Origin of the sequence: Brevibacillus brevis, from assembly GCF_022026395.1 — a bacterium.
Classification (GTDB): Bacteria; Bacillota; Bacilli; order Brevibacillales; family Brevibacillaceae; genus Brevibacillus.
Map to the genome: position 1 here is coordinate 2,720,500 of NZ_CP041767.1, position 57,671 is coordinate 2,778,170.

Genomic DNA, 57,671 nt, shown 5'->3' on the forward strand with positions numbered 1-57,671 from the left:
GTGCGTGGTATCTCGATATTTTTTTGTCCAGCATTTTCATCGATTTTTCCGTCGTTTGTACCTTCCATGTAGTTGTCACTGACTTGTTCGTGTGTAATGGCGAGTCCTTGCTCTGTCAACGATTCACTTTTATAAAAGGACGGGTCGTACGTTTTGTCGGCGACCTCCTCGGCAGCTTTAAGCAAATCTTCATCGTTGTTTTTCATCGTGTTCCCTCCTGAAGTTAAAAGATAATCCAACGGACATTTTGCAAAGTGGTGCTAGCTTACGTATTCAGCCGAGTACGAATTGAAGCCTGCATGTACCGAAAGCAATGTATTTGCATAACCCACCAAACGATTGACTGTCTCATCTACCACTGCGTAGACCAGCGGATGCAGAGTAGGGTCATGCAGCTTTGGGTCATCGAAAATCACGGTGGTGTTGATAAACACATCCCGATTTCCAATCAAGTCGTAATGAATAAATACTTTCCCGCAAGCCCCTTCTGTCTGCGGATCTCGATATCCCGGCAAAAACAGATACCATTCCTCGGCTGTTGCAGAACGGAAATTTTTCGTGAAAGTGAGACCTTGGATAGCTTCCTCTGTTTTTCTTTTTAATTCAGGGCTCATCAAAATATCCGACAAGAATCTTTCCTCCTTCTGCTCCCTTTCAGTATGAAGAAAGGAGGGCAATCCCATGCAGAACACCAAAGATTGTCTAATAATCGTTTAAAGGAGGCAAACTACTGCTAACTTGCATGCTGGAGGGATCGCAATTGACTGAACAAAACAATCAGGAAGTGGAAAATAAAGAACTGAAAGTACTGGGGACGCACGCAGCAGGAAGCACCGATTTATTTGAGACGCGAAAAGCGGCGAAGGACGAAGTTGTCGAGGCGCCCAAACATCCTGGAGGCGCAGGCTCATCAGGAACTTACTAGGAGGATTTGCCTAGCCTAACAAAAAGAAGCGCCTCTGCCACGGCTATAGCCGGACGAGGGCGCTTCTTGCATGATTCTTACAGTTTTTCACGTGCATGTTTGAGGGTGATCGAATTGGCAATGGCTGTCCACATATCAGGTGATTCAGAGCCAACGTACCAGTACGCCAGTCCACCAATTTGCCATTGCAGACTAGCCTGAGCCTTGAGCCCAATCGACCGGCTTTCTTCCAGCCAAATCGTGTGTGTGACGCCTTGCTTTTGATACGTCGAACGGTATTGTCCAACTTTGTCGTCCCAGATTGTTTTTGCTCTGTATTGCGAGAGTAACTGGTATGACTGAGGGATGCTGATATCTGTCGATTTCAATGACCCATTCGATTGGTACCAGTCGCGTGTATAAAGAGGCATTCCGGCGATCAGCTTTTGGGTCGGAACCTCGTCAAGCAGGTCGGTAATGACTTTCGTAAACCAAGGCAAGGATGCTACGGAGCCTGCTTCTGACCCGCCTACCCAATGCTCTTCATAGGCCATTACTACCAAATAATCCGCGTGTTTTGCTAATTTAGCAAAATCGAAAGGATCGCTCCAGTCTGAATCACCATCAGGCGGTATATCTACAGATAGAACAGCACCTTTTGCGTGAAGAGCAGTCGCGAGCTCCTGGATAAACAAGGTGAAGTTGTTGCGATCCGCAGGGGAGAACCCTTCAAAATCGATGTTAATCCCATCTAACTGGTACTGTTCAATGAAGGAAGAAAGCTTTTGCACGGTTGCTTTTCGTTTATTGGGATCGGACAGCATGGCGTGAGTAGCGTCGGGATCGAATTTATTTCCGAATAGAGGCCACACCTGCTTGCCATTTGCCTGCGCCCAATGGACGAGTGAAGCATCCGTCAAGTCGCTAATCGTTCCGTCTTTTTGCAGGAAGTACCAACGTGGAGATAGCGTGTTGACTCCGCTTGTTTTGACCTGTGCAATGAACTCCTCTGTCGTGGATTGGTATTGCCATCCGAGAGAGACGAGCGGTTTTGCTGTAACGTTTTGCTTCTTGAGATTCTCCTGAATTCGATACAAAATAACAGCCGTTTCTTCTCTCGATAGTGCTTGAGTCGGACGGAAGTAGCCGTTGTAGCCAACCAACCATTTTTTCTCTATGGCGTGGCTGACTGAGGCCCGTGCCCAGCTGGAAATCGCATGGGCATCCTTCACCGACAACTGGTATGAAGGAGAAATGCTCTGCTCCAGTGCGCGTACGAGAAACGCAGCGGCCTCTTCGCGAGAGATCGTCCGCTTCGGAGCAAAAGTAGTAGGGCCGATGCCATTCGCAATGTTAAGTCCAGCAGCAGCTTGTACGTATCCGTATGCCCAAGAGTTTTTTTGGACATCCGAATAGGCTGCGACGTTGCTGGCCACCGGCTTAATACCGAGCGTGCGTGTGAGCATCGCAACAAACTCAGCACGCGTCACCGGGCGAGTTGGGTGAAAATACCCGTTTTCATCCCCAGCGATGACACCTGCCACCTGTAGCGAACGGATTTGCTCTTTCGCATAGCTGTTTGCGATATCTTTTAAATTTTTTGTCGATGCTGTGGATGCAGGGACTCCTATGGCAAAAGAGAGACCGTACACCAGAAAAGCAAAGGAGACTAACCAGATATGTATGTTTTGTTTTTTCATCATACATCCAGTATAAGGAGAGAGAACCATTCTTTCATTGGTCAGATTTTGGTAGAAACCTTGCAGGAGTGCTGGGGAACTCTTTTGTTGTAAACGCGATATGATATGATGGAGGAATAAGAATAGAGAGAATAAAGCGAGGCGGAGAGAAATGGAAGACGTACTGATTGTAGGCGGTGGGCCTTGTGGACTGGCAGCGGCAATAGCCTGCAAGCGAGCTGGACTTGATCCCATCATTATTGAAAAAGGGGCGCTTGTCCATTCGATTTATCGCTACCCGACCTATATGATTTTTCATAGCACACCTGATTTACTGGAAATCGGAGGTGTGCCTTTTGCAACGGCGAACGACAAGCCGACCAGACAGGAGGCACTCAATTACTATAGATTGGTAGCAGCACGAGAAAAATTGCGCGTGAACGTATATGAAACGGTGACAGGTGCGAAGAAGACGCCAGTTGGCTTTCAAATCACGACCACAGACCGATTCGCCAAAACACATACGTACGAAGCGAAAAACTTGGTGATCGCCACAGGTTACTTTGACAATCCGAATCGACTACATGTACCAGGTGAGGAGTTGCCGAAGGTTTCGTCCTTCTACAAGGAAGCACATCCGTACACTGGGCTTGCAGTAGCGGTAGTAGGGGGAAACAACTCTGCTGTTGACGCGGCAATGGAACTGGAGCGGGCTGGAGCAGAAGTTACGGTGATTTGCCGCCGAACGGAGCTATCTGATAAGGTCAAGGCATGGACAAGACCTGTTTTTGAGAGTCTGATCAAAAAAGGACGCATCCAGATGCTGTTCGGTGCAACAGTCGAGAGCATTGAGGAGCGTTCCATCAAGGTGAAAACAGGGGAGGAAGTCATTACGCTTGCCAATGACCATGTGTTTTCTTTGATTGGATACCGTCCGGATCGTACCTTCCTTCATTCGTTAGGGGTTATGATTGACGAGGAAACGGGAATTCCAGCGCATCATCCAGAGACAATGGAGACGAACATCCCAGGACTCTATATAGCGGGAGTCATTGCGGCGGGCCATCACGCGAACCCCATTTTTATTGAAAATGGAAGGTTTCATGGTGAAGGAATCGCCCGCCACATTGCCTCTCATAAGGAGTAGTAGCTGCTATTGATTAGAACTGCCACTCCAATTGTCTGCCTCCGATGAGGTGGTAGTGCAGATGGAAGACAGTTTGTTGTCCATGCTTGCCAATGTTGGTTACGATTCGGAAGCCATCCTCGTTCACGCCCATTGTTTCTGCCACTTTTTGCAGGGATAGATGGAGGTGACCGATCAGCTCCTTGTCCTCAGGCTCGATAGCCAGAACGGATTGAATATGCTTTTTCGGAATCATCAGGACATGAACAGGGGCAACAGGATTAATGTCATGAAATGCCAATACATGCTCGTCCTCATACACTTTTTTAGATGGAATGTCTCCGTTTACAATTTTGCAAAATAGGCAGTCCATAGGGCGATACATCCTTTCTAATAATGATAGATCGTAATGCCTACTTCGTCATGCGAGTAGGCTTTCCCTGTTTTTTACTCTGGAAAAGTCTGTTCCAAAAACTGAAGAACCCCACGCCAAGAGTGCTCAGATGCGTAGGCGTTGTTTTTGGGCGTACCACCATTGAGCTGTGTACGGGTCGTCGGTATGTAAGGAAAGCGGATCCCGTGTCCTGTATCCGCGTAACGCAAATGCACTACCGAATGAGCAAACTGATGGTCCTTTAACCGCTCAACCATTTGCTCGCAATGCTCTGCTGCTGGCCACCAGTGATCGTCATCCGAGGAGAGGAAGAGGATCGGACCATTGATTTTTTCAACCGGAATTTCGGTATCCTCTAACCACTCACAAGCAGCCCATGCTTCAGCATGGATGTGATCGATGCGTTGACCTGCGTCGAGCCGCTCCTGCGAGACCTTTGTCTGCTCCTCTGTCCATGGCACGAATGGAAGAGGTTCTCCTTGAAACGACCAAGAGGATTGCGGGGAGAACGTGTCTGATCCAGCGAATGCTTTATCTGTACCGATCGTAACGGTAGAGCTGGGGCTCGAAGCAATGACAGCATGTACGTGTTGATCGAGCGATGCTGTGACTAATGCCAATTCTGCTCCTTTGGAGCGTCCGAATAACGTGATTTTCTCAGGGTGTACGGAGGGCTGCTGCTGTAGCCAATGAATGGCGCGTTGAACATATTCGATTGGGATTTGGCGGATATCGTCAGGAAGATCATTGCATTGGAAGTAAGCAAGTGCTAGCGCCGGATAGTCGTGAGAGGCGAACAAAGCTGCGAATTGTGAACAGGAACCGATTCCACCTTCGCTTCCACCAAGTACGACAATGGCGGGTCTTTGCTCCGTGTGAGGTTTTGAGAAATACAGACCGACTAGCCCGTTGTCTGTCACTTTCTGAATCGATACGTCACGAGAGACAAAAATACGTTTCACAACGGCTTTCGCTACGGGTTTATCGTAGACTTCTGCCGTTAATTCAATCTCAGTGGAGCGTGGGGTGAACTGAAAGTCGTCCAGAGAATAGGCATGATAAAAGCGCATGGTTTGGACATTCATCGACCAGAAAAGCCCCATCGGATCAATTCCCTCATAAGTACCAAATAAAGGAGCTTGGGAAACCAAATCCACCGAGCCATTTTCGTCTGCTTGGAATATAGCATGTGATGATGCAGTCAAATCTCCTCCAGGCAACCCATTTTTCAGAGTGGCATGAAGGGTGATTAATTGATTGGGGATAAACCCGCTAAGGGTGATATGGACAGGAACATCTATTAAGGCTGTCGCAGGCGTAACTTCAATTTGTGGAAGCATCATTTTTGTCAACACTCCTTCCAGATTGCGGGAACACTTGACACAGTCATTATAGTAGAATGAATAAAAGTTCGCCGGGACGAAATGTGACGGTATGGTTAACTTGACTTCTCGTCTGTGATGTAACTATAATCATTACAACGAAAGGGTGACTACGTATGAAAATCAGCAGCCGGTTCTCTATTGCGGTTCACATCTTATCACTGCTTTCCATTGATTCTAATTCGCATTGCACTTCCGAATGGATCGCAGGTAGTGTGAATACGAATCCGGTCGTGATCCGACGTGTGCTGGGGCTGTTGAAGAAGGCTGGGCTCGTGAACGTACGTGCCGGAGCTGGCGGCGCGTCTCTCGCCAAGGAATTGGATCAAATCACGCTTCTTGAGATTTACCGTGCAGTCGATGTCGTGGAGGAAGGGCAACTTTTTCACATCCATGAGCAACCGAACCCCGATTGTCCAGTGGGAGCGAATATACAGTTTGTGCTGGAGTTGATTTTGACCCGTGCGCAGAATGCCATGGAGGATATTTTGGGCGGAGTGAAAATGTCCGAGCTCGTAGATAACCTGCGTCAAAAAATAACCGAAAAAGCGCAGTAAGAATAAAAATGCCCTTGCGTAAGCGAGGGCATTTTTACGAGAAAGGAGTGCCCGCATCCATTTTTCAAATATTTCATGAATCCAGGTCAAATGGGGCGGGATGTTTCTTTTTCATGATGAAGCAGCCAGCGTTTGCGCGAAAGTCCTCCTCCGTAACCTCCCAAATCACCATTGGAGTTGATGACCCGGTGACAAGGAATGACAATCGCTAACTGATTCGCGCCATTTGCTTGCGCGACAGCACGAAAGGCACTTGGTTTCCCAATAGCTGCTGCAACCTCAGAATAGGATGAAGTTTGACCGGGGGGGATCGATTGTAACTGCTCCCAGACCATCCTTTGAAAAGGCGATCCGCACAAAAACAAAGGCGTTGCAAATTGTGTGAGCTTTCCGTCAAAATACTCCTCTAACTCACGTTCAATGGAACGGATTGGCGCTGTGGAACCAGGGATAATCGCTGACTTCGTTCTTTGTCTAAGACGTTCAACTTCTCGTTCCAAGCCGCGGCGATCAATGAATTCAAGTAAATACAGCGCTTCTTCATCCGCGATTGCTATCATGGGACCGAGTCGCGTATCCAGCCATGATGCCTTTAAGATATGATGATCTCCGAGAAGAGTAGGGGCTGCCCCCATGATTCGTGAAAATGCGTCTCGAAAACCACTGCTGGACTCGTAACCGGTGGATAGTTGGGCATCAATGATGGCTTTTCCTTCTCTGATTTCTTTTAGTGCAATCCCCATACGCCGCGCCCTTGCATACTCGACGAACGTCATGCCAAAACGTTTTTTGAATTGGCGTCGCGCTGTTGCAGCGTCCACGGATAATCTTTGAAAGTCTTTTTCCGTCCAGCGCTGCTCGGGGTTCTCTTCTACAGCGTTTACTAGCAGACGCACGAGCTCTGAGACATGATTGGGATGTGAAAGTGGACGGCAGCGTTGGCAGGGCCGGAACGAAGCCAGGAGTGCTTGTTTGGCATGATCAAAAAACTCACAATTAACAAACTTAGGTTTTCTTGCTGGACATGTCGGGCGACAGAATACGCCAGTTGTCTTGACTCCAACAAAAAAGACACCTTCATATTCAGAATTTTTATCCAGTAACGCCTGATAATACTCGGACTTCATCTCGGCCGTTATCATTCGGTTCCCCCTCCATTTTTATGTTTTCATTTTACCGCTCGCCAAAAACGACTGCAGCCGAAAATCGTACATTGATTTTTTCTTGTTCCTTCACTATGAAGTCATGAGGGCGAAGGCTGGACAGGATTTAAGCTGGAATTAGCCTGAAAATATAGATATAATAAAAGTATTCAGAAATAGGCAAGAAACCGACAACGGCGTCGGTTGCGTATTGAATGAAGAGTAGTTGGCACGTCCGTTCACTGGTGATCGGGAGGTGGAGTATTGCGTCAGCATTATCGAGTCATCATCATAGACGACGACCCCATAACACGTATGGACCTGGTCGAGATGTTGCAAGAGCAGGGATATAACGTCGTAGCTGAAGGAAAAAACGGCAAAGAGGCCGTTCGATTGACGCAAATGTGGAACCCGCATCTCATTATTATGGATGTGAAAATGCCAATTATGGACGGTTTGACAGCGACTGGGATTATCCGAGAGCATTCGGACGCGGCTATCCTTCTCTTGACTGCTTACAGTCAAAAGGACATGGTCATGCAAGCCAAAGCAAAAGGGATATGTGCCTATCTGGTCAAACCCGTCATGGAGGAAGAACTGCTACCGGCAGTGGAGTTCGTGCTTGTGGGTAAACAATGAACGCAAAAAAGTGAATCGTATGAAGAGCAACGGCGCTTGGACCAAGGCGAGCATTTCGTCTTATGTTTCGAAGCGCTTTTTTTCGTTCTATTAGATAGAGTTTACGGAAATTTGAAAAGAAAGTGAGTGAAGCTAGAGATGAAATTGGCTTGCGTTGTACGTAAACAGCATTACCAGTTTACTTCGGTTCGTGATGTATTGGCAAAAGCCAGTGAAGAAAAGTCTGGCGATCACATGAGTAAACTAGCAGCCAATTCCGCACTGGAGCGGATGGCGGCCAAAGTCGTATTAAGTGAAATGCAACTGCGAGATATATATGAAAATCCCGTCATTCCGTACGAAAAAGACGAAGTGACGCGGATCATTTATGATGATATCAATCTCTCCATTTACGATGAGATCAAAAATTGGACAGTAGGGGAGCTGCGGGAGTACATCTTGTCGTTTTCCACAGGAATGCCTGAGCTGACACGAATTAGTCGTGGGCTGACCAGCGAGATGATTTCCGCTACGGCGAAGCTGATGTCCAGTATTGACCTGGTTATGGCTTCACAAAAAATGAAGCATCAAGCCTACTGCAACACACTCATTGGCGAGCCGGGAAGACTGGCGTTCCGCTGCCAGCCGAATCACCCAATCGATGATCCCGATGGCATTTTGGCTTCGATGAAGGAAGGCTTGTCCTATGGATCAGGCGACGCTGTCATTGGAATTAACCCCAATAATGATTCCGTTGAAAGCGTTACCAAGCTCTTGAAAATGACACATGATTTCATGCAAAAGTGGGAAATTCCTACGCAAAACTGCGTACTGGCTCACATCACGACTCAGATGCAGGCTCTTCGCGGCGGAGCGCCCATTTCTCTGATGTTCCAAAGTCTGGCAGGCTCACAACGAGCGAATGATGCGTTTGGCGTAAACAAGGAGATTTTGGATGAGGCAATGGATTTGATGCTCCGAAAAGGCACAGCTTCGGGACCAAACGTCATGTATTTTGAGACAGGGCAAGGCTCCGAAGTGTCGCTGGACTCCCATGAAGGTGTCGATATGCAGACGCTGGAAGCGCGTACGTACGGTTTTTGCCGTCACTGGAAGCCGTTTATGGTCAATAACGTTTCTGGCTTTATTGGACCAGAAACACTCTATGATGGCAGACAGATGATTCGTGCCGATCTGGAGGACTTGTTCATGGGCAAGCTGCATGGTTTGCCGATGGGAATCGCTCCGACTTATACGAACCACATGTACGCGGATCAGAATGACCAGGAGATTGCAGGGATGCTGACGACCTTGGCAGGGGCGAATTTTTATATGGGCGTACCAGGTGGGGACGATGTCATGCTCAGTTACCAGGACACGAGCTATCACGATGACGCCAGCTACCGTGAGCTCTTGGGACTGCGACCTCTCCGGGAATTTGAGAAATGGATGGAAAAAATGGGCCTTATGGAAAATGGTCGTTTGACAGAGCGCGCAGGCGATTTAACCATTTTTGACTAACGAGCGGGGAGGGAAGCAAGATGAAACAGATCAATATGGAAGACTTGGTCCAGCGCGTAATCGATGAGCTGTCCAAAAAAGGCCAAGGAGTTATTCATTTTCCAGAGCAAAAGCAATGCGGAGTCAAGAACCCAAACAATCCAGAAGCATTGGAGCTAGCGATGAAACGAACGCCGGCTCGCATCGGAATCGGGCGTGCGGGTACCCGAATGAAGACGGGAAGCTACCTCCAATTTCGGATTGATCAAGCCGCAGCACGCGATGCGGTCATGAAAACGATCAGTCCAGAGCTGATCAAGAGTCTGCAGCTACCTGTCCTCCATTCAAGAGCGACGAGCATGGAAGAGTATTTAATGAACCTCGACTCCGGACGGATGCTATCGGATGAGTCCGCTCGCTGGCTGGAGCAGAATGGGGATAAAAATAAAGATGTGCAAATCGTCATTTCGGACGGACTGAGCACGTCTGCATGTGAGGCGACCATTCCAGATCTCTTGCCTGCATTGATGCAGGGGCTGTCCATGCGAAACATCAGCGTTGGGAAACCAGTGTTTATTCACAAGGGTCGCGTTTGGATTCAGGACCAGGTCGCGTCCATCGTCAATTGCAAGGTCGTCATTTCCTTGATCGGGGAGCGACCGGGGCTTGCGACGGCAGAAAGTCTCAGTGCTTACATGATTTACAAACCGGATGCCAATACGGTAGAATCGGATCGTACGGTTATTTCTAATATTCATAAGGGTGGCACGCTTCCGATTGAGGCAGGTGCTTACCTTGCAGAGCTTTTGGAGGAAATTTTGAAGTACCAGGCGAGTGGAGTAAAATTATCACAGCTTCGGGCGATTAACGGGTAGATTCCCACTGGCGCTTCCTCCTGTCTTGCACTAGAATACATAGAAGATAACCAATTTCTATGAGGAGTTGCTACGCATGACGGAGCCAAACCAAAACGAAAAAGAAACCACAGAGCAAAAGCCTGGGAAGATCAGCCTGCAAGAGGCGATGAAGCGCAAACTGGCAGAGAAGAAACAAGCGCAAGCACAGGCCAATAACCCATTGAATCAAAAGGCGAAAAATCAAACGATGAAAAGCCAGCTCACCAAAAAACCAAACAATCAACGCAGACGTATGGGCGTATAGTTTCGAATGAAGCAAGGCAAAAAGGAATGTGCAGCAACTTTAGGCTGCAGATTCCTTTTTTGTATGATCATTCATACGGGAGTGATCTTCAAATTTTTAAAAGGTATCGATGAACCAACTAAGCTGGCGAGAAGAAAAAGCACAGGGCTCGTAGACCTTGACAACGCCTACCCAGTCGGAACTTCAAGAAGGGGACCCGCTTGTCGAACACTTCTCCTCTGAGAAACTTCCGCCCGTAGGGTGGCTTTGGCTCGATGGTCCCCTTTTTGAAGTGGAGACGTCCAGTCAATCCCCCATGCTGGCGTGTCAGAGTCGAAGAGAACTGTGCTTTTTCTTCTCCTCCACTATGTTGACTCAAAAAAATGGAGGCGTTCATGAAGGTAGAACGGCTACTCGCTATTGTCATCATGCTGTTGAATAAGCGTCGTGTGAGCGCTCGTGAACTATCCGACCACTTTGAAGTATCCTTGCGTACAGTCTATCGGGATTTGGAAACCATTAATGCAGCCGGCATTCCGATCGTCGCGTACCCTGGGGCAAGCGGCGGATACGAGATCATGGAGAATTTTACAATTGATCGACAATACTTATCCTTGGACGAGCTAGTCGCGGTTATTGCTGCGCTAAAAGGGGTTCATTCCTCTACAGACGACAAGCAAATTGGACAGCTTCTGGAAAAAATAAAAGCATTGCTCACCACTGCACCATCCTCACTGCAAGGAAGTGCACATCCCGTTGTTTATGACTTTAATCCATGGGGTAGTACACCTGCGATTGCCGAAAAAGTAAACAAGCTGCGGGAAGCCATCGAGAAGAGACATCGTGTGCGAATCACTTATACGAAAATGCAAGGCGATGCGACAGAGCGCATCATTGAGCCTGTCACACTGATTATCAAAGGCTATGTGTGGTATGTGTATGGCTATTGTTTACAGCGGCAGGAGGATCGTCTGTTTCGCTTGTCACGGATTGCAGACATGTCCGTGCTGACAGAGGAGTTTTCCCCGCGCCCGTATCAAATAGACAAACTGGAATGGCTCGAATCATGGGATACGGCAGAGCGTATTTCTCTTGTCCTTGAATTTGCTCCGCGTGTGCATGTAAGGGTACGAGATATGTTTGGGCCAGAAACGATAGAGACCATGCAGGATGGCTCCTTGCTCGTACGGACGATGATGACAGACGATGAATGGTTAAATGGTATGCTGCTTAGCTTTGGCGATGCCTTGTGTGTACATGAACCTGCGTATGTTAGACAGAGAATTGGGGACACGGTAAAAAGAATGACGAAACTTTATGAATAAACGTTGGAACGTTGACAGATAGTTGTCAGGGTATGGTCGTTATACTGAGTCATGTAAACAAACTCATACAGGAGCGTGGATAATGATGAACCCAACGATTGTCAAACTGGATGAAATGCGTGTAGCAGGCTTGCAAATTCGGACAACCAATGAGGCGGAGTGCGGACCGAATGCGAAAATTGGGGGACTATGGCAGCGCTATTATCAAGAAGAGCATCCCTTCAAAACTCCCCATCAAAAAGAGCCGGGTGTTGTTCTGGGGGTGTACTCCGATTACGACAGTGACGAGACCGGTGAGTACTCCTTGTTAGTAGGAACCGTTGTAGAAACAAACGGTGAGCTTCCTGCTGAGCTTACAGTCAAGACCCTGCCGGCTTCTACTTACGCTGTATTTACGACTCGCGTAGGACCGATGGTAGAGGTTGTGATGGAGGCCTGGGCGAAGGTGTGGGAGTGGTCCCATCAACCGGGGAACAAGCGAACATTTACCGGAGATTTCGAACGATATGACGGAGTGCGCTGCGCTGATGCCAACAACGCACAAGTGGATTTGTACATCGCGATCGCAGAAGAATAATAGTACAGCATCTCATCCATGCAGTCGTAGTCGATCAGGCTACGACTGTTTTGCTTTTTTCCATGATTTCTTCACAAGTTTCGTTTACTCTAGAGGAAGAGTGGCAGAGGGGAGTCATACAGACGAATGGATTGGATAACCAATATAGAAGCCCTGGCAGAGTGGATTCGCTCTTTGGGGATGCTGGGGATTGTCGGTAGTATTTTATTGAACATCGTGATCAGTGTGGCGGGTGTATTGCCGTCCATTTTTTTATCGGGTGCGAACGCAGTCGTGTTCGGCTTGTACGGAGGGTTCTTGATTTCCTTAACGGGAGAGGTGGTTGGGGCTTGCATAGCCTTCTTTCTTTACCGCTACACGATCAAAAAAGCAGATCGAAACGAAAAGCTAAAATCATTCAAATGGGTACATACCATCAATGGAACGACGAGTTTTCGCAAGTGCCTTGCCATCGTTTTGCTCAGGATAAATCCGCTGATGCCTTCAGGTGTAATCAATTTAGGCGCGGCTATGACGAATATCACCTTCGTGCAATTTTTGGTGGCGACCTTGCTAGGAAAAGTGCCGTCGATGGTTTTTGAAACATTCGTCGGTCATGATCTGATTACTTTTGGTGAAAACAAGTTTCGCTTGCTCTTTTCCTTGCTGGCAGGCGCTCTCGTCTTTTTACTTTTCTGGAAAAAAGGAAAGGATCAAACACAAGAGGAGTAGGGAGGATTTACATGTCTACCATTTTGCTAGTCGATGATGAGCCGCAAATCTTAGAAATATTGTCCTCCTATTTGCAAAAGGAAGGATATCATGTCCTGACCGCCCAAACAGGCAAGGAAGCAGTCGAAATGGCCACGACGATTTCATTGACCTGTATCATTTTGGATCTGATGCTTCCTGATTTGAGTGGGGAAGAAGTCTGCGTCCAAATTCGCAAAGAGTCGCGTGTCCCGATTTTGATGCTAACAGCGAAAAGTGGAGAGGCGGATCGGATTCGCGGGCTTACGATTGGCGCTGATGACTATTTAATCAAGCCTTTTAGCCCGAGAGAACTTGTAGCCCGTGTTCGAGCCGTTATGCGTCGTGCGGGCGATTATTCAACACTCTCCGATTTCGTTGAAGTGGGCGACTTGACCATATCAATGAATGAGAAGAGAGTCACGAGAAAGGGAGTCGCTTTGGAGGTTACGCCAAATGAATACCGCTTGCTCACAACGCTTGTCCGTTATCCGGGGAGGACGTGGGGCAGGGAGGAACTCGTGCGTGAGGTCATGGGCTTTGATTTCGATGGATACGATCGAACCATTGATACGCATATCAAAAATCTTCGCCAAAAGATAGAGGCAGACCCGAAGCAACCGGAGTATATCAAGACGGTGTATGGATTGGGCTATCGCTTTGACGATCCCATGAAGAAGTGAGGCCACAATGAAGCATATTTGGGTAAAGCTCGCCTTTGTGATCATGACAGTCGGTGCTTGCGCTGTTCTTTTTTCCTCGTTGTTGTCCGTAAAGGAAATGGATGTTCATTTTTCCATGTATGCCAATGAAGTGAGGAATCAGCATAACCAGGAAATATCGCGTGTCGCACTCCAGGCGTATCAGGACAATCAAGGCTGGGGAGCGGAAGCCTATCATAAGCTTGAAGCGGTTTCTGAGGTCTTGGGATTGCATATCACACTCCTCGATCAACAGCAACAAGTACAAAACGAATGGGGCAAGCGGCCAGTCCATACGAGCAATTACAGTGTAGACAAGATTCCCCTTGTCAGTAAGGGAGTCATGATCGGGCAACTGGTGATTAGCCATGATGATCGCAGTGCGTATATGACATTGGAAAGTCATTTTCAATGGGCGCATAAAAACACAACATTGTGGACAATGGCTGTGCTGCTTATCCTGGTCATTATCATCAGCATACCACTCGCCCGGACTATGGTGCGTCCTGTCGTACAAGTGAGTACCGCAGCACAACGAGTCGCGCGAGGCAATCTGTCGATACGTGTACCGGAACCTCGTGGCAAGGATGAAGTTACGTCATTGGTCGCTGCCTTTAACAACCTGGTCCAAAGTCTTGAGCATCAGGAGGAGCTGCGCAAGCGACTGACCTCCGATATTGCCCATGAATTGCGAACTCCGTTGAACACCTTGTTGGCGCAAGTAGAGGGGATGATCGATGGCATATGGGAAGCGACTCCCAAAAATCTCGAAAGCACGAGGTCTGAGGTACTGCGGTTGAGCCGTCTCGTCCGTGATTTAGATCAGGTGATCCAAGTGGAGTCAGGCTCCTTGCAAATGCGCAGTGAAGAGGTGGAACTGCGTGAGGTTGTCAAAGAAGTCACCGAGTCGATGAGTGCGACGTTTGCCCGTGCCCAAGTGAATTTTCACTTCAAAGGAGATCACGTTGCCTGGATCAAAGGGGACAGGCAGCGACTGGCGCAAATCGTGGCCAATTTGTTGACGAATGCCTGCAAGTATACTCCAGCGGGTGGAGAAGTCGTAGTTACAGTGGACAAACCGAGTACGATGGTCCGGTTGCAAGTAAAGGACAACGGCACGGGTATCGACCAAAAGGATCTCCCGTACGTATTTGAGCGTTTTTATCGGGGAGATCGCTCACGAGCAAGGGAACGCGGTGGAGCAGGATTGGGGTTGACGATTGTGAAAGGGATTGTGGAGGCGCACAAGGGAATCATCTCGTTGGATAGTAGAGTGGGTGAGGGAACGACCATCACGATTTTGTTTCCGTCACAAGCTTATGAAGGCGAAAAGTAAGCCTAACCCGTATCGTTCTCGCAGCACATCGTTTATCATAGGAAGAGAATTTGAATATTCGATACAAAGAGGGAGAGCACATGTTTGATTGGACTACCATGGGAGCATTTTTGGCTGTTGTGATCGGCCTCTTTTTAATTCCGGGTCCCGCTGTTCTGTTAACTGCGACGCGTACCGTCCAGGGAGGCCGTAAAGCGGGGATAATGGCTGGGCTGGGCATTGCTACAGGCGATTTCATTCATACGATTTTTGCTGCAGTCGGTTTGTCCGCGATATTGATGACATCTGCATGGGCATTCAATCTCGTAAAATTTGCGGGAGCGGCTTATTTGGTCTATTTAGGTGTTCGGGCCATGCTTGAAAAACCATCTGACCCAGAGCTGCCAAAAGTAACACCGTTGCCTCCGCTGCAATCGTATGGGCAAGCTATCCTCGCAGAAGTTTTGAATCCGAAGACGGCATTGTTCTTTCTGGCGTTTCTGCCACAATTCGTACATCCGGAGCGTGGGGGAGCCATTTACCAATTCCTTGTCCTGGGACTGATATTCGCTATCTTGGGGTTCTTTTACACCGCATTGATTGCAATCAGCATCAGACCACTTGGGCATATGGTGAAGCGAATTTCCTGGCTGGGTCGCTGGAGTGGCAAGATCGTAGGTTCTGTTTACATCTTATTGGGCTTAAAAGTAGCACTGCAAGAAAGATAAAGAAATGAGTCGGGAAGACAGTCTTCCCGGCTTTTTTATTATATGTTTACGGCTATTAGGTACTTTTTAGTGCCTATGATACTTGAAAGTACGTACTTCCTACCAAGTGAGGCATGAGACATAATAGCATTCAGAACCAACATATTCGCCAATCATGATAAGTAAGGGCCCTGCTTTGTGAACGGCAAGAAAAATTAAGGGAGGATACAACTCAGATGAGCACAATTACATCCAATGTGAAGCAGCAAGCAACTGGTGCCAAAAACTCCACTCTTGCTTTACTTGCTCTCGCAATCAGCGCATTCGGTATCGGGACTACTGAATTTGTTATCGTCGGTTTGTTGTCTACAGTCGCACAGGATTTGAAAGTAACCATTACCTTAGCAGGACTTCTTATTTCTGGATATGCATTAGGGGTAGCTGTTGGAGCTCCGATTATTACAGCACTCACAAGTCGAATTCCACGCAAAGCGCTACTCATGCTTTTGATGATTGTCTTTGTTGTCGGAAACAGCGCGGCAGCCTTGTCGAGTAGTTTTACACTTTTAATCATTGCCCGTTTCTTTACCGCGTTTTCTCATGGGGTATTTTTCTCCATCGGTTCGACGATTGCAGCCGATCTGGTTCCAGAAAACAAGCGCGCCAGTGCGATTGCTACCATGTTTACGGGTCTGACTGTCGCAACTGTTACAGGCGTACCTTTGGGAACGTTTATTGGACAAATGTTTGGATGGAGAGCGACTTTTTGGGGAGTGGCCATTCTTGGCGTAATTGCACTTATCTCGACAGCGATTCTGGTACCAAGCAATTTGAAAAAAGCTAAGCCGGCTTCCATTAAAGACCAAGTGAAAATAATCACAAACTTGCCATTGTTACTTGTCTTTGCGATTACGGCTCTTGGCTACGGCGGTACCTTCGTAACCTTTACATTCTTAGGTCCGATTCTGGAAGAAATCACAGGTTATCAGGCGAGTGCCGTCAGTCTGATTCTGCTCGTCTATGGGATTGCGGTAGCGATTGGAAATACGGTTGGAGGAAAGGCGGCCGACAAGAATCCGATAAAAGCGCTGCGTTGGATGTTTATCATTCAGGCGATCATTTTGGTCATTCTCACGTTTACTGCGCCTTTCAAATGGGGGGGAACCCTCACGATTATGTTGATGGGCCTCTTGGCCTTTATGAACGTACCAGGCTTGCAAGTATATGTCGTGCAGTTGGCTGAAAAATACGTGCCAAGTGCTGTTGATGTAGCTTCTGCCATTAACATTGCGGCATTCAATCTCGGCATTGCGATAGGAGCGTTCGTGGGAGGAATCATCGTCGATACCATTGGACTGATTCATACACCATGGGTCGGCGGAGTGATGGTGTTAGGTGCAGCATTACTGACGGTGATCAGCAGCAAGCTGGAAAAAGCTCGTCGCTAATTGTACAAAGACGGCGGATGGATGAAAGCACTGTGTCCGCCGTTGGTTTCCAAAAACATCACGTGAGGAGAGAGCATCGATGAGCAAATTCGACGGTCACTATGGTTTTCAGCGAATGTTCCAAGAAGGGAAGATGACCTTGGGATTTCACATTCCGCTGGAGGCATACGAATGGGAAGCACCGACAATGGAGCGACAGGTTGAACTCGTTCAAGCGGCAGAAGACTACGGCTTTACCGGAATCTGGCTGCGCGATGTGATTTTGCAGGACCCCGCTTTTGGTGACCCCGCAACCGGGCAAATTTATGACATGATGATTTATTTAACCTATTTGGCTGCGCAAACCAAAAAAATCGCTTTCGGTACCTCGAGTATCGTGCTTCCACTGCGTCATCCGTTGCGAGTGGCAAAAGAGACAGCGACCATCGAAAATTTGTTTCCCCAACGTTTGATGATGGGGATTTCTTCAGGAGACAGACGGGCAGATTTTCATGGATTGAATGTGCCGCATGAACAGCGTGCAGAGCTGTTTCGTGATGGCTACGACTACTTGCAGAAGGTCATGGCAGAGGATTTCCCAAAAATCAACTCTCCATACGGTATGATTAATGGAGCGAATCTGGTGCCTAAATCGACTGCGCCCATTCCTACTTTTATCACGGGGTACAGTCAACAAACGATGGACTGGTTCGCGCAAAACGGAGATGGGTGGATTTATTATCCGCGTGACCCATACAACCAAGCACATGCCATCCAGGAATGGAGAGAGCTTGTCCAGAAATATCATCCAGGTGTATTCAAGCCGTTTATTCAGCCTCTTCATCTGGATCTTGCAGAAAACCCGGATGAGTCGGTCACGCCGATTCGATTAGGGTACCGGGTCGGAAGAAAGATGCTTATAGAACTGTTGGCCATGTATCAAGAGGTCGGCGTCAATCATTTGTTCTTCGCCTTGTTCCCTAGCCAGCGTCCTATTGACGAGGTCATCGATGAGCTTGGACAAGAAGTACTTCCATATTTCCCGGCCCATATCGATACACCGGAGCAGGTTTGACAACATCTTTTATGAGGAGGGGAGGACATGCAAAAATACAATATCCCTGTAGAGGCAACATTGGAAGTCATTGGAGGGAAATGGAAAGTAGTAATCCTCTGCTTGTTGGCAAAAGGGACAAAGCGGACAAGCGAATTGAAACGCGCAATGCCTGCCATCACGCAAAAAATGTTAACGCAGCAACTGCGAGAATTGGAAGCGGACAACATCATTACCCGCAATGTGTATCAGCAGGTTCCCCCACGCGTCGAATATGAATTGACCGAGTACGGCAAGACACTTTCGAAGGTCTTAGATGTCATGTGTGAATGGGGAGAGAGTCACATCGAAAACCAATTGCAAAAAATAGCCGAATGAAAAGGGGAAGTTCGATGAGAGGAATTGGCATCAAGCAATACGGCGACATCCAACAGCTAACAGAAATTGAACTGCCAACAAAGCCGATCGGACCGGACGATATGCTCATTTCAATAAAAGCGAGCGGGGTAAATCCTGTCGATTGGAAGGTGAGGGAAGGTCTGCTGCAAGCAGATTTTCCTTTTGAACTGCCACTTATTTTAGGGTGGGATGCGGCGGGCACGGTAAAGGCTGTTGGTACGAATGTGCAGGATTTTCATATCGGGGATGATGTCTTCTTTCGTCCGGAGCTGGAAAGGGAAGGGACATACGCAGATGAAATGGTCGTTCCGGCGAATATCGTAGCCCCGATGCCACGTGGTTTGTCGTATGCAGAAGCGGCTTCACTTCCGCTGGTTGGACTAACGGTTTGGCAGGCATTGGTGGAGGTAGGGAAGGTACAAGCGGGAGAAAAAGTCCTTGTGTTGGGGGGGAGCGGCGGGATCGGTTCCATGGCGATCCAGCTAGCAAAAGCGCTAGGTGCCTATGTGGCAACAACAACGAGCTCCAAAAACAGCGATTATGTCCGTGAGCTGGGAGCAGATGAAGTCATCGTGTATGACCAGGGAGCACTTCATACCTCTGCGCAATTTACATTCATGCTGGACACGTTGGGTGGAGAAGCGTACGGAGAAGCTATAAGATTGATGAAGCAGCAAGGAAGAGTGGCCACCATTATCAGCGAGCGCGATGCCAAGAAACCTTCGTTCGCGGATGCGTTTGAGAAAGAACGAGAGCTGGATGTTACTTTTGTGTTTACGCGTCCAGATGGGACAAACATGAATCGTATTCGTGAGCTAGTGGAAGCCAAACATGTAAAGCCGTTTTTGACGAAGATATATCCAATGACGATTGAGGGGGTTCGCGATGCGCATCTCTTTAGTCAAACGGGTAGAGTGCGTGGGAAGATTGTGCTCGTCCGATCATGAAAGGGAGAAAGAGCACGAGTAGGTTGCGCGAATGGAACAGCGGCGGGCTAGGAGTATCGTTTTCAACCGAGCCCGCTGTTGTTTTCATGATAAAGCCAGCGTGACGGTCTAGTCTAAATCGCCTTCGCTGGTAATCGTCAGCTTCATCTCCTTCGAATCACGGCCCCCTGCAGGACAAAGGTAATCCCTAAAATTCCTGCGATGGCAAGCAGTCGAATGAAACCGTTGGACACAAACAGATTGATACAGATTAGCCCAATAATGATCAGAACAAGCAAAATCACCGTTTTCCCCGACATGTACGTGTTACCCCTTTCCTCAGACAAAATGAGTGGTTTCGTCAAATCGGAATATGCGGGTCGTTCCATGGCGTATGTAATTACTATTGTAGCGAATACAATCGTGGAAGGAAAGGCGGGATCACGTGAAAAAACTCCCTTCTGTCAACGCAAGGTGTTCACCTGTACGCATGAGAGGGAGTTTACGCTTGTGAATATGCTACACACGTTACTTCGTTGCTAGCTGGCGCTCCGTTGTCTGCTGCTTCAACGGCTGTCCGGCCAATTGTGATCGTTTGGATCGAATCATGATGGCAGTAATCAATAGCGCGATACCATTGATGATAAAAACAAAGCGAATCGGGATGAGTCCTCCGAGAACGCCGCCAATGATCGGTCCCATCATTGTTGCGAGCTGCGTCGAGGATTGGTTCAGGCTAAACGCTCTGCCGCGAAATTCTGGTTCTGTGACTTTTACAATCATGGCATTGATCGACGGATAAACAGCGGCAAAAAACAGTCCGTACGCGAAGCGCAAAATGCCAAATCCATACAGATTGGTGAAGAAAAATTGCAGTAAATTTCCGATCGCTCCACCCATTAAGCCGATGAACAAGATTTTGGAATAGCCAACCTTTGACCCGAGCTTTCCCCATTGTGGAGCTGCAATGACGGTTGCGATGCCCACCGCCGCAAAAATGATGCCGGAGCTGAGGGATGCGTCTTGTTGCGATGCGCCCAATTGCATAACATACACGGTTAACAAAGGCTCAAGAAGCATAACGGAAATAGTGACCATCAGGCTCATACCTAATATGGACATCAAAGACCGGTTTGCCATTGCAGCCCGCAAATCTTCTCGTACACTAGATCGACTGCCGGAGCGGTTGAAGTTCGTTTCCTTCACGAAGAAAGTAGCGATCAGCGCTGCTACGAGGACGACAAATCCTGAAAAAATAAAAGCTTCTGCGTTTCCCCATACGTGACTGACGACACCGCCAACCAACGGACCGATGATTCCTCCTGTTGCTCCCGAAGTCGCCATAATCCCCAGTGCGTACCCGACGTTTTTTTCTGGTGTATTCGTCGCTACCAGCGCAATGGCGGCAGGTACGTAGCCGGCAAGCAAACCCTGGAAGATCCGTAACACAAGAAACAAATAAGGGTCCGTAATCAAATACGTCAAAAAATACAGCAAAGCGAGGCTAAATCCAGACCGAATCAACATTGGCTTTCGTCCATATTTGTCCGCAAGCGAGCCCCAAAATGGCGAAATAAGTGCACTTGCCAAAAATGTGATGCCAAACGAAATACCGGACCAGGCTTCCAGATGCTCATTGACCCCCAGTGAAGTATGGAGGAAGATGGGCAGGAAAGGGATCGAGATGGAGTAGGCGGTGCTACAGAAAAATACCCCAATCCATAACACAATCAAATTACGTTTCCAAGAAAATTCCATCTTTCTGTCACAACCTTTGCAGTTAAAAAGCAGGAATATTGTTATTGATCATTCTAGCACTGCAAAATGATGCTGACCAATTCGGAAATATGATCGGACTATTGCAAAAATGAAATAAGAGGAAAACTTGACTTCATTCGGACAAAAGAAAATCCCCTAACGACAAGAGATAAAGCTCTTGTATCCGTTAGGGGATTTCCATTTAAAACGGCAGGTTAATGTCCGGCAGGAGTACGAATACCCACACGATCAATCAACCGCTTGCTTTAACCGCTTGCTTTCATCATTAAGTCCGGTGATAAAGACGAATTTGTCCAACTGTCTGTATTTCTCTACGACTTTCGAGATAGCCGTGACAGCTGACAAATCCCAGACATGGGAACGAGAAAAGTCAATAATAATCTGCTGGGGATCATCCTGAAAGGAAAATTGGTCGACGAAGTGTGTCATGGTACCAAAGAACGAAGAAGCTCGCAAAGCTCAGGCTCAACCAAGCGACAAATTTAGACCAATTCAAGCTGGTTTAAGAATAAAAAATACTACAGAAGACCGAAATTGCACTTCTGCGTTTTCAGTGCAAAAGGATAACGATTTTTATGTTTTAACTGCTGGACACTGCACAGAAAATGTTGGGGATAGGTTTCAGCAAGGAGGAGAAAGGTTTGGTAAAACCGCAGATTTTAATTTCGGTGGGAGTGTAGATGCAGCACTCATTGAACTAACAAACGGATCTGACGATGCTACTTACTATGTTTTTGGAAATTATAAATCAGAATACAATACTATTACAGAGGTTCAAAGAACAAGGGATGAAACCATTGGAGATACAGTTTGCAGTGTGGAACGTTGAAATCAACTAATTGGAGGGGGAGTATAGAAAGCCCAAATGGAGACAAGCAATACTTTACTAATATGAGACAAGTTAGTTATTCAGAAGTACCAGGGGATAGCGGAGGGCCTATATTTTACGGTGGAACAGCAATAGGAGTTCATAGCGCAGATACTGGAGTTTACACACATATTAGCGAAATAGAGGATTATTTTAACATTGATTCAATTTTTACTGGTAACTAGTTGAAATAAAGTTCCCCATGAGGGAAGGGTTTCTCATGGGGAATAAGAAAGGAAATGAGCACATTGAAAAAGGCTTTGATAGTAATCATTGCAGCATTACTTATAACTGGATGTGCAACTAATCACAAGAATGTTGAAAAGCAAGCATTAACAGGATACGTAACTGAAAAAGATTTTGAAAAAAAAGGTCTCTTAGTTATAGAAAATGATGAAACCAAGACGAGCGATGAGAATTTCTATGCAGCAGAGTGGTATTTCCCAAAAGAAGAAGCCGTATTCCTCGATAGCAAGGGGAATAGTATCTCGTTTGATGAAATCGAAGTTGGTCACACAGTTTCTACATGGTCAACGACACCATCAGCACAGTCTTATCCCAGTGGCGCAGAACTCAGTAAACTTGTAATTAATGAAGAAAGCAAAAATCCTATTAATCAGATGGATGAAAAAAGTGCGATTCAGCACGCAATCAATTACTTAAAGAGCACACATAATGATGGAATCATTATGAAAAGTGCAAGTGGACAGAAAGATCATTGGCTGATAAAGGCAACCGACTATGATCATAAAACAGATACTATTCTACAAATCAATGCTCAAACAGGAGAAGTAAAAGAGCTTTAAAATTGATAAGTTTCTCATAAAAGTGTAGAGGTTAAATAAGCATGCACGATGCACTTTTTCAATACAAACAACCAAGCTGTACATACTTTAATAAGCACACCAAATGTACCTAGTATAAGCAGCTGTAAAGAAAGGGTTCAAAACATCATGAATTGTATAAAAGATGTTGATCTATTAAAGCACCCAATCTTAGCATCAAAGTAGGAGGGCTTGGAACAGCTTCGCGCCGTCTCCCAAAGGGGCGGGTGGGGTGCCCGCTTATCAAGATTTACGCTGAGTAATATTCAGGTTCGAGCCTCTGATTCCTTGATGGATAAGGAGATTCGAACCGTTTTTTTTTGCCAATGTGCTCCGCGAAGAAAAAAATTCCAATAAAACATCGATATAAAAGTCAAATCCATATATAATGAAAATGATTTTCAAAATCAAACACTTGATTGATGTTGTTCTTGAGAGAGGAGTGCTGCTTCAATGCTTCGCAGATTTTTTTCTTACTATCGGCCTTATCGTGGATTATTCATCCTCGACTTCACGTGTGCAGTTTTTGTTGCTTTGTTGGAGTTGGGATTTCCGCTTGCAGTGAACATGGTTGTCGATCAATTACTTCCAAGCAAGGATTGGAACATGATCGTATGGGCGTGCATTGGCCTTTTGGCTTTGTATGGTCTCAACGCCGGGATGAACTATGTCGTCACGTACTGGGGACATATGCTTGGAATTAACATCGAGACGGATATGCGTAAGAAGCTGTACGACCATATTCAAAAGCTCTCTTTCCGCTTTTTCGATAATACCAAGACGGGGCATCTGCTATCTCGCCTAACGAATGACTTGATGGAGATCGGGGAGGTCGCTCACCACGGTCCGGAAGATTTGTTTATCGCCGTGATGACGCTGATTGGTGCTTTTCTTTTGATGTTCAATATTAATGAAGAAATGGCGCTGCTTACGTTTTTGGTGATTCCGCTCTTGATATTCTTCGTAGTTCACTTCAACCGCAAGATGACGGGTGCGTTCCATCGTCTGTACGGCGACATGGCGGATTTCAACGCACGTGTTGAGGATAACGTAGGCGGAATGCGTGTGGTACAGGCTTTTGCCAATGAGAAATTTGAAAACAAAAGATTTGCAGAGAACAACCAGCGTTTCCGTATCACCAAGCTGTTGTCCTACAAAATCATGGCCCAAAATATTTCCGTCAGTTACGTGCTGATGCGCTTAGTCAATTTGTTCGTCTTGATTTGCGGCAGCTGGTTTGTTATTCAAGGTGAACTGACCTACGGTGAATTTGTCGCTTTCTTGCTGTTAACGAATGTATTTTTCCGTCCGTTGGAGAAAATTAATGCGATTATCGAGAGCTATCCAAAAGGGATTGCCGGTTTTAAGCGCTACATCGAAATCATGGACACAGCACCGGATATTGCGGATGCTCCGGATGCTATCCAGGTAGAGTCGTTGAAGGGCGATATCTCGTACAAGAATGTTTCGTTTAGCTACGACCAAGAGTCTTCTGTTTTGCAAAACATTGATTTGAACATCCGGGCGGGCGAGACCATTGCATTTGTAGGCCCTTCTGGAGCAGGAAAAACCACGCTGTGCAGCCTCTTGCCGAGATTTTATGAGATCGACGGAGGCAGCATCACCATCGATGGAATGGACATTCGCGAAATCACGTTAGCGTCATTGCGCAGCCAAATCGGGATCGTTCAGCAAGATGTGTTCCTCTTTTCAGGGACGATTCGCGAAAATATCGTGTACGGAAAACTAAATGCTTCAGAGGAGGAGATCTGGGAGGCAGCGCGTCTGGCTAAACTAGAAGAGTTTATCCGTTCTCAGCCCGCTGGTCTGGAGACGATCATTGGTGAACGCGGAGTCAAATTGTCCGGTGGTCAAAAACAAAGACTGGCGATTGCGCGCATGTTCTTGAAAAACCCGCCGATCCTGATTTTGGATGAAGCTACCTCTGCACTCGATACCGAAACGGAGGCGGCGATCCAGCAGTCCTTGCAGGAACTGTCCAAAGGACGTACGACATTGGTGATCGCGCACAGATTGGCTACCATTAAAAATGCAGATCGCATTATCGTTGTAACGGAACAAGGCATTACGGAGCAAGGAAGTCATGATCAGCTCTTGGCTCGTGAAGGCATCTATAGCAGACTGTATAAGGCGCAGTTCGGCACATACCTTGATCAGTCAAACAGCGTTTTTTCTTGATAAGGAATAGAGAGGGAGATCGTGATGCTAGAATGGGATGACGATTTTATTACACAACGGTTTGATATTTCTTCAAAACCGAGACCCAATGCCTTATTTTCGATGAAGGCGAGAGATTTGGTAAACCTGAAACATATGAATGAGGTTGTACAAATCTATGCTCCGCTAATCAAGGCACATGAGCTGACTGCTGCTGGTACTTACATCAGCAGTTGGCTCACGAGCCCTTCACTCGGTCTTTTGTACATGATCTCTGTCTGGAACCGTGCACTTACGATGACGCTGGATAATATGACGATTGAATTGTTTTACGAGGATGACTATCCGCAATTCGTCTTTGTGATCCCGGCATATGAGATCGTAGAAGCGCCTACCAGCGAAGCAGAACGCGCAATCTGGCTCGAGGAATGCTATCGTGCGTATTTCCGAGACTTCCTGCATCCGTTGCTCACGACTCTTGCAAAGGTAACAGGAAACCCCGAAGCGATGCTTTGGGGACAGTTCCCAACCAAGTTCAATTACTATACAGATGTTTTTGTGGCGTTGGTAGAACAGGATAGCGTCAAGCAACAAGTGAAGGCTGATTACGATGTTCTCTGTAATCAGCTGAAAGGCGAGAGCTTTGGATTGCCAAAAAATCCGTTTCGCGTGAAAGTGCGCTGGATCGAGGATATGCGTGACCCCAAAGCGAAAGTGCGGATCAAGAACCAATGCTGTTTGTACTATAAGACGGGGGAGCAAAAGTATTGCTATACCTGTCCGCGGATAAAAGAAGAAGAGCGCGCTCTGATGAGAATTCATACGTAGCGGCCCCTCCCTTTGCGGAGGGTTTTTTCTATACATCGTCGACGTATGGACATGGGCTAGCCTCTTCCTATAAAGTAGAGTCAGGGATAAAGTTAGAAAAATCAGAATGATTTCCAGGAAGGCGTGGTTCGTATACAGAAAATGAACCAAAAGGAACTGGATCGCTACGTTCGTGATTTTCAGCAAGCGGTTGTCGATCAGCAACTGAGCTTGTATTATCAACCACTTTACGACCTGAGAACAGGCAAAATAATCGGAGCAGAAGCTCTGGTAAGATGGAACCATCATCAAAAAGGGCTGCTGCCCCCGGAATGGATATTGTTGTTAGCAGAAAAGAGCGGGTTGATTCTATTGGTAGAGGAATGGGTAATCAGAACGGCTTGCCAGCAGAACAAAGCTTGGCAGGACGCTGGACTACCACCGCTTGTGACATGTGTGAATCTATCATCCTCTACCTTGGAATCGGACCAGGTGGGTAGCAGGATTCAAGCGATCTTAGATGAAACAAACCTGCAGCCTCACTATTTGGAGCTGGAATTTACCGAGGATTCGACCAGAGATGGGGAGCGTACCATCGAGATTTTAGCAGAACTAAAAAGAATCGGTGTAAAAATTAGCCTGGATGATTTTGGGAAGGGCTATAGCAGCATTCAACATCTATCCCGCTTTGCCATGAACAAACTAAAAATCGATCAATCCTGTGTGAGGGAATGTATGAGCGATGTCACACAGGCGACCGTTATTAAAACTGTCATGGCGATGGCACGAAGTCTAGGCGTGCAAGTAACGGCAGAAGGTGTAGAGACGCAAGAGCAACTGGATTTTCTTTGGCAGCTTGGTTGTGATTCTGCTCAAGGATTTTGGTTTAGTGAGCCCATGCCTGCCGAAGATCTGGCTCGTGTGTTGAAGCGTGAGGAAAGGTTTAGGAACAGTGCTTTTCTATTACTCAATGGTGGACAGCACCGAGCTCTTGATCCATACGAAGTGGACCATAGTGAGCGAGGAGACGTTCTTCGCAAGCAACAACCTGTGACCGAATCACCCTATCGATTGATCGCAGAAAACTTGTCGGATATTATCGTGATCATCAACAGTCAGGGGATGATCACGTATATTTCGCCAGCCGTTCAATCTGTCATGGCAATTGCTCCTGATGAAGTCGTGAATCGACACCTGCTAGCTGTACTACCGCTGGAAACGGGCAGGCTTGTTATGCAAACGATTCGTCAGATCACGATGGAGAAGCAGCCTCGTCTCATTACATTTAGTTGCCCGGACCGGAATGGCAAAAAGATCACGCTGGAGGCAAAAGGCACCCCGGTTATTCGTGAAGGTCATGAGACGAACCAAGTCATCTTTATTATTCGAAATCACACGAAGCACGTGCAAACAGAAGAGTTTTTACAAAAGATAGACAAGCTATCCGTCATTGGGCAAATGGCTGCCGGGGTTGCGCACGAAATACGAAACCCGGTAACTTCCATCAAAGGCTTCGTCCAATTGCTTCGTCGAGACCAATGGAAGCGGGAATACTTTGATATTATGCAGGCTGAATTTCACCAATTAGAGAGTGTCCTGCGAGAATACGTCTTTTTATCAAGAGAGTGCACAGAACCGTACGAATCACAAAATCTAACGGATTTGCTGCGGCAAGTTACACGATTCATGCAAGCAAAGCTAGAGCGTCATCATTTGATGCTGGATGTCAAGGAAGTGGAAGGGACTAGGATTTGGTGCGATCAGAATCAAATTCAACAGCTTTTCATGAACCTTCTGTCGAACTCCGTTGAGTCGATGCAGGATGGTGGGACGATTCGCATCGTGGCAAGGCATAAAAAAAGTGAGCAAGTGATGATTAAAATTATTGATCAAGGCTGCGGTATGGCGGAAGAACGGTTGAAACGATTAGGGGAGCCTTTTTATAGCACAAAAGAAAAGGGGACCGGGCTAGGACTTATGATTTGTTATAAAATCATGCAAGCACACGACGGGTACATCCATTTTTCAAGTACCCCGAATAAAGGAACGACAGTGGAGATTTCCTTTCCACTTGGAAAATCAAACCCAAGGCTCGATCCATAACGTGATCAGGCCTTGGGTTTTTCTCACTTAGTCTTTCTTTGTTTGGTTATCGGAAAATTGTTGTTGAACGGCTTCCAAAAAACGCAGCCATGCCTCGGGCAGCTTAGGCTCTTCTGTAGGGCGGCGCATAGTGGAATTGCTATCGTTTTGATTCGCTCGCTCCATTCTCCATCTATCCTTTCGTGTCTAGCCAATCATGCCGCAGGGTGAACAAGTCTCGCAGTTCTTCCGTGGATAGCTCCGTGATCCAGCTTTCGCCCGTCCCGACAATTTGCTGGCTCAACGATAGCTTTCTCTCCATCATCTCATCAATACGTTCCTCAATTGTCCCGAGCGAGATGAATTTGTAGACGTGAACATTGCGCTGTTGTCCTATGCGATGAGCACGGTCAGTAGCCTGATTTTCTACCGCAGGATTCCACCAGCGATCTACGTGAATGACGTGGTTGGCTTCCGTCAAGTTCAAGCCAGTTCCACCCGCACGCAAGGAAAGAATGAAGATGGCCCCGCGTTCCTCGTCCGGAAGTGTCGAGTCTTGAAAACGAGCGATCATCTCATCGCGTTTTTCTTTCTTTGTGGCTCCATTTAGGAAGTAGACAGGTCCATAGCCTTCTCGCGTCAGCACTCGTTGAAGCAAATTGCCCATTTCGATGTATTGGGTAAAAATCAGACAACGCTCTTTCTTTTGGCGAATATCCTCTACCAATTCCAACAGCCTTTCCAATTTGTGCGAGCGACTGGCTTCATCTGTTGTTGCGATTTCATTCAAAATGAGGGCAGGATGGTCACACAATTGTTTGAGACGTGTCAGTGTCGTCAGAATCAGACCGCGCCGTTCCATAGGTGAAGCTTTTTCCATACGATCAAACATATCTTGAATCGCGGTCTCATAAAGTGCGCCTTGCTCGGTAGTCAGCGGTACATATTCCTTGCTCTCATTCTTGTCTGGCAAGTCGAGCTGAATGTTCGGATCGGTTTTCACCCGACGGAGCAGGAAAGGCTGAATGAGTCGTTGCACTTGATTGATGAGCTGCTGGTCTTGGTCTCGTTCGATGGGATGGACAAAACGCTGCGTAAATTCCCCAAGACTTCCCAGATAGCCAGGATTCAAGAAGTCGAAAATGGACCAGAGCTCACTCAGGCGATTTTCGATCGGAGTGCCTGTGAGAGCGATCCGGTGCCATGCTTTCAAATCGCGCACAGCGGATGCTTGCTTTGTATAGGCGTTTTTAATATTTTGCGCCTCGTCGAGACATATCGTATCCCATGTAACCATTCCTAGCTCCTGCTCATCCAAATGGGACAGAGCGTAGGAGGTAATGACCAGATCCGCTCCCTTGATCGCTGGCAAAAACGCCTCCTTCTTTTGACGATCATTGCCATAGTGAATCATTACGTGAAGAGAAGGGGCGAAACGCTTCAGCTCTTTTTGCCAGTTTCCTATGACGGAGGTCGGGCAAATTAAGAGAGAAGGAGTACTGGCTGGGCCATGTTGTTTGACATGAAGCAAATACGTAATAAATTGAACCGTTTTCCCCAATCCCATGTCATCGGCCAGACAAGCTCCCAACCCAAAGCGGCGTAAAAAGAACAGCCACGAACTGCCCTCTAGCTGATAATTGCGCAACGTCCCGTGAAAAGTAGATGGCTGCTCCATAATCGGGATGCGCTTCGTTTCTTGCAATTGATTCAACAGCTCTCGCAAATGCTGGTTTAGCTGAACTTCAACCGTTAGGGAAGTATCGAAATCGTACTCATCCTCGGGTAGCTCCTCAACCTCTACAGTGGGGGCGAGGTGCATTCTCATGACATCGCGAAGGGACATGCCGTTTTTCGCTTGGTTTTTCTTGAGGGCTTCCTGCAGCTGCAAGAATAGATCGGGAGTCAATTGCACCCAATGCCCGCGAATTTTCAACAGGCGCTGCTTTTGTTTAATGAGTTCCTCAAATTCCTCTTCGCTGAGCTCTACAGGTCCCAAGGCGAGCTTCCATTCAAAATCCATGAGCTGGGAGACACCTAGGAACGACTGTCTGCTAGCCCCGACAGAGGTTGTAATCTTGGCTTTTAGCTTCGGTTTTACCCGACGCACTTGTTCCCACCATGCTGGCAAAAAGACGTGAATACCAGCTTGCACCAACTGCAAACTGCTCGATGTCAAAAAGATCCATGCTTGCTCGTTCGTCAGTCGGGTGAGAAAACGGCTTTGATTTTTCTGGGTGTCTTTTTGCCAAGGAAGAATCTCTTTGCATTTGGCTAGGTCCGTGAGAAAACGATTCCAGTGCTCACGCCAGTCAGCAGGGATGCGAGCGGTGGCTACTCCCTCAGCCGTCAACTGGTGTGGCTCAATGAGGAATAACTGATCGGGCTCTTCACGATTTTGCAAATACACTTGGAGTTGCCAGTCATTGGGGTGCTCCTCGGCCTCAACGATTTGCAAGCATGTGCGAAACGGTGTCGTATCTGGCAGCCAACCTATCGATTGCAACCATTCCTGTTCCTGCAGGTGTGGAGAAAGCTCGGCGCCCATGACGTAAAGAGCCGGATATTGCGTCAATAGCTGCTCCCACATTCGTCCAATTTCGCCAGTACCTTGCAAGGATTCCTCCACGATGAACGAAAGCCACCTGTGTCCGTACTCTGGCAAATCGACGGGAGTGTGCAGGGCTCTCCAGCCGATTTGCCCTTTTTTCCAAGAAGAAAAATCAGGGGCAATGGAGCCTTGTGCGAGTGTATCGCGGATCATTCCCGCAACATGCGTAAATTGTTCAAATGGCGTGCTGACTGAATAGGTCCGATGCAAAAGCCACTGAGGGGAGACAAAAAAGGAGAGGGCCTTGGCAGGGCTGAGCAATACGCCATGCTCGTTTTTATCCAGGAAGGTTCCGTAATAGGATGCCTCATCCCACGCAAAAAGTGTTCCTGCCAATTCTTCTGGATCGACCACTGTTCCTTGCGTGTCTTTGCCAGTAATCAAGAATTGTCCGTCTGCCAAAAGCTCTCCGTCTAGAACCAATGTAGTGACGGTCTTCATAAGTTGAAATTTCCTCTCCTTAGCTCTTCTTGAAAAGCACGTAACCGATTATGTTTGGCAGATAATTGTTCCACGTATCGTTCCCAGCGCGCATCTTGGTTTGCTCTGTTGTAAATCGTCCTTACCCTTTTCATGAGCTTGATGGCTTCTTTGTAGGCCGTTCGGTTCCGTTCCGCAATCAGTCTGTTCACCTCACGCAAATAAAAAGGGAAGAGCAGTGTCGGCTCGGCTTCCTCGATTTCTTTTACCTGCATGATCGAGATATCTGCCATGGGGACTTGAAACGACATTTGCAAATCAATCCATTGCTGAAACTGTCGTTCTTCATATAAATAAGCGGCATATTCGTGATAACTGCTCGGCAAGAACTGCTTCAGCTTGGCGCCACACTCGGCTGATCGGCCCACTTGGTCCATTGCTTCCTGCCAAATGGCGATAACGAGTCGATATTGTTGTGTCTCGGCTTGACCGATTAAGGTCGTCAACGAGGCAGTCCAATCGAGAAATCGCTGCCATTCTCCATTGCGAGCGAATGATTTCATATAGGACAAGTAGAAGGAGAGGTTCAAGCGGCTCATTCTTTTCCAGATTTGTAGAGCAGCTTCGTCCTCCTTTTCCATCACATGAAAGTGGGCACGGAGCAGCAGCCCTTTTTCCTTTTCGGCGGCAGAACTGTTTTCATCGTTGATCAGCTGATCCAATACATGGATCTCTTCTTGCATCCACTCTGGCTTTTTCAATAGCATCCACCATAACATTTGATAGGCGAATACCCAGTAGAGGGAAGTAGCTTCGTTTTCTTTCAATTCCTTTGTCAGTTGAAGAGTATCTTCGATGGCATCCTGGTGGTCAACCAAAAGAGCAGGGATGTCTGCAAAGTACAATGTCCCTTCTAATTGATCCAATAACCGCTCGGCGGTCTGAACCAAATCGAGAAACCAGTATGATTGGCGGTACGTTTTGACGTATTGTGTAAGCTTCATGAGATGAAACAGATCGGCATGAATGACAAAGAGTTGCGCCCGATCCTTCGGCCATGAGGCAGCAACACTCAGCACATTTTGATAGCTCGATAATAACTCAGAGGAAGCCCGATACGATTCCATTGCCGCAAACAAGTTGCGTGTCCAGCTCTCAAAAAATGCCCACCATTCTTTGACGGAGCTGTTCGCGTTTAGCGGAGAGGAAACAGACGCTGTATCCTGTTGAGCAGGAGCGGTATGGCTGTATTTATAAGTAGGAATCAGCAGATGAGGAGAAAAAGTAGCTCGTCTTGGTTGTTGGGAGCGGGTCAAAAATGTACGAGGATTCTCGAACACACTGTACATCTGAAAAAATGTAGCAGCAATATGCTTGCAAATGCGCGAATAAGGGCAGGTGCAAGTACTGTTTTGAACCGTTTCCATATCGAGGCGAACATGATACACCTCGGAGCCTTGAACATCACTCGTCAAATATTGGCCTTGTTCTACGCGTGTATTGAAGACGACGCCATCTGAAAAGTACGTATAGCCCCGTTCAATGATGTGTCCTTCGACGGCAATTAGGATTTGCTCGCCTAGCTGTATCGCTTGTTCCCGAGTCAACTCTCTTTGCAACATGTAGTAAGATCCTCCGAACGAAGTGTCATCCCTCCATTATAACCCAAAATGCGGAGAATGGAAAAAGATGCGTGTGTTTGAGAGCATCAATAAATGGTTTTGGGCGATAAGCAGAAACAATACTTAATTTTTGCAAAGACTGGGTGTATACTGTACACGTCGAATGAAAAACAATTAAACGCAATGTGTTTTATTGTCTTTAGTTGTATTTGTACAACAACAGAGAGAAGGGGCATACATGCTATCGATTTCGATTCTGCTCGTACTATCGTCTGGCCTTGCGCACGCAGTCTGGAACCTTTTCACGAAAAAAAGTGAGAACAAAATGGCTTTTCTATGGTTGATTACATTGCCAACAACCGTGATCCTCTTACCTGTTCTCATTTGGGAATTGATACACGTACAACTGACATGGACTTTAGGTCTTTTTCTGTTTCTGTCCTTTTTCTTTCAAGGATGCTATACCTTATTGATTTCAAAGGCGTATACATACGGAGATATCTCACAGGTTTACCCCATCATGAGGGGGACGGGGACGCTTCTCATTCCGTTTTTTAGCGCGATTTTCTTTCAAGAGTATTTATCTGTACCGGGATGGCTGGGGGTCATTTGCATCGTGATCGGAGTCTTTGCCATCAGCGGGATGATTGGCACAGATCGTCAGGTACAACCAGTGAATCCGCTGGCCCTGCGATACGCTGTTGCTGTTGGACTATGCATTACAGGGTATACGTTGACCGACAAGCAAATCGTCCAACAATTATCTCCCTTCGCTTTATTGGAAATAACGAACTTTGCCTGCCTGATTGTCGCTGGGGTCTTCGTTTGGAAGAAGGGACTCGTTCGCCGTGAGTGGCAAAAAAACTGGCGAACGATTGTGCTGGGTGCTGTCCTGTCTCCAGGTTCGTATCTGCTGTTTTTGTTTGCCATGACATTGGCACCACTGGCAGCTATTGCGCCTATTCGTGAGGTAAGTACAGTTTTTGGTACGCTGCTTGGGGTCTTCTTGTTAAAGGAGCGACAACGCGTATGGCGTTTATCCATGTCTTTGATGATCACGATAGGCATTATTTCCATTGCCCTTTGGGGGTAAAGGATGATAAAGAGTCGGCTGGGAGGAATTCTGGCTGGCTATTTTTTTTGCTACCAGGGAAAGATGAAGGGGTAAGAAAAAACGGCTAAGGATGATCAAAATGGATGCAAAAACGGTTGCACCGATCACTCATAAACGAACGAAAAAAAGAAGGATCGCACTGAGAGCTCTTGGAATCATCATTGGAGCTCTGTTGGTGGCAGTCGGACTGGAAATCTTTCTGGTTCCCAACAACATCATTGACGGTGGTGTAACCGGTGTTTCCATTATGGCATCAAAGCTGACAGGAGGATCACTCGGAATATTTTTATTCCTTTTTAACCTGCCCTTTTTACTTATTGGCTACAAGCAAATTGGCAAGACATTCGCCATCTCTACGCTGTTCGGTGTCGTCGTGATGTCCCTGGGGACGAGCTACCTTCATCATGTTCCCGGCTTGACGGACGATTTGCTTCTCTCTGCTGTTTTTGGGGGGATCATTATCGGAATCGGTGTGGGACTTGTCATTCGCGCGGGCGGTTCCTTGGATGGAACGGAAATTGTTGCGATCCTGATGACGAGGAAAAGTCCGTTTTCAGTCGGCGAAATGGTCATGTTTTTTAACATTTTTATTCTAGGCAGTGCCGGCTTCATATTTGGATGGGATCGGGCCATGTACTCGTTAATTGCTTATTACATCGCTTATAAAATGATCGATATTACGATGGTCGGACTCGAACAATCCAGATCAGTATGGATTATCAGTGATTATCCAGTCGAAATTGGCGATGCGTTAACGGCGAGACTGGGGAGGGGAATTACCTATTTGAATGGAGAAGGTGGCTACTCCGGGGACGTCAAAAAAGTCATTTTCTGTGTCATCACCCGATTGGAAGAAGCGAAGCTGAAATCCATCGTGGAGGAAATCGATTCCTCTGCATTTTTGGCAATCGGTCATATTCACGATGTTTCTGGTGGACGGTTTAAGAAAAAGAATATTCATTAGCCAACGAGTATGGCCCCCTTTTCCAATTAAGTGAACGGCGAGAAGGGGGTTAAAAATGTATTGACCGTAATGACAGAATTATTCTACGATTATCTTATACCAAAATACAAAATATCATTCCGTATTTTGGGACGATAAAGTGGTGATGAAAAATGGGAAAAACAGCAAACCGCAGTGTGTTGAAAACGCTGGAGTTTTTAGAGTATTTCATCGATAACAGCGAATTGAGTCTGGCGGAACTCGTGGAATTGTCTCAAATGCCGAAAAGCACGGTATTTCGGATCATCCAGACCCTTGAAATGCGCGGTTTCGTCGCCAAAACAACGAGCCATCAACCGCCCAAGTACCAATTGGGCTTGAAGCTACTCGAATTTGGAAACATCGTGGCACAGCGATTGGAGATCAGAAAACTCGCGCTTCCGTACATGCTGCAATTACGTGATAGCGTCGAGGAAGCAGTCAATTTGATTATTCGGGATCAAGATGAAGGAGTTTACATTGAAAAAGTGGATACACGCGGGTACGTGCGGGTTTATACCCAGGTAGGGCGAAGGGCGCCTCTGTATGCCGGAGCGTGCCCGCGCATTTTGTTATCGTTCATGCCAAATGAGGAAATTACCGCTTTCTTGAAGCGGGTTGAATGGAAAAAGATCGCTCCAGGTACCAATACGGATGAACACCTGTTGTGGAAATGGATACAAGATGCGCGTGAGAGGGGTTATACCGTGAGCTACGGTGAACTGGAGCCTGATTCAGCGGCCTTGGCAGTCCCCATTCGTGATTATACGGGACAAGTTATTGCTGGATTGAGCTTAGCTGGCGCTTCTTCGCGTTTTACGGAGGAGCGATTGGGATATTTGGTCCAGGAGACGAAAGCGGCGGCGAAAAGCATCATGGGTCAACTGGGATATACGGAATCGATCACAGATAAATAGGAGGAGTACGACATGAAGACGGTTTTGGTAACGGGATTTGATCCTTTTGGGGGGGAGTCCGTCAATCCAGCATGGGAGTCGGTAAAAGAGCTAGGAAAGATCGAGTCTGCACATTATCAAGTGGAAATACGTCAAATCGCTACTGTCTTTGATAAGTCGATCGAGCAGCTTTATGCAGCGATTGAGGAAACGAAGCCGGACATCGTGCTTTGCATTGGACAAGCAGGCGGACGGGTCGATATTGCTGTCGAGCGCGTTGCGATTAATGTGAACGATGCTCGTATTCCAGACAATGAAGGAAATCAGCCCATCGATACGCCGATTCGGGAAAATGGACCTGTTGCGTACTGGTCTACCTTGCCTATCAAGGCCATCGTCCATGAATTACGAAAACAAGGGGTACCCGCATCCGTTTCACAAACGGCCGGAACCTACGTGTGCAATCATCTTTTTTATGGTTTGATGCATTATCTAGCCGAATATCACGCATCAACTCGAGGGGGATTCATTCATATTCCTTATCTGCCTGAGCAGGCTGCAAGGCTGGCCGAACAGCCAAGCATGGCGCTGGAAACGATTGTGAAAGGGTTGCAAATCGCAATCGAGGCAACGATTTCGCATGAGCAGGATATGGTTGTGGGTGGCGGACAAATCAGCTGATCAAGAGGGGAAACGAATGAAGAACTACGAATTCTCTCCACTTGGTGATTCAGGTGTGATTGTCAAGCTTGGGGAAGTGATTGATCAAAGGACGCATGAGATTGTCGTGATGTTCACGGATTTTCTTCTGGAGAATCCTTTTCCGGGAATGCTGGAGATTGTCCCCGGTTTTACCACCATCACGGTTTATTATGATCCAATTATTCTCGCACAGCAGTTTCCACATGACCTGATGCCTTATGAGAGCGTCCTCGCTATCCTTGACAGAATGTTCCAGGAGCTCACTGTCACATGCAAGGCTGAGCCTAGGCTTGTTGAGATTCCGGTTTGCTATGGCGGAAGCTTTGGGCCGGATTTGGACAACGTTGCTCAGCAGAACAGTCTCACGCGAGAGGAAGTCATTGCGATCCATTCATCTGCCGAATATTTGGTTTACATGATCGGATTTGCCCCCGGTTTTCCGTATCTTGGGGGAATGGACGTGCGTTTGGCTACTCCACGCCGCTCTTCACCTCGTCTCTCGATTCCAAAAGGCAGTGTAGGGATTGGCGGTGCGCAAACAGGTATTTACTCAATCGAGACGCCGGGAGGATGGCAAATAATCGGAAGAACACCACTCAGTCTATTCCAACCAACCGAGAGTCAGCCGAGTCTTTTGCGTGCCGGAGACAAAGTTCGTTTTCGTCCGATCTCCGAACAGGAGTATGAGGCTGGGAAGAAGGTGTTTCGATGAGCATAGAGGTTGTATCGCCAGGGCTTTGTACAACCGTGCAGGACTGGGGCAGGTACGGCTATCAGCGGCACGGTGTCAATGTAGGTGGTGCGATGGATGCACTTGCCGTACAGATGGCCAATATGCTGGTAGGCAATCATCGAGATGAGGCAGTTCTGGAGTTAACGATGAAGGGACCGACACTTTTGTTCCAAAAGGACATGCTGATTGCGATCTGTGGTGGCGATCTCAGTCCAACTATCAACAAAAAAACAGTCAAGTCCAATCGAGCAGTCTGGGTAAGAAGCGGAAGCATTTTGCAGTTCAGCCATGCGAAAAAAGGCTGTCGTGCTTATCTCGCTGTTGCTGGTGGTTGGGATGTGCCAATCGTGATGGGGAGCCGCAGCACGAATCTGCGAGCGGGATTTGGGGGATTGGCAGGCAGAATGCTGCAAGCAGGTGATAGACTCGAGCACAACCCGCAAAGCTCATTCAGTTTGTATCTCGCAAAGCAATTGGAACAAAAAGCAGGAGACGAAGCTTTTTCCGATACGGATTGGTTTATTCCTGCCAGTCATTTTGCACAATGTCAGGAAAGTATCGTTCGGGTCATTCGTGGGGATCAGTTCGACGATTTCACAGCAGAGAGCCGTCAGCGCTTTTTCGATCAGGCTTTTCAGGTATCTCCTCAATCAGATCGGATGGGGTATCGTTTGACGGGATCGACTCTTGCCCTTACGTCTCCACTAGAGTTGATATCTGCTGCTGTCACGATGGGAACGATTCAGGTTCCTCCAGACGGTCAGCCGATCATTCTCATGGCAGACAGACAAACAATCGGCGGATATCCCAAGATCGGGTATGTGGCGACTGTGGATTTGCCGATCATCGCTCAGTTGCGACCGGGAGAAACGATGCGTTTTCAAGAAATTTCTCTACAGGATGCGCAGCGGGCATTGTACGAACGAGAGCGGACCATGAATGAGATACAATTGGGAATCAAACTGACTGTAGGGTGGAGGTAATACATGAAGAGCGTAGATTTAAACTGTGATATGGGAGAAAGCTTTGGCGCTTACCGGATTGGGAATGACGAAGCGATTCTTCGCTATGTCAGCTCGGCAAATGTCGCTTGTGGTTTCCATGCAGGAGACCCTGGAACGATGAGAAAAACAGTGCAAATGGCTTTGGAGGCAGGTGTGGCAATTGGTGCCCATCCCGGATTCGCTGATTTGGTCGGCTTCGGTCGCCGCAACATGGAGATTTCCCCCGAAGAGGCGTATGATCTAGTCGTGTACCAAATCGGCTCCCTGCAAGGCTTTGTGCGGGCTGAAGGGGGCGTCATGCATCATGTGAAGCCACATGGTGCCTTGTACAATATGGCAGCCACAAGACCCGCTCTGGCCGAGTCTATCGCGTTGGCCATCTACAAAGTAAATCCGGAACTGGTGTTGTATGGCTTGGCGGGAAGCGAATTGACGCGTGCTGGCGAAAAAATCGGACTAGCTACAGCGCACGAAGTGTTTGCCGACCGCACGTATCAGCAGGATGGCACGCTGACACCGCGCAATCAGCCGAATGCGATGATTACGGACCAACAGCAATCCCTCCAGCAAGTCATTCGTATGGTGAGGGACGGGCTCGTCCTAACCCAGCAAGGCGTGGACATCCCGATTCAGGCCGATACCATTTGTATTCATGGCGACGGTGCCCACGCGTTGGAATTCGCGCAGAGTATTCGAGAGGCATTGTTAGTAGCCGGTATTCCGATAGTAGCACGAGTTGCCCGATAGACATCTATCGGGCTTTTTCTGTTTCTGCACCGGGGGTCTGGTATTGTGTGGTACTTCGCTTTTTCCCCCAGAGAAGGAAGAGCAGGAACAGCAGGGGGATATAGCCAAAAATAAAAACGATGCTCACTTTCCCGTAAAAATGGAGTGCCATGAGCAAAGGAGTCGTACCTTTGAGCAGATAGGAACCCATTGCCAAAGATACTAGGAGAAGCAAAAGAGCGCGGAATTGACTGATGCCAAATATTTGCTTCATTCCGCGAATAACCCCCCATAGATTGAGACAGATGTTTGGCAAAATCACGAACAGCCAGAGAGAGATTACAATGAACTCCAATCGCTGCAAAATCGGAATTTCGACGATTTTGAGCATGGTCAAGGTCGGCCAAATAATCTTATCCAGTTCACCATGGCTAAACATGAGGAATGTTACAATAGCGACGGCTACATACAGGAGCGTGCTAAAAAGGACGCCAGCGTGTGCCCATTTTTGCGAGTGAGCTGCTCGCTTGATAAACGGGTAGTAGAAGAACAGTAGTTCAAAGCCCATATAATTGATAACAGCGTCTTTGGCAGACGCGAACAAGGCGGTAAAGCTATGCGAAAACATCGGAAACAAGTTATTCGGGCGAGCGTACTCGAAAGGGAATAGAAACAAAGGAAGCATCAATATCGCCGGAATCACCACACCAAAAAAGCAGACGCCCGTAACCGTACGAAAACCACCAGCAACAATGTACAAAATGAGGAGCAAAATAATCAGCGTCGTACTCCATGTATGCATGAGAGGGAAAATAAACTGCTTCACAATACTGACATAAGAACGCAAGATGAGAAAAGCAGCCATCCAGACGTAGATTAATACGACAAAGCTCATTAATTTTCCTAGCCATTTTCCAAAGCAGAGCTCGTGAAGGGAGAATAAATCATGGCCCCCCGCATTCAACATGAAATAGAGCATCCAAATAATGAGATGGATGCTTGCCCCGGCAAGTAGAAGGGAGATCCAGGCATCGTATCCGGCATGGGCTACGATTGTCCGTTGAAACCCTAGTATTCCGACCCCCACGATATTGGCGTGCACGAGAAAAAATACAAAAAAAGGTGAAACCATCGCGCTTTCCCGAATGGAAGTACTCACCTGATCCCTCCTGGTTATTCATTACTCACCTGTTTGCTCCAGCTTGATCGAAGCAGTCACTGCGATTTTCATTTGTGGATAAATCTTTTTGAAGTGGGAGTAGTTCCATGAAACGCTTCGACTGCGAACCAAATCACCAAATCCAACCGGATCAACTTCAAGTTTCTGCAAATGCTTCACAAAGCTCGTCGCCTCTTTTTGCAGGTACGCGGAAAGTTCTTTTTCCATTTGATGGAGGACTTGTGGATTGGATAATTGCAGCCACTTTGAATAATCTTTGATTTGTCCATTTACCGTGAGCTTTACCATGATGCTGGGAACAGGCTCTGTCGTATTGACATCGAAGGCGGCATGGGAATGCAGATTTTTCAAAAGTCCGGATTCTTTTCGATTGTTGATCGTCACCTCAAATGGAATCTGACCACTCTTGGCTTTTTCGACCATGATTTTGAGTAAAAAGCTTTCTTTTGAATGGATGCGATGCACGAATTTGTCATCTCGGAAAAGCGCGAGACCATCCAGCTTCACTCTGTCATTATGCATCACGAAATAGGGAAGGTAAGGATCGCGACCCTCACCATAAAAATTAAACAAGAAAATATGCAAGTTGGTCTTGGGCAAATTCAACGTTTTGATATTCTGAGCGACGCTATCGGAGATGAAAAAAGGAATTTGCATATGGCGAATGCCTTTCAAAATCGTCATTGCCTTTGGTTCTGCAACAGCGAGTTGAAGGCGAAAACCAATAGCTGGATCGCGGCAAAGCGTATGCACCAGCGTTTCCACTCCGTTTTCTGCATATTTCCTCCCAACTATAACGGAGCGCAATTGCCCAAGCTCCACTTGAGAAGGCGTGATGGCATTAAAATCAGGGAGGATCGTAAATAAATTCGAGCTTTTCGTTTCCAATAGCTCTATCTGAGTCTTTTCCTTTCCGTATATGTGAGTAATGGCTGCCCCTTTTATTTTTTGGTCTTCGAGATCGAGACCCAGTGAATGAATCAATTGTACTTCGCTGACAATTCGAGTCGAAGAGCAGCCAGCCAAGATCACTATCAATAGCACCACTGTCCATTTCCTTTTTGCAAGCATGGTTTCCTCGATGGCTCCTTCTTCTATTCATCAATGTCTCTTTTTTGAGTCGCCTTGTCAGGATCGTACCTCCATTGTGAGATGACGCGCATAACAGCAGACCTTTTGGCTGTGTGGCTGTAGGAAGAGCGAATGAAGCTGTCCGCGAAGCTGCGTCTGCGAAAAGGGTAAAGCGGAGCCAGATAAGGTGTTCCCAACGATTTGAGTTGAAGCAGATGAGTCAGCATGAACATTAAACCGATGGCAATTCCAAGCCCGCCCCAAATTCCAGCCAAAACAATGAGCGGGAAGCGCAGAAAACGGATCGTGTTTGACATTTTATAGATGGGGGTGGTAAAAGAGGCAAGTGCCGATAGAGCTACGATGATTAGCAAAATATTACTGGTCAAGGCTGCTTCTACTGATGCTTGTCCAATGACGATTCCACCTACGATGCCAAGAGTTTGTCCGACCTTTGTCGGGAGCCTTGCACCTGCTTCTCGCAAGAATTCGATCGTCAGCTCCAAGAAAAGCACTTCCAAGACGGGAGGAAAAGGGACGTACTTCCTCGATAAAATGATCGGAGCCAGCATGTCTTGCGGGATCATTTCCAAGTGAAAGGTGAGAACCGCCGTATAGGCAGGAGTCATCAAGATCGAAAAAAGCACTCCGAAAATGCGAATCAACCGAAATAAGGATGATAAGATCCACGGTAAATAATAATCCTCGGGAGAAATGAAGAAATCAAAGATGGTTGTTGGACCTGTAATGACATACGGGGAAGCGTCGGAAATAATCACGATTTGCCCGAGAGTTAACGCATAAATGACCCGGTCAATCCTTTCCGTAGACAGGAACAATGGAAAAGGCGTATTCGAATTGTCACTCATGATCTGATCGAGCTGTGATGAATCAAAAATAATATCGAAGTCGATGGAGTGCAGTCTTTGCTCAACGGTTTCAATGTGCTGAGGATTGGTAATGCCAGACAAATAGACAATGGCGATACGCGTATGAGAGAGTGTTCCTAAGGTCAGCTCTCGAACGATTAATTTGGGAGTGCTGATTTGTTGACGGATGAGATGCAGGTTGATATCGATATTTTCAACAAAGCCAACCTTTGGTCCAACGACACTAAACTCGTTTTCCGTGTCGTTGTCCGTTCTCAATCCTTCAGTCGGATTGGACAGATTGATCAAGGCGAAAAACTGCCAATTGTCTTTTGCCTGTATAGCAGCGTAGCCCGTCATGATTTTGGAGACGACCAGCTGTATGTCGTCTGTATAAATAATATCCTCCACATGGACGAAGCGGGAAAAATGGCGCAGTTCCGTGAGCGATTCATTTGCTTCTATGCGTTCTTGATAGGGACGCAAGAGATTTTTTTGCAGCAGCTCTGTTTTTATCAACGTTTGATAGTACGAAATGACAAAAGGACTTTCCTCGTTCAGTAGGGCGTAATGTTTAAAATCATTCGAGTCTTGTGCGATGGAAAGAAACTCATTCCATTCCGTTATCATGTCGGTTTCGCTCCATAAGCTGTTGATCATTTGTGTTTTACTATGTCCGGTTCACAGTGGAATTATTATCTAGGAAATAGAATGATTTCCTAGAGGGAGGGGAACAATCAATCAAAGAACGAAGTGTGAAGAGAAATGGAAATTGAGGGGTTCATATGCTGGAAGTTAACTGTGATACATCATCGCTGAAGGCGGAATTGCTGCAAGAGCTGAGGGGAATATCCGTTACGTTGGATGAGAGCATACATGCGCTAAAAAATGAAAACGAATGTGTACTCGGGACGTTTGACCAAATACGGACGAAGTTTAGCCGACTCGAAACAGTAGCAGCCTCCTTTTATTTGCAATGCTATCTCTCACCCTATACGGAAAAATATCTGGATTTATCCAAGGCCGTGCAGCACTTGGCCAAAAGGCGCCAAGGAGCATTGATTGTCGTTGAACGTGAGGACCCGCTAGATCTGCTGCTGCAAGCAGGCATACCGATTGGGGCCACGATGAGTCATTCCTTGCTGGAGTCGATTTTTTATCCTGGCAGCCCTTTGCATGATGGGGCCGTCCTGATTCGGGAAAATCATATCGTTTCCGCGGCCAATGTCCTGCCATTATCTCAAGTTGTGGTAGGGGAAAAAAAGCTGGGAACCAGACATCGTGCTGCGTTGGGCTTGAGTGAAAAAAGCGATGCACTGATCGTTGTTGTTTCCGAGGAAACGGGGAAAGCGTCCTTTGCCATGCAGGGACACATGTATCCGATTATCTCTCCTTCATGAAAGCGCTCCGCGAAAAGCCGTTGAATCCGAGAAAAAAAGAGGCTGGATTTGTCATGGTGATGATGAAATCCAGCCTCTCGCTATGTCATTCTCAGGAGAATCAAGCCCAATTTCCGTTGCGGAAGAGTGGTTCACGCTTGCCGTCAGCTGTTTCTCCATCAATGTTCATTTCGGCGGAGCCGATCATGAAATCGACGTGAGTGAGGCTGATATTGATACCGCGGCTAGCCAGTTCTTCATTACTCATGTCAGCGCCACCTTCGATATTCACACTATACGCGTTCCCGATCGCCAAGTGGTTGGACGCATTTTCATCAAAGAGCGTGTTATAGAAAATGATATTTGATTGCGAGATAGGGGAAAGATGAGGAACCAGCGCCACCTCGCCCAAATAATGCGAGCCTTCATCTGTTTCAATTAATTGTTTCAGGGACTCTTCTCCCTTTTCAGCAGTTGCCGAGACAATTCTGCCTTTTTCAAACGTCAGCGTAAAGTTCTCGATCAAATTCCCATGATAGCTCAAGGGCTTGGTGCTGCGAACGGTTCCGTTGACGCCTTCTTTTAATGGCGCGGTGAATACTTCTTCTGTCGGCATATTGGCCATGAAGGAGGCACCGTCTTTATTTACGCTCCCGCCGCCAATCCAGATGTGATTTTTAGGCAGCTCAATCGTCAAATTGGTGCCGGGAGCTTCGTAATGAAGATAGCGGTATTGTTTGGCGTTGAGGTGATCCACCTTGCTGTTCAATGTCGCATGATGGTCATGCCAAGCTTGGACAGGGTCATCCATATCTGCGCGAGTGGCGCGGAAGATTGCCTCCCATAGGGCAGGCTCCTGTTCCTCTTGTGGCAAATGCGGGAAGACCATTGCCGCCCATGCAGGTGATGGAACTGCTAGCACGCACCAGCTCACTTTATCAGACATGGTATAGCTGCGGAACTTGTGGAGGGCTTGACCAGCCGTTTTGTTGGCAGTAGAAATGCGTTCAAGATTTACACCCTTCAGCAAATCGGGATTCGCTGCAGAGATGTAGAGAAACGCCGCGCCATTTTCCGCCATTTCCTCCAATCCTTGTACCTTCCATTGCGGGTATTCACGAAACGCTTCGTCAGGAGCCAAATCATATTTCATCCGTGTGAGTTCATCGTCGGTCCAATCAATATGTACATGCTTGGCACCCGCTTCGTACGCTTTTTTTGCTACTTTTCTTACAAAAGGAGCAGTAGATAGCGGAGCTGTTACTACTAACGTTTGCATAGGCTGCACGTTGACGCCGACTTTTACAGCGAGATCAGCGTAACGGTCAAACAAGGTTTCAAAAGACATCGTTCATTTCCTCCTTTTTAGAACAAAAGGCTTACTTGCATTCTATCTATTTTACCTTCCCCTCCGAAATCACCTGCTTATGATTTGAAAGAATTTCCTAGGAAAGCGCAGAAAAAGACAGACTACCGCCTAATTCGAGCAAGTTATCCACTTGTTTATTTTGGTTAATTGTAGGAAAATTCAAATGAAAAGGCAAATTTATTACATAAAAAATATTTTATTGGCAGAATTAAAGGAGGCAGTCAGAGTGAAGACAAGACAGACACGTGATCAAGTCGCTGTCGAGTATACGTGGAACCTGAACGATCTGTTTGAGAGCCAGGAAGCGTGGGAGCAAGAATTAGCAGAAATTATACAGCATCTGCCTGTTGTCACAGCATTCAAAGGTCAACTGCATAAGAGTGGAGAGACGTTGTTGGCATGTTTGGAGGCAAACGAAGCGATCAATGTTCGGGCGAATATCGCAGCGACATATGCCAGACTGCGGTCTTCTGAAGACGGGACGAATCCACAAAACCAAGCGAACTCTGCACGGGTAGGGGATGTCGTATCTCAGCTTAACGCTGCGCTTTCTTTTATCCCTTCCGAAATTTTGGCGTTGCCAGAAGGAAAAATCGAGAGCTTCTTGGAGGAAGAACCAGGACTCGAAATATTCCGCAAAAGCTTGAAAGATTTGCTGGAAACAAAGCCGTACCGACTGTCGGCTGAGACTGAGGAAGCGTTTGCGGCGATGGGCGAGGTTTTCGGTGCACCATACAACATTTACTTGCGTGGAAAGTTGTCGGACATGTCATTTGCACCCGTCCTTGATGGCGAGGGAAAAGAGCGTCCCGTATCTTTCGCGCTGTTTGAGACAGATTATGAGATGTCTTCCGATACGGTGCTCCGCCGTGCTTCGTACGAATCCTTTTCGAAGACGCTCGCTTCTTACCAAAACTCCTTCGCTGCGGTATACGCGTCAGAGGTGAAAAGACAAACCGTCATGTCTCGCCTGCGCGGTTATGAAACCGTAACGGACATGCTGCTTAAGCCGCAGCAAGTTACACTGGATATGTACCACAACATCCTGGATATCATCGGGAATGAACTCGCTCCGCACATGCGACGCTATGCGAAGCTGAAAGCAAAAGAGCTTGGCCTCGAAAAACTTGCCTTTTGTGATTTGAAGACGCCGCTTGACTCAGAATTCAGCCCGCCGATTACGATTGAAGAAGCTGGGAAAAAGATTCTGGCATCCTTGCAAGTAATGGGGCCAGAGTACACGGCGATTATGGAAAAAGCACTGAATGAACGCTGGATCGACTACGTAGACAACGTGGGCAAATCGACAGGTGCGTTCTGCTCAACGACATACAGCAAGCACTCTTACATTCTCATAACGTGGTCGGGAAATATGCGCAGTGCTTTCACGCTGGCTCATGAGTTGGGGCATTGCGGACATTTTATGCTGGCGACAAGAGAGCAAAGCTTTACGAACTCTCGTCCTTCGTTGTACTTTATCGAAGCGCCTTCTACACTCAATGAGCTCTTGCTCGCGCAGCATATCGTGGAGCAATCCGACGATCCTCGTCTGAAGCGTTGGGTCATTTTGCAATTGATGAATACGTATTACCACAACTTTGTCACGCATCTGTTAGAAGCGAGAATGCAACGAAAAGTGTACGAAGGAGCGCAAAAAGACGTACCTTTGACTGCCAAACAGCTCTCCGAATGGAAAGGGCAAGTGCTCGCAGACTTCTGGGGTGATGCAGTTGATCTGGACGATGCAGCGAGCCTTACATGGATGCGCCAACCGCACTATTACATGGGGCTGTATCCGTACACGTACGCAGCTGGTTTGACTGCTTCTACCGCAATGGCGGCGAGCATCAAGCAAGAGGGACAGCCTGCCGTTGACCGTTGGATCGAGGTGCTCAAAGCCGGGGGAACACTAACGCCGCTGGAACTGATGAAAAAAGCTGGCGTGGATATGTCAGATCCGCAACCAATCCGCGAGGCTGTCGCTTACGTCGGAAGTCTGGTTGACGAGCTGGAAAAACTGTTTTAACCTGAAATAAGAAGAAAAGGCTTGTGATCTTCGAGGAGTCACAAGCCTTTTGATTTGATCAAGCAAGAAGGAGTAGTCATCATGACCGAATTTACGCAGCGCGCACTAAAAATTATTGCCGGGATTCCAACGGGCCATGTCATGACGTACGGGCAAATTGCTGCGTTGGCCGGAAGTCCGAGAGCTGCCAGACAAATCGTTCGCATCCTTCATTCCTTGTCCAAAAAGCACAAGCTTCCTTGGCATCGGGTCATCAACGCCCAAGGAAAGATCGGATTGCAAGATTTGGATTCGTTCACGCTACAAAAAATGGCCTTGGAAAGCGAAGGGGTAGTCGTGTCAGCAGCAGGAGAAATAGCGTTGGAGCGTTATCAGTTTCACCCACAGGTAGTGGATGAGCCGGTATTCTAGTATCCGACCTCTACCGAAGCGATGACGATATAGGCAAGGTCGTTTTTGTCCTCTTTTTCAGCGATCACGACCCCACTGCTCGTCAGCATGCCGCCATCGACGATTTCGAAGGAAACTTCCCCGTAAGGCAGTGCTTTACGAACCGTTTCCAGGTCGAGCTCGTCCTTGTCAGCAGGAACGGCCAGTCTCACATTTACTTTCATGTTATGGATATCGTTTCCTGGCAGGACAGAGCGCAGTCCAGGCATCGAATTATGATGGATGGCATTTTGAACAGCACGGACTGCGGCTTTGGTGACGTTTTGTCCATGCATGTCGATGCCCATTCCTATTTCAATAAACATTACTTTTTCCATTGGCTTGTTCACTCCTATTTCATTCTACTTTTCTACCATCTTTATCTTACCACGAAAAGGAATGGTTTTTTCTCTTATCTGTATTGTGTTTATCGTCAAGACATGTCATCATAACATGTTAGCATCTATGCTTGACGATTCTTTTCATTATTGGAGGCAGGTCACAATTGGAACGTTATCCTTTTGCCTACGATCCGTCCCAGCCGTTCATCTCGCAGGTGAGTGATTGGGTAGCGGACGTTTTTTATGAAGTATTGCCTGAGGCTGGATTCGAGGTGCGTGATGAGCAAATCTACATGGCCTTTCAGCTTGAACGGGCTTTTATAGAAAAGCAAACGATTTTTGCAGAGGCGGGAGTAGGCACGGGAAAAACATTGGCTTACTTGCTGTACGCCATCTGCTATGCACGGTATACCAGAAAGCCCGCCATCATTGCCTGTGCGAATGAGTCGCTGATTGAGCAGCTCGTAAAACCAGAAGGCGATATTGCGAAACTGGCTCGCCATCTCAACCTGACGATTGACGCGAGACTCGGAAAATCTCCGGACCAATATGTCTGTTTGCGCAAGCTGGATGAGGCGAGATTCCAGCCTGAGACAGGCGAAGCTTTCCAGCATATTTATCAAGAGCTGCCTTCATTTGTTCATACACATGAAGCCTTGCAGTCCTTTTATCCGTATGGGGATCGCAGCACATATCCTGAACTGGATGATCAAGAATGGGCGCAGATGAACTGGGATACTTTTCAGGATTGCTTTGTGTGCGACAGACAGCACCGTTGTGGGCAGACCCTTTCCAGAAATCATTATCGACAGTCAGCAGATTTGATCATTTGCTCCCATGACTTTTATATGGAGCATGTGTGGACTTATGAGATCCGCAAGCGCGGAGGTCAGCTACCGTTGCTGCCGCCGCATAGCTCGGTCATTTTTGATGAAGGTCATCTGTTGGAGCCTGCTGCCCAAAAAGCATTGACGTACAAGCTGAATCACTCCGTCTTCGAAGAAACGATTACGCGTGTGTTGAAGGGAGAGATCAGGGAAGAGCTCGCCATTGCCATTGAGGAAGCCATTGCCCAGAGTGAGGAGATGTTCTCGCGATTGAACGAAGAGAGCAAGGCTGTGATGGGCTCCAACCGAAAAGAAATCCATTTTCATCAGGAACTCATTGCAACCATCCACCGCTTTACGAGTCTCGTCAGTTGGATTGAAGAAGAGCTGGCGCTAGAGGGCGGTTTGTATACGTTGGACGAGTTCCAGCTGCGAATTGTCGAGGAGCATTTGGAAATGATGCAGTTGGCACTAGGACTTTTCCAGGACCCGGATCACGTCATTTCCTGGATGAGTGAAGAGATTACGGGGCCAACCTTGGTCGTCATGCCAAAAAAGGTGCAGGAAGTACTGGAAGAGCGCGTCTTCTCACAAAAGATGCCAATTGTCTTTTCGTCGGCGACTCTATCTGTTGACGGATCGTTCAAGTATGTGGCGGACAGCTTGGGCATTGATCAATACCTGTCTTTCTCGGTGGCTTCTCCATATGAGTACGACAAACAAATGGAAGTATACGTACCGACACTTTCCGTGACCGATTCATTTGCGGAAAAAATGAGACAGGCTACCCAATTACTGCAAAAATCAGCAGGTAGTGCGCTGTTGTTATTTTCCTCCATGGAGGAATTACAGCAATTCAAGGCTGCCATCAAAAACGAGCCTGCCTGTACGGATCTGCGATTCTTGTTTGAAGGAGATGCGGAAATCAGCCATCTGATCTCTCAGTTCCAAAACGACGAGAAAAGCAGCCTCTGTGCGGTGAGCCTGTGGGAAGGGCTAGACGTTCCGGGGCCTTCGCTGTCCAATGTGATCATTTGGTCACTGCCATTCCCGCCGAATGATCCGGTGTTTACAGCAAAACGAAAAAGTGCAGCGAATCCTTTCGACGAGGTAGATTTGCCTTACATGCTGCTGAGACTGCGTCAAGGCATCGGGCGTTTGATCCGTTCAAGAGAAGATAGCGGTCTGGTATCGATCTTGAGTCCGCAATTGAGCCAAGATGACAAGCTGAGACAGCAAGTGCAGGATGTATTTCCGAGTGGGGTAGAGTGGAAAACGTCTTTGGACGGTGTATTGGCGTAAAGAAAAAGCAGGAAGCCATGAAGGCTCCTGCTTTTTCTGTGGCTATTCCGGCATGTTGCCGACAGTAGGGTCGACGACGAAATCTGGCTTGAAGCCTTCATATTTTACTTCGGATACCATTCCTTGCGCAGCATGGCCCAGATCGTGGCAGTGGAACATCCAATCTCCTGGATTGTCAGCTTCGAAGGCGACTACATATGATTCACCCGGCAAAATGTTCAGCGTATCTTTGACCAGAGGGGAGCCTGTGATAGGCTGTCCGTTTTTGCTTAATACTTGGAAGAAATGTCCGTGCAAATGCATCGGGTGGATATCTTTTGGTGACTTGTTCACCAGCGTGACTTTGACCAGATTTCCTTTTTTGACGTTGAGAGGAGGGACATTCGGGAACGTTTTACCATTGATGGTAAAGGCCATTTTTCCATTTGCCGTTTCCGTGTTTAGATCCATTTGATACGTAATGTCATACTTCTGCTCCAGCGTAAAGCTGCTTTTTGCTGCTTCGCCGTATTTGGTGATGTCTATCGTCGGCATGTCGCCAGCTTCTGATTTGGCTGCTTTTGTTTCCGAGCCTTCGTAGACGATGGGCACGACAAGGGACTTGGCGCCTGGATTTGTGCTGCGCTCCTCTAGTAACCATTTGCCCGGATTGTTTGCGACAAATTCGAGATCATATCGTTCTCCTGGTCCGATATTGAGGAGCTGGCCTCCTACGAGGGGCGGATTATTGATAGGTTGCCCGTCCGTTGCTACGATTTTAAATTCATGACCTTGCAGGTTCAGCTTGTGGTTCAAGTATCCGGCATTGATCAGGCGAATTCTGACCTTCTCACCTTCTTTAACAGGTAGCGGCTGGATTGCCGGGCCTGTTTTTCCGTTCACGGAAAAAATCGTATACATCAACGGCATCATCTCAGCGTCACTCATGGGCATCTCCATACCGGCCATGTTGTGACCACCAGAGGAAGAGCTATCGGAAGAAGGGGAACTCGTGCCGTGGCTCATGCCACTTCCGTGCATTTCCGCCATGCTATCGTCCTGCATCCATTCATCCAGAACGAGGGTAAAATCCTTATCAGCTGGCTCTGGCGTAGCCGGTTCCACCACAAGTGAACCGTACAAGCCTTTGTCTACCTGCTTGGCGCTGTTTTGATGCGAGTGGTACCAGTATGTCCCGGCAACGTCCACCTTGAATTTGTAGGTGAAGCTTTCGTTTGGTCTTACGGCATTTTGGGTCACGCCAGGGATTCCATCCATGTTATTCGGGACGGGTAAGCCATGCCAGTGAATGGTGACGGGCTCGGGCAATTCGTTTTTCAACGTCACGCTGATGGTTTCCCCTTGTTTGACACGAAGCTGTGGACCTGGAACGGTTCCATTGTACGTCCATGCGGTTTTCATGGTCTTGTCATCGAGGTGGAGCATGTTTTCTTTTGCCGTGAGGGTAAACGTATTGCCTGTAAGCACCTCCATAGACGAGTCACTGGATGAGGACATCTGTTGTGGTTGAGCTTGTGCGGATGTTTCGGGTGAAGAATTCATGTTGTGTCCATTATGATCCATCGTGGTATTGTCAGTGGCAGTCGAGCATGCGGATAACAGCAAAACGCCACCTAGAACCAGGGGATAAGCCCATCGGCGTATTTTCCGTTTGTTCATGTGTTCCTTTTCCTCCTTTGCGCTGTTGGAAAAAGCGTACCAAACGATTGTGTAGAAAACATGAAGGTAGGATGTATGACACTTCTGTTACGCATTTTGCAAAAATGGGAAAGTAAGCGTGAACAAATGCTATAATGGAGTATCGTACATACGAGTAATCAGTAGAATCGGACAGGGATGGTGTTCACGTTTGGGTAACGTAGATTTTGCGAGCTTGCCTTGGAACGTTTTTTGGGTTGGAGTCGCTTATTTTTTGGTCACAGGAGTCTTTTTCTGTCTTGGGTTTATGCGATTGCTTTCCGAACGGGTGAAAAGTGGCATTGTATGCATGGTGATTGCGGTTGTCAGCGGTGGTTTTTTCTTAAATTATTTGTTTACTCATCATATTTAAATTGGAATAATCAAGCGAAAATCCTCGTCGGTGCTGGTAATCGATGGGGATTTTATTTTTGTCTTGTATTTCCTGTTTCAATTGGCGAAAATGGTAGTGATAGGGGAACAACCGTGGTTGATGTCGCTTTCCTTCGGGGGATGCCGATTCACAAGCAATGATTCCTCACGGATTGGAAGACGCTATACATACTCGTTTTTGGATTCTGCCTTACATCATGCTGAAACTTATTGGCTCAAAGGTTTATCAACAAATGACAATCAGGAATGTCAATACAACTCGCAAAATTTACGAACGGATGCAGGCTGTTGATCCGTAAAACTTTTGTGACAAGTAAACACGTTGCATTTTGCATCTGACAGTGGTGGTCTGCGATGATCTACAATTGTGAAGCTGATGGGGGAAAGTATACCAGCAGCTTCTTTTTTATTCCGCGTTTTGACCGGGAAAAAAACATGGTCAGAATGTAAACAGTTTGTAACGAGTTATCCCCCGAAACCGTCATATAATCAGGTTACAAACAACTATTCAGCAAGAGACTCACGTAAGACAAGGACCGGGTAATTTCCTTGTGAGACGATCCACTATAAGGAAGGTGTGATGCATATATAAGGGAGTACGCCAACCAAAAACAACGAGATAGTGAGTAGTTCATCACATCCTGAATACGGGCAACGATGATGGGAGAATTCATTTTCCATAAAGATAATGAACGAGATCAACCCCCGTTTTCGCACGATTCTAAAAAACAGGGGTTTTTGCATTCATAGAGCACGCAATTCCCGATGTGTAATGACTGCCCCCAACAACAAAGGACAATAACAGAACGGAAGGTAAAAGGGGAGAATGCAAAATGTTTTGCATGGCGAGCACGAAGAATCACCATAAAAATATGAAAAGGACGATGGGTACGAAAAGAATCAATAATCAGAACGAATTAATCACTCGCCAACATGCAACGACAGGAGGCCACCAGCATGCCTGAACCGATCAAAGGCTCCAGCAGTCGATACATGGCTGGGATCGACGGGCTTCGTGCGCTGGCGGTACTCGCAGTCATTATTTATCACTTGAATTACGACTGGGCACCCGGGGGATTGCTGGGTGTCGGGATTTTCTTCGTTTTATCGGGATATTTGATTACAGACCTATTAATTGCAGAATGGAATCGTAATGGCAGACTCGACATGAAAGACTTTTGGTTGCGCCGTGCCAGAAGATTGCTGCCAGCGCTTTTCCTCATGCTGTTTGTGGTGATGGCAGGCGTAGCCATCTTTTCGCCAGACCAGTTGAAAACCATCCGCGGAGATGTAGGGGCAGCTGTTCTGTACGTAAGTAACTGGTGGCTGGTCTTTCATGACGTATCTTATTTTGAAAAATTCGGTCCGCCTTCACCATTAGGCCATCTGTGGTCATTGGCAGTAGAAGAACAGTTTTATGTCATTTGGCCGCTGGTACTCGCTCTGGGACTCCGCTTCCTGAAGCGCAGGGGGCCAATCATGATTATTACTTTGGTGCTGGCTGCAATATCCGCCATTTCCATGGCCGTTTTGTATGAGCCAGGTCTTGATCCGAGTCGTGTATATTACGGAACGGACACACGGGTATTCGGGTTATTGATCGGTGCCGCACTCGCCATGATGTGGCCGAGTCGCTTGCTAACGACGAACATTTCACAAAAAGCGCGAATTACGCTCGATCTAAGCGGTCTTATGAGCTTAGGGATTCTTTTGTACAGCATTTGGAACACGAATCAATATGATGATTATTTGTACGAGGGCGGGCTCGTCCTTCTGTCTGTCGTCAGTGCCGTGCTGGTCGCCGTACTCGCACATCCGGCAAGCAGCTTGGCGAAATGGATGGGCTGCAAGCCATTGCGTTGGATCGGCGTTCGATCTTACGGGATTTATTTGTGGCATTACCCTGTGATCGTTTGGACGAATCCGTTCCTAGCGGACAGAGAGTGGATGGCGGTACCTGGAGCGGTTTTGCAGCTCCTCGCAAGCATTTTGCTGGCATCGGTGTCATTTAAATATCTCGAGGAGCCTATTCGTTACGGTGCATTAGGCAGAATCTGGCAGCGCTCCAATAAGGCGGGTCAGAAAACCAAACGTTTAAACCGTGTATTGGCAACCGGTTGCGCGATTGCTCTTTGTGTCACGTATTATGGGATTGCTTCACTCACGTCAGATGCGACCGCTGGAAATGTGACACAGCCAACTCAAACTGTCACCGAGACAAAGGTCCCCGACAAGCCTCATGGTCCTGAGGTGCCAATCGTAGAGAAGAAGCCGGAAACGGTTCAAAAACCGGCAACTCCCCCGACAAAACCGAAAAACGAACAGAAGCTAAATAACAACGGACAAAAGCAGAAGCCTGTGGAGAAGCAGAAAGATTCGAATGCTTCCAAACAGCCTGACCAAAAACAGGAACCGATCAAAGCGATAGGCTCTGGTAAAGGGATCACTGTGATTGGTGACTCTGTCATGCTCGATGTGGCTCCTTACCTGGAGAAACTACTGCCAGGGCTCGTCGTGGATGCCAAAATCGGAAGGCAAATGGCGCAAGCTCCTGACGTAATTGCGCAGCTCAAGGCAAAAGGCCAATTGGGAAATCGCGTCGTGATTGAATTAGGCTCGAACGGCGCATTTAGTAAAGGGCAGCTCGACAAGCTGCTGCAATCACTGGATGGCGTAGAGCAGATCATTCTCGTCAATGCTCGCGTACCTAAACCATGGGAAAGCGTCGTGAATAAGATGCTGGCGGAAACGGCTGCAGCCCAACCACATGTCGTTCTTGTGGATTGGTATACGGCAAGTGAAGGGCAAAGCTCTTACTTTTACAAAGACGGTGTTCACCCGAATAAGGAAGGCTCACAAAAATACGCGGCACTCGTGGCGAGTGCAATCGCACCGACGGAGCCGGAGAAGAAGCCGGAAGTGAAAGAGGAAGAGAAAGCGAAAGAGTCGGCAGTCGAAGAGGCCGGGCAGATGGAAGGGGCTCTGGAAGCAACTGAGGAGACCCCTATGGAAGAAATGGTACAATAAAGCAAGGGAAGACCAGTGAACTAACTCGTTCGCTGGTCTTTTGTATGTGACAGTGCCTACAACCAAACATAATTTCCTTCAAACAATAGCAGATCAGCTCATGGACTTTTTTCGCACTCTCCTGTACGATAGCTAACGGAAGAATAATGCATCGGGTGAAAGAAGGAACAATCATGATTCGGTCGTACTTGCTGTTGCTTTTTTGTGTAACGCTGTGGGGAAGTAATTTTGTTTTCGGAAGCATGCTGGTCAAAGAGTTTCCTCCGCTGTTTTTGGCAGATGTACTCTTGCTTTTCACATCTATGTTTCTGATCATTTACGCGTGGCTGACCAAAAAATTCGTAAAAATCACCGCTCGTGAGCTAGGACTTCTTGTATTGCTTGGCTTGATCGGGACGCTGGCAAATCAAACGGCGTATTTCAACGGGCTATTGACGACAGACGCGACAACGGCAGCGTTGATTCTTTCCTTGTCGCCGATCGTCACTGCAGTGCTTGCGTCTTTGTTTTTGAAGGAGCAGTTTACCCTGCGCATGAAGGTTGGCTCCGGCTTAGCTCTCCTGGGAACATTCTTTGTAGTCGGTGTTGGAGCAGGATTATCCATTTCCAAGGGAGTCTTACTCATTGTGATTGCCATGGTCACATTCTCTTCTTCCATGATCATCATTCGCAAACTGACCCAAACCATCCAGCCGTTTATTGCCACCGTGTACTCGACGACGGTTGGGACTTTGTTTTTGACTCCTGCGGCGCTGTTGACGATCGAGCCAGGGGCGCAGATCAGCCACGAAGCATGGGCATGGGCGATGCTCATTTTGACTGCGATCCTCATGCAAGGAATATGTGGAATCGTCTGGAATCAGCAATTAAAAGTGGTAGGGACGGGCAAAGCAGCTATTTTTCTTAACTTGCAGCCTTTTGTAGCGATGCTGGTCGGGTTTTTACTGCTTGGTTCGCAGGTGACGTCGATTCAAGTGGGGGGCTCCTTGTTGATCGTCGTGGGTGTGATTGTTGCCAGTGTTCAAAAGAAACAATCTGTTCAGCCATCGAAATCGGTATAGGGCTTACTTGCTCATAAGAAAAGGACCTGATGGGAAGGTCCTTTTTTTGCATGGAAGGAAAACGAATGGACGCTATACGAATTTGTACATCAGGACATCATCTGCGTATTCATTCTCAGCCAGCTTGAATTCTTTTACTTTTCGTCCTTCTTCCACAAAGCCAAGGCTTTTGTATAAAGCAATCGCTCTCAGATTGTTGGAGAACACCCCTAAGCTCACTTTTTCAATGAGCGGATGCTGCTTTGCCCAAGCTAACAACTCCATCAATAAAACCTTGCCGATGCCCTTATTTCTGTGAGCTTTCTGGATCATCATCGTGATCGAACCTGTATGAGACAAACGCTTGCGAGCCGGAGATACGAGCACGATCATGCCAGCCAATTCACCGTTTATTTCCGCTACCAACATGGTTTCCCTGTCATTGTCAATAATGTTTTGGATCCACTCAAGCTGCTGTTCCATGGTTTTGTTGAACTCTTCGGAAACAGAAATAAAAAATTCCCCTTCACCAACCACATCACGCTGCAAAGATAAAATGGCCGCTGCATCCTCGATATGAGCGAAGCGAATGGTCACTTTGTCGTCTGTATGTCTAGTCAATGATTTCACCCCGTTCGCAGGCTTACGCTTTGTTTAACCAATACAACTTACATTTTGAAAGCTTTCCGTAATTGCGCCGACATCTCATCCAATGATTCTTGCGCTTGCTTGATCGTAGTATGGAATCCGATAAAGGAATGGATCAAGCCTTGTTCATTCCGATAGACGACCTCGACACCGCTATCGCGTAGCTTGTCTGCATACGTTTTTCCGCCATCTCGCAAAGGATCGTATTCGGCTGTAATCACCATGGCGGGGGGCAGACCAGTGAGATCGGCTCCGTTGATCGGATCAAGATATGGATTTTGGAGATCGGCAGGCGGCAGATAATGAGAGAGGAACCAATTCAGCAATTCCACATCCATCAAATAGCCACTCGCATTTTCCTGCATGGATGGATAGGGAGCAGTGTCCACTATTCCTACGGCTGGATAGATTAATAATTGAAATACGATAGGAGGGCCCTGCCGTTCTTTAGCCATGAGACTCACGACTGTGGCAAAATTACCTCCGGCGCTATCTCCCCCTACCGCTATCCGCGACGGATCAATGCCAAACTGATCGGCATGGTCTGAAATAAATAGGAGAGAATCATAGGCATCTTCCAACCCTGCCGGAAAAGGATGTTCAGGAGCGAGCCGATAATCGATAGAAATGACGACGCATTTTGCGTTATTTGCGAAGTTGCGACATACCGAGTCTACCGTTTCGAGATTGCCGATCACAAATCCGCCTCCATGATAGTACACGAGGGCAGGAAAGGGGGCGTGACCTTCTGGTGTGTATATGCGGATCGGAATGGAACGACCTTCCAAGGGAAGCGATAGATTCTCTACCTTTTTTACCTGTTCACGTTCCACGCTTGAATCTCGATTTTGATCAGTCGCCATTCGCATAATCTGTGGGGTCAATTGGTTAAAATCGACATCATGACGTGAGCGGTTGAAGACGTCTAAAATTTGTTGAATCTGTGGATGAACGGGCATATGACAACCTCCTTTTTGGTCGTTGGATATTTTCCGCCTTTCTCATGGAGAAACAATTAAATGGTTTGTGGGGAGGGGAGTATCCGATAAATTTTCCGTGGGCGCCCCCGGTTCGTTGGCGTCTCTTCCCCAATGAGCTCGATAATGTTGTGCTCTGCCAAGTCACTCAAGATTCTTCGCGCAT

The 57,671-nt window shown here is 47.3% G+C and carries 57 protein-coding genes and 1 pseudogene (2 of these 58 only partly in view); 37 read left to right on the forward strand and 21 right to left on the reverse strand.

What is annotated here, in order from left to right; genetic code table 11:
* Together FO446_RS13525 and FO446_RS13530 are read right to left on the reverse strand one after the other, a co-directional pair.
* On the reverse strand, nt 1–206 hold the 5' portion of the coding sequence (locus tag FO446_RS13525) for a YozQ family protein (protein ID WP_173609403.1). The gene continues 22 nt to the left of window position 1, outside the view; the window shows 206 of its 228 coding nt (coding positions 1–206); it begins with the start codon at nt 204–206; the stop codon falls past the left edge of the window.
* A gap of 54 nt (nt 207–260) precedes the next feature.
* Nucleotides 261–629, reverse strand: a complete 369-nt coding sequence (locus tag FO446_RS13530; RefSeq protein WP_047069110.1) for a hypothetical protein — start codon at nt 627–629, stop codon at nt 261–263.
* A 131-nt stretch (nt 630–760) separates the two neighbouring features.
* On the opposite strand from FO446_RS13530, the gene FO446_RS13535 reads away from it, so the two are divergent.
* Nucleotides 761–925: a hypothetical protein gene (locus FO446_RS13535; RefSeq protein ID WP_173609402.1), complete on the forward strand. Its 165-nt coding sequence runs from the start codon at nt 761–763 to the stop codon at nt 923–925.
* A 77-nt stretch (nt 926–1,002) separates the two neighbouring features.
* Here FO446_RS13535 and FO446_RS13540 read toward each other — a convergent pair whose 3' ends face one another.
* Nucleotides 1,003–2,607, reverse strand: a complete 1,605-nt coding sequence (locus FO446_RS13540) for a glycosyl hydrolase family 18 protein (protein WP_237900844.1) — start codon at nt 2,605–2,607, stop codon at nt 1,003–1,005.
* Between the two features lie 148 nt (nt 2,608–2,755).
* On the opposite strand from FO446_RS13540, the gene FO446_RS13545 reads away from it, so the two are divergent.
* Nucleotides 2,756–3,730 (forward strand): YpdA family putative bacillithiol disulfide reductase, encoded by a 975-nt coding sequence (locus FO446_RS13545; protein ID WP_237900846.1) that lies wholly within the window; start codon nt 2,756–2,758, stop codon nt 3,728–3,730.
* Between the two features lie 13 nt (nt 3,731–3,743).
* Here FO446_RS13545 and FO446_RS13550 read toward each other — a convergent pair whose 3' ends face one another.
* Both FO446_RS13550 and FO446_RS13555 read right to left on the reverse strand, forming a co-directional pair.
* Nucleotides 3,744–4,082, reverse strand: coding sequence for a histidine triad nucleotide-binding protein (locus tag FO446_RS13550; protein WP_007727375.1), 339 nt, complete (start codon nt 4,080–4,082; stop codon nt 3,744–3,746).
* Between the two features lie 74 nt (nt 4,083–4,156).
* On the reverse strand, nt 4,157–5,446 hold the full coding sequence (locus tag FO446_RS13555) for an acyl-CoA thioesterase/bile acid-CoA:amino acid N-acyltransferase family protein (protein ID WP_237900848.1): 1,290 nt from the start codon (nt 5,444–5,446) through the stop codon (nt 4,157–4,159).
* 155 nt (nt 5,447–5,601) lie between these two features.
* Here FO446_RS13555 and FO446_RS13560 point away from each other — a divergent pair, with 155 nt between their 5' ends.
* Nucleotides 5,602–6,042, forward strand: a complete 441-nt coding sequence (locus FO446_RS13560) for an Rrf2 family transcriptional regulator (protein ID WP_237900850.1) — start codon at nt 5,602–5,604, stop codon at nt 6,040–6,042.
* An 86-nt stretch (nt 6,043–6,128) separates the two neighbouring features.
* Here the strand turns inward: FO446_RS13560 and FO446_RS13565 are convergent, their stop codons facing one another.
* Nucleotides 6,129–7,184: a bifunctional transcriptional activator/DNA repair enzyme AdaA gene (locus FO446_RS13565; RefSeq protein ID WP_237900853.1), complete on the reverse strand. Its 1,056-nt coding sequence runs from the start codon at nt 7,182–7,184 to the stop codon at nt 6,129–6,131.
* A 264-nt stretch (nt 7,185–7,448) separates the two neighbouring features.
* Between FO446_RS13565 and FO446_RS13570 the strand changes: the two genes are divergently transcribed.
* The 14 genes from FO446_RS13570 (at nt 7,449) to FO446_RS13635 (ending at nt 19,623) form a co-directional block, all read left to right on the forward strand.
* The gene (locus FO446_RS13570) at nt 7,449–7,823 is read left to right on the forward strand and encodes a response regulator (RefSeq protein ID WP_237900855.1); all 375 of its coding nucleotides are present in this window, start codon (nt 7,449–7,451) and stop codon (nt 7,821–7,823) included.
* 138 nt (nt 7,824–7,961) lie between these two features.
* Nucleotides 7,962–9,323 carry an ethanolamine ammonia-lyase subunit EutB gene (locus tag FO446_RS13575; protein WP_173609394.1) on the forward strand — a complete coding sequence of 454 codons (1,362 nt, stop codon included), beginning with the start codon at nt 7,962–7,964 and terminating at the stop codon, nt 9,321–9,323.
* A 20-nt stretch (nt 9,324–9,343) separates the two neighbouring features.
* The gene (gene eutC / locus FO446_RS13580) at nt 9,344–10,177 is read left to right on the forward strand and encodes an ethanolamine ammonia-lyase subunit EutC (RefSeq protein WP_237900857.1); all 834 of its coding nucleotides are present in this window, start codon (nt 9,344–9,346) and stop codon (nt 10,175–10,177) included.
* Nucleotides 10,178–10,253: 76 nt separating this feature from the next.
* Entirely contained in the window at nt 10,254–10,463 is a 210-nt protein-coding gene (locus FO446_RS13585) for a hypothetical protein (RefSeq protein ID WP_047069123.1), read from the forward strand.
* Between the two features lie 374 nt (nt 10,464–10,837).
* Entirely contained in the window at nt 10,838–11,767 is a 930-nt protein-coding gene (locus tag FO446_RS13590) for a helix-turn-helix transcriptional regulator (protein ID WP_237900859.1), read from the forward strand.
* Nucleotides 11,768–11,849: 82 nt separating this feature from the next.
* Nucleotides 11,850–12,344: a GyrI-like domain-containing protein gene (locus FO446_RS13595; RefSeq protein ID WP_173609391.1), complete on the forward strand. Its 495-nt coding sequence runs from the start codon at nt 11,850–11,852 to the stop codon at nt 12,342–12,344.
* A gap of 126 nt (nt 12,345–12,470) precedes the next feature.
* The gene (locus FO446_RS13600; RefSeq protein WP_221867057.1) at nt 12,471–13,055 is read left to right on the forward strand and encodes a TVP38/TMEM64 family protein; all 585 of its coding nucleotides are present in this window, start codon (nt 12,471–12,473) and stop codon (nt 13,053–13,055) included.
* Nucleotides 13,056–13,066: 11 nt separating this feature from the next.
* Complete coding sequence (locus tag FO446_RS13605) at nt 13,067–13,756, forward strand: response regulator transcription factor (RefSeq protein ID WP_221867056.1); 690 nt, start codon at nt 13,067–13,069, stop codon at nt 13,754–13,756.
* A gap of 7 nt (nt 13,757–13,763) precedes the next feature.
* Complete coding sequence (locus tag FO446_RS13610) at nt 13,764–15,110, forward strand: sensor histidine kinase (RefSeq protein ID WP_237900861.1); 1,347 nt, start codon at nt 13,764–13,766, stop codon at nt 15,108–15,110.
* Nucleotides 15,111–15,190: 80 nt separating this feature from the next.
* Nucleotides 15,191–15,817: a LysE family translocator gene (locus FO446_RS13615; protein WP_173609387.1), complete on the forward strand. Its 627-nt coding sequence runs from the start codon at nt 15,191–15,193 to the stop codon at nt 15,815–15,817.
* A 215-nt stretch (nt 15,818–16,032) separates the two neighbouring features.
* Nucleotides 16,033–17,244: an MFS transporter gene (locus FO446_RS13620; protein WP_237900863.1), complete on the forward strand. Its 1,212-nt coding sequence runs from the start codon at nt 16,033–16,035 to the stop codon at nt 17,242–17,244.
* Nucleotides 17,245–17,323: 79 nt separating this feature from the next.
* On the forward strand, nt 17,324–18,298 hold the full coding sequence (locus FO446_RS13625; RefSeq protein ID WP_173609385.1) for an LLM class oxidoreductase: 975 nt from the start codon (nt 17,324–17,326) through the stop codon (nt 18,296–18,298).
* A gap of 27 nt (nt 18,299–18,325) precedes the next feature.
* Nucleotides 18,326–18,655: a winged helix-turn-helix transcriptional regulator gene (locus tag FO446_RS13630; RefSeq protein ID WP_173609384.1), complete on the forward strand. Its 330-nt coding sequence runs from the start codon at nt 18,326–18,328 to the stop codon at nt 18,653–18,655.
* Nucleotides 18,656–18,669: 14 nt separating this feature from the next.
* Nucleotides 18,670–19,623, forward strand: a complete 954-nt coding sequence (locus tag FO446_RS13635; protein ID WP_237900865.1) for an NADP-dependent oxidoreductase — start codon at nt 18,670–18,672, stop codon at nt 19,621–19,623.
* A 143-nt stretch (nt 19,624–19,766) separates the two neighbouring features.
* Here the strand turns inward: FO446_RS13635 and FO446_RS13640 are convergent, their stop codons facing one another.
* The 3 genes from FO446_RS13640 to FO446_RS13650 form a co-directional block, all read right to left on the reverse strand.
* Nucleotides 19,767–19,922, reverse strand: coding sequence for a hypothetical protein (locus FO446_RS13640; protein ID WP_173609382.1), 156 nt, complete (start codon nt 19,920–19,922; stop codon nt 19,767–19,769).
* 208 nt (nt 19,923–20,130) lie between these two features.
* Entirely contained in the window at nt 20,131–21,360 is a 1,230-nt protein-coding gene (locus tag FO446_RS13645) for an MFS transporter (RefSeq protein WP_237900867.1), read from the reverse strand.
* A gap of 249 nt (nt 21,361–21,609) precedes the next feature.
* Nucleotides 21,610–21,810: an STAS domain-containing protein gene (locus FO446_RS13650; protein ID WP_229088048.1), complete on the reverse strand. Its 201-nt coding sequence runs from the start codon at nt 21,808–21,810 to the stop codon at nt 21,610–21,612.
* Here FO446_RS13650 and FO446_RS13655 point away from each other — a divergent pair.
* From FO446_RS13655 to FO446_RS13675, 6 genes are all read left to right on the forward strand, one after another.
* Entirely contained in the window at nt 21,809–22,210 is a 402-nt protein-coding gene (locus tag FO446_RS13655; RefSeq protein WP_173609380.1) for a chymotrypsin family serine protease, read from the forward strand. The two genes, FO446_RS13650 and FO446_RS13655, sit on opposite strands and share 2 nt — an antisense overlap.
* Nucleotides 22,207–22,434, forward strand: coding sequence for a trypsin-like serine protease (locus FO446_RS29090; protein ID WP_370646651.1), 228 nt, complete (start codon nt 22,207–22,209; stop codon nt 22,432–22,434). The genes FO446_RS13655 and FO446_RS29090 overlap by 4 nt, the downstream gene beginning before the upstream one ends.
* A 54-nt stretch (nt 22,435–22,488) precedes the next feature.
* A complete protein-coding gene (locus FO446_RS13660; protein ID WP_237900869.1) occupies nt 22,489–23,055 on the forward strand; it encodes a DUF3221 domain-containing protein in 567 nt (188 codons plus the stop codon).
* 471 nt (nt 23,056–23,526) lie between these two features.
* The gene (locus FO446_RS13665; RefSeq protein WP_232773219.1) at nt 23,527–25,272 is read left to right on the forward strand and encodes an ABC transporter ATP-binding protein; all 1,746 of its coding nucleotides are present in this window, start codon (nt 23,527–23,529) and stop codon (nt 25,270–25,272) included.
* A 24-nt stretch (nt 25,273–25,296) separates the two neighbouring features.
* Nucleotides 25,297–26,079 carry a Fe-S oxidoreductase gene (locus FO446_RS13670; protein WP_237900871.1) on the forward strand — a complete coding sequence of 261 codons (783 nt, stop codon included), beginning with the start codon at nt 25,297–25,299 and terminating at the stop codon, nt 26,077–26,079.
* Nucleotides 26,080–26,202: 123 nt separating this feature from the next.
* On the forward strand, nt 26,203–28,161 hold the full coding sequence (locus FO446_RS13675) for an EAL domain-containing protein (RefSeq protein ID WP_237900873.1): 1,959 nt from the start codon (nt 26,203–26,205) through the stop codon (nt 28,159–28,161).
* 27 nt (nt 28,162–28,188) lie between these two features.
* Here the strand turns inward: FO446_RS13675 and FO446_RS13680 are convergent, their stop codons facing one another.
* From FO446_RS13680 to FO446_RS13690, 3 genes are read right to left on the reverse strand one after another with little or no spacing between them, the layout of a single operon-like run.
* Nucleotides 28,189–28,326, reverse strand: coding sequence for a hypothetical protein (locus FO446_RS13680; protein ID WP_173609375.1), 138 nt, complete (start codon nt 28,324–28,326; stop codon nt 28,189–28,191).
* A 7-nt stretch (nt 28,327–28,333) separates the two neighbouring features.
* A complete protein-coding gene (locus FO446_RS13685; protein WP_237900875.1) occupies nt 28,334–31,192 on the reverse strand; it encodes a DEAD/DEAH box helicase in 2,859 nt (952 codons plus the stop codon).
* Nucleotides 31,189–32,793, reverse strand: a complete 1,605-nt coding sequence (locus FO446_RS13690; protein WP_237900877.1) for an SWIM zinc finger family protein — start codon at nt 32,791–32,793, stop codon at nt 31,189–31,191. Before FO446_RS13690 ends, FO446_RS13685 begins: the two co-directional genes overlap by 4 nt.
* Nucleotides 32,794–33,031: 238 nt before the next feature.
* On the opposite strand from FO446_RS13690, the gene FO446_RS13695 reads away from it, so the two are divergent.
* The 7 genes from FO446_RS13695 to FO446_RS13725 all read left to right on the forward strand — a co-directional run bounded on the left by FO446_RS13695 (nt 33,032) and on the right by FO446_RS13725 (nt 38,971).
* Nucleotides 33,032–33,886: a DMT family transporter gene (locus tag FO446_RS13695; protein WP_237900879.1), complete on the forward strand. Its 855-nt coding sequence runs from the start codon at nt 33,032–33,034 to the stop codon at nt 33,884–33,886.
* A gap of 100 nt (nt 33,887–33,986) precedes the next feature.
* The gene (locus FO446_RS13700) at nt 33,987–34,871 is read left to right on the forward strand and encodes a YitT family protein (RefSeq protein ID WP_232773224.1); all 885 of its coding nucleotides are present in this window, start codon (nt 33,987–33,989) and stop codon (nt 34,869–34,871) included.
* Nucleotides 34,872–35,023: 152 nt separating this feature from the next.
* The gene (locus FO446_RS13705) at nt 35,024–35,806 is read left to right on the forward strand and encodes an IclR family transcriptional regulator (RefSeq protein WP_232773225.1); all 783 of its coding nucleotides are present in this window, start codon (nt 35,024–35,026) and stop codon (nt 35,804–35,806) included.
* A gap of 12 nt (nt 35,807–35,818) precedes the next feature.
* On the forward strand, nt 35,819–36,466 hold the full coding sequence (gene pcp, locus FO446_RS13710; RefSeq protein WP_232773226.1) for a pyroglutamyl-peptidase I: 648 nt from the start codon (nt 35,819–35,821) through the stop codon (nt 36,464–36,466).
* A gap of 16 nt (nt 36,467–36,482) precedes the next feature.
* Nucleotides 36,483–37,199 (forward strand): 5-oxoprolinase subunit PxpB, encoded by a 717-nt coding sequence (gene pxpB, locus FO446_RS13715; RefSeq protein ID WP_237900881.1) that lies wholly within the window; start codon nt 36,483–36,485, stop codon nt 37,197–37,199.
* Nucleotides 37,196–38,203 (forward strand): 5-oxoprolinase subunit C family protein, encoded by a 1,008-nt coding sequence (locus tag FO446_RS13720; protein WP_221867047.1) that lies wholly within the window; start codon nt 37,196–37,198, stop codon nt 38,201–38,203. Before pxpB ends, FO446_RS13720 begins: the two co-directional genes overlap by 4 nt.
* A gap of 3 nt (nt 38,204–38,206) precedes the next feature.
* Entirely contained in the window at nt 38,207–38,971 is a 765-nt protein-coding gene (locus tag FO446_RS13725; protein ID WP_237900883.1) for a LamB/YcsF family protein, read from the forward strand.
* A 4-nt stretch (nt 38,972–38,975) separates the two neighbouring features.
* Here FO446_RS13725 and FO446_RS13730 read toward each other — a convergent pair whose 3' ends face one another.
* From FO446_RS13730 to FO446_RS13740, 3 genes are read right to left on the reverse strand one after another with little or no spacing between them, the layout of a single operon-like run.
* Nucleotides 38,976–40,109 carry a GerAB/ArcD/ProY family transporter gene (locus FO446_RS13730; protein ID WP_237900885.1) on the reverse strand — a complete coding sequence of 378 codons (1,134 nt, stop codon included), beginning with the start codon at nt 40,107–40,109 and terminating at the stop codon, nt 38,976–38,978.
* A gap of 21 nt (nt 40,110–40,130) precedes the next feature.
* On the reverse strand, nt 40,131–41,174 hold the full coding sequence (locus tag FO446_RS13735; RefSeq protein ID WP_232773231.1) for a Ger(x)C family spore germination protein: 1,044 nt from the start codon (nt 41,172–41,174) through the stop codon (nt 40,131–40,133).
* 50 nt (nt 41,175–41,224) lie between these two features.
* Nucleotides 41,225–42,700, reverse strand: a complete 1,476-nt coding sequence (locus tag FO446_RS13740) for a spore germination protein (RefSeq protein ID WP_173609363.1) — start codon at nt 42,698–42,700, stop codon at nt 41,225–41,227.
* A 155-nt stretch (nt 42,701–42,855) separates the two neighbouring features.
* Between FO446_RS13740 and cdaS the strand changes: the two genes are divergently transcribed.
* Nucleotides 42,856–43,470 carry a sporulation-specific diadenylate cyclase CdaS gene (gene cdaS, locus FO446_RS13745; RefSeq protein ID WP_173609362.1) on the forward strand — a complete coding sequence of 205 codons (615 nt, stop codon included), beginning with the start codon at nt 42,856–42,858 and terminating at the stop codon, nt 43,468–43,470.
* Nucleotides 43,471–43,570: 100 nt separating this feature from the next.
* On the opposite strand, the gene FO446_RS13750 is transcribed toward cdaS, so the two are convergent.
* Nucleotides 43,571–44,797: an aminopeptidase gene (locus FO446_RS13750; RefSeq protein ID WP_173609361.1), complete on the reverse strand. Its 1,227-nt coding sequence runs from the start codon at nt 44,795–44,797 to the stop codon at nt 43,571–43,573.
* A 247-nt stretch (nt 44,798–45,044) separates the two neighbouring features.
* Between FO446_RS13750 and pepF the strand changes: the two genes are divergently transcribed.
* Complete coding sequence (pepF, locus tag FO446_RS13755; RefSeq protein ID WP_237900887.1) at nt 45,045–46,844, forward strand: oligoendopeptidase F; 1,800 nt, start codon at nt 45,045–45,047, stop codon at nt 46,842–46,844.
* A gap of 81 nt (nt 46,845–46,925) precedes the next feature.
* Nucleotides 46,926–47,255 (forward strand): MGMT family protein, encoded by a 330-nt coding sequence (locus FO446_RS13760; RefSeq protein WP_173609359.1) that lies wholly within the window; start codon nt 46,926–46,928, stop codon nt 47,253–47,255.
* On the opposite strand, the gene FO446_RS13765 is transcribed toward FO446_RS13760, so the two are convergent.
* Nucleotides 47,252–47,611, reverse strand: a complete 360-nt coding sequence (locus FO446_RS13765) for a Lin0512 family protein (protein WP_173609358.1) — start codon at nt 47,609–47,611, stop codon at nt 47,252–47,254. The two genes, FO446_RS13760 and FO446_RS13765, sit on opposite strands and share 4 nt — an antisense overlap.
* Nucleotides 47,612–47,778: 167 nt before the next feature.
* Here FO446_RS13765 and FO446_RS13770 point away from each other — a divergent pair, with 167 nt between their 5' ends.
* Complete coding sequence (locus FO446_RS13770) at nt 47,779–49,743, forward strand: ATP-dependent DNA helicase (protein ID WP_232773232.1); 1,965 nt, start codon at nt 47,779–47,781, stop codon at nt 49,741–49,743.
* A gap of 42 nt (nt 49,744–49,785) precedes the next feature.
* Here FO446_RS13770 and FO446_RS13775 read toward each other — a convergent pair whose 3' ends face one another.
* Nucleotides 49,786–51,402, reverse strand: coding sequence for a multicopper oxidase family protein (locus tag FO446_RS13775; RefSeq protein WP_237900889.1), 1,617 nt, complete (start codon nt 51,400–51,402; stop codon nt 49,786–49,788).
* Nucleotides 51,403–52,010: 608 nt separating this feature from the next.
* On the opposite strand from FO446_RS13775, the pseudogene FO446_RS13780 reads away from it, so the two are divergent.
* The 3 genes and pseudogenes from FO446_RS13780 to FO446_RS13790 form a co-directional block, all read left to right on the forward strand.
* Nucleotides 52,011–52,112, forward strand: a pseudogene (locus tag FO446_RS13780) (DUF1697 domain-containing protein); the annotation flags it as partial.
* 658 nt (nt 52,113–52,770) lie between these two features.
* On the forward strand, nt 52,771–54,840 hold the full coding sequence (locus FO446_RS13785; protein ID WP_173609355.1) for an acyltransferase family protein: 2,070 nt from the start codon (nt 52,771–52,773) through the stop codon (nt 54,838–54,840).
* A 173-nt stretch (nt 54,841–55,013) separates the two neighbouring features.
* On the forward strand, nt 55,014–55,901 hold the full coding sequence (locus FO446_RS13790) for a DMT family transporter (protein ID WP_237900891.1): 888 nt from the start codon (nt 55,014–55,016) through the stop codon (nt 55,899–55,901).
* Between the two features lie 72 nt (nt 55,902–55,973).
* Here FO446_RS13790 and FO446_RS13795 read toward each other — a convergent pair whose 3' ends face one another.
* The 3 genes in view from FO446_RS13795 to FO446_RS13805 are tightly spaced (at most 56 nt apart) and all read right to left on the reverse strand, a layout consistent with a single transcriptional unit that may run on beyond the window.
* Nucleotides 55,974–56,501, reverse strand: coding sequence for a GNAT family N-acetyltransferase (locus tag FO446_RS13795; protein WP_173609353.1), 528 nt, complete (start codon nt 56,499–56,501; stop codon nt 55,974–55,976).
* 47 nt (nt 56,502–56,548) lie between these two features.
* On the reverse strand, nt 56,549–57,487 hold the full coding sequence (locus tag FO446_RS13800) for an alpha/beta hydrolase (RefSeq protein ID WP_237900893.1): 939 nt from the start codon (nt 57,485–57,487) through the stop codon (nt 56,549–56,551).
* 56 nt (nt 57,488–57,543) lie between these two features.
* Nucleotides 57,544–57,671 carry the final stretch of a helix-turn-helix domain-containing protein gene (locus FO446_RS13805; RefSeq protein WP_237900896.1) on the reverse strand. It continues 1,183 nt past the right edge of the window, so the window shows 128 of its 1,311 coding nt (coding positions 1,184–1,311); the start codon falls outside the window, past its right edge; it ends in the stop codon at nt 57,544–57,546.

Bases quoted from the DNA above. Each gene is read 5' to 3' on its own strand.
- pxpB (WP_237900881.1), top strand. From the start codon at position 36,483: ATGAAGAACTACGAATTCTCTCCACTTGGTGATTCAGGTGTGATTGTC.
- cdaS (WP_173609362.1), top strand. From the start codon at position 42,856: ATGCTGGAAGTTAACTGTGATACATCATCGCTGAAGGCGGAATTGCTG.
- FO446_RS13630 (WP_173609384.1), top strand. From the start codon at position 18,326: ATGCAAAAATACAATATCCCTGTAGAGGCAACATTGGAAGTCATTGGA.
- FO446_RS13655 (WP_173609380.1), top strand. From the start codon at position 21,809: ATGGTACCAAAGAACGAAGAAGCTCGCAAAGCTCAGGCTCAACCAAGC.
- FO446_RS13595 (WP_173609391.1), top strand. From the start codon at position 11,850: ATGATGAACCCAACGATTGTCAAACTGGATGAAATGCGTGTAGCAGGC.
- FO446_RS13650 (WP_229088048.1), bottom strand. From the start codon at position 21,810: ATGACACACTTCGTCGACCAATTTTCCTTTCAGGATGATCCCCAGCAG.
- FO446_RS13785 (WP_173609355.1), top strand. From the start codon at position 52,771: ATGCCTGAACCGATCAAAGGCTCCAGCAGTCGATACATGGCTGGGATC.
- FO446_RS13615 (WP_173609387.1), top strand. From the start codon at position 15,191: ATGTTTGATTGGACTACCATGGGAGCATTTTTGGCTGTTGTGATCGGC.
- FO446_RS13725 (WP_237900883.1), top strand. From the start codon at position 38,207: ATGAAGAGCGTAGATTTAAACTGTGATATGGGAGAAAGCTTTGGCGCT.
- FO446_RS13610 (WP_237900861.1), top strand. From the start codon at position 13,764: ATGAAGCATATTTGGGTAAAGCTCGCCTTTGTGATCATGACAGTCGGT.
- FO446_RS13625 (WP_173609385.1), top strand. From the start codon at position 17,324: ATGAGCAAATTCGACGGTCACTATGGTTTTCAGCGAATGTTCCAAGAA.
- FO446_RS13775 (WP_237900889.1), bottom strand. From the start codon at position 51,402: ATGAACAAACGGAAAATACGCCGATGGGCTTATCCCCTGGTTCTAGGT.
- FO446_RS13690 (WP_237900877.1), bottom strand. From the start codon at position 32,793: ATGTTGCAAAGAGAGTTGACTCGGGAACAAGCGATACAGCTAGGCGAG.
- FO446_RS13695 (WP_237900879.1), top strand. From the start codon at position 33,032: ATGCTATCGATTTCGATTCTGCTCGTACTATCGTCTGGCCTTGCGCAC.
- FO446_RS13685 (WP_237900875.1), bottom strand. From the start codon at position 31,192: ATGAAGACCGTCACTACATTGGTTCTAGACGGAGAGCTTTTGGCAGAC.
- FO446_RS13720 (WP_221867047.1), top strand. From the start codon at position 37,196: ATGAGCATAGAGGTTGTATCGCCAGGGCTTTGTACAACCGTGCAGGAC.
- FO446_RS13565 (WP_237900853.1), bottom strand. From the start codon at position 7,184: ATGATAACGGCCGAGATGAAGTCCGAGTATTATCAGGCGTTACTGGAT.
- FO446_RS13555 (WP_237900848.1), bottom strand. From the start codon at position 5,446: ATGATGCTTCCACAAATTGAAGTTACGCCTGCGACAGCCTTAATAGAT.
- FO446_RS13590 (WP_237900859.1), top strand. From the start codon at position 10,838: ATGAAGGTAGAACGGCTACTCGCTATTGTCATCATGCTGTTGAATAAG.
- FO446_RS13790 (WP_237900891.1), top strand. From the start codon at position 55,014: ATGATTCGGTCGTACTTGCTGTTGCTTTTTTGTGTAACGCTGTGGGGA.
- FO446_RS13670 (WP_237900871.1), top strand. From the start codon at position 25,297: ATGCTAGAATGGGATGACGATTTTATTACACAACGGTTTGATATTTCT.
- FO446_RS13760 (WP_173609359.1), top strand. From the start codon at position 46,926: ATGACCGAATTTACGCAGCGCGCACTAAAAATTATTGCCGGGATTCCA.
- FO446_RS13600 (WP_221867057.1), top strand. From the start codon at position 12,471: ATGGATTGGATAACCAATATAGAAGCCCTGGCAGAGTGGATTCGCTCT.
- FO446_RS13680 (WP_173609375.1), bottom strand. From the start codon at position 28,326: ATGGAGCGAGCGAATCAAAACGATAGCAATTCCACTATGCGCCGCCCT.
- FO446_RS13575 (WP_173609394.1), top strand. From the start codon at position 7,962: ATGAAATTGGCTTGCGTTGTACGTAAACAGCATTACCAGTTTACTTCG.
- FO446_RS13665 (WP_232773219.1), top strand. From the start codon at position 23,527: ATGCTTCGCAGATTTTTTTCTTACTATCGGCCTTATCGTGGATTATTC.
- FO446_RS13545 (WP_237900846.1), top strand. From the start codon at position 2,756: ATGGAAGACGTACTGATTGTAGGCGGTGGGCCTTGTGGACTGGCAGCG.
- FO446_RS13660 (WP_237900869.1), top strand. From the start codon at position 22,489: ATGAGCACATTGAAAAAGGCTTTGATAGTAATCATTGCAGCATTACTT.
- FO446_RS13640 (WP_173609382.1), bottom strand. From the start codon at position 19,922: ATGTCGGGGAAAACGGTGATTTTGCTTGTTCTGATCATTATTGGGCTA.
- FO446_RS13635 (WP_237900865.1), top strand. From the start codon at position 18,670: ATGAGAGGAATTGGCATCAAGCAATACGGCGACATCCAACAGCTAACA.
- pcp (WP_232773226.1), top strand. From the start codon at position 35,819: ATGAAGACGGTTTTGGTAACGGGATTTGATCCTTTTGGGGGGGAGTCC.
- FO446_RS13765 (WP_173609358.1), bottom strand. From the start codon at position 47,611: ATGGAAAAAGTAATGTTTATTGAAATAGGAATGGGCATCGACATGCAT.
- FO446_RS13560 (WP_237900850.1), top strand. From the start codon at position 5,602: ATGAAAATCAGCAGCCGGTTCTCTATTGCGGTTCACATCTTATCACTG.
- FO446_RS13540 (WP_237900844.1), bottom strand. From the start codon at position 2,607: ATGATGAAAAAACAAAACATACATATCTGGTTAGTCTCCTTTGCTTTT.
- FO446_RS13550 (WP_007727375.1), bottom strand. From the start codon at position 4,082: ATGGACTGCCTATTTTGCAAAATTGTAAACGGAGACATTCCATCTAAA.
- FO446_RS13620 (WP_237900863.1), top strand. From the start codon at position 16,033: ATGAGCACAATTACATCCAATGTGAAGCAGCAAGCAACTGGTGCCAAA.
- FO446_RS13800 (WP_237900893.1), bottom strand. From the start codon at position 57,487: ATGCCCGTTCATCCACAGATTCAACAAATTTTAGACGTCTTCAACCGC.
- FO446_RS13605 (WP_221867056.1), top strand. From the start codon at position 13,067: ATGTCTACCATTTTGCTAGTCGATGATGAGCCGCAAATCTTAGAAATA.
- FO446_RS13705 (WP_232773225.1), top strand. From the start codon at position 35,024: ATGGGAAAAACAGCAAACCGCAGTGTGTTGAAAACGCTGGAGTTTTTA.
- FO446_RS13585 (WP_047069123.1), top strand. From the start codon at position 10,254: ATGACGGAGCCAAACCAAAACGAAAAAGAAACCACAGAGCAAAAGCCT.
- FO446_RS13750 (WP_173609361.1), bottom strand. From the start codon at position 44,797: ATGTCTTTTGAAACCTTGTTTGACCGTTACGCTGATCTCGCTGTAAAA.
- FO446_RS13740 (WP_173609363.1), bottom strand. From the start codon at position 42,700: ATGATAACGGAATGGAATGAGTTTCTTTCCATCGCACAAGACTCGAAT.
- FO446_RS13700 (WP_232773224.1), top strand. From the start codon at position 33,987: ATGGATGCAAAAACGGTTGCACCGATCACTCATAAACGAACGAAAAAA.
- FO446_RS13645 (WP_237900867.1), bottom strand. From the start codon at position 21,360: ATGGAATTTTCTTGGAAACGTAATTTGATTGTGTTATGGATTGGGGTA.
- eutC (WP_237900857.1), top strand. From the start codon at position 9,344: ATGAAACAGATCAATATGGAAGACTTGGTCCAGCGCGTAATCGATGAG.